The sequence below is a fragment of the Streptomyces sp. NPDC090445 genome (assembly GCF_044769385.1).
Taxonomy (GTDB): Bacteria; Actinomycetota; Actinomycetes; order Streptomycetales; family Streptomycetaceae; genus Streptomyces.
Genome location: NZ_JBIVXV010000037.1, coordinates 1 through 57,671, shown reverse-complemented (window position 1 = coordinate 57,671; position 57,671 = coordinate 1). Strand labels below are relative to the sequence as shown.

The window sequence follows — 57,671 nt, the reverse complement described above, 5'->3', positions numbered from 1 at the left end:
CCGCCTCGTGGAGAGCTGGGGCCTGCGGCCGGACGCGGTCGCCGGGCACTCCATCGGCGAGATCACCGCCGCCCACGTGGCGGGCGTGCTCTCCCTCGACGACGCCTGCACCCTGGTCGCCGCCCGCGCCCGGCTGATGCAGGAACTCCCCGCCGGCGGCGCCATGATCGCCGTCCAGGCCGCCGAGGACGAGGTCCTGCCGCTGATCGGCGAGGGCGACCGGGTGGGCATCGCCGCCGTCAACGGGCCCCGGTCGGTCGTGGTCGCCGGTGACGAGGACGCGGCCGCAGCGGTCGCCGCGCACTTCGAGGCGCAGGGCCGCAAGGCCAAGCGGCTCACCGTCAGCCACGCCTTCCACTCGCCCCGCATGGACGGCATGCTCGACGCCTTCCGCCGGGTGGCGCAGGGGCTGGCGTACCAGGCCCCGCAGATCCCGGTCGTGTCCTGCCTGACCGGCGCCCCCGTCACCGTCGGCGAGATGGGATCCGCCGAGTTCTGGGTGCGGCACGTCCGCGAGGCCGTCCGCTTCCTCGACGGCATCCGCGCCCTGGAGGCGGCCGGAGTGACGACGTACGTCGAACTCGGCCCCGAAGGCGTGCTGTCCGCGCTCGCCCAGGAGTGCGTCACCGGCGAGGGCGCCGCCTTCGTCCCCGCGCTGCGCGCCGGGCGGCCCGAACCCGAGACGGCCCTCGAAGCCCTCGCCCGCGCCCACGCCCACGGCGCCGGCATCGACTGGCAGGCGTTCTTCGCCGTCACCGGCACCGGCGCCTGCCCCATCGACCTGCCCACCTACGCCTTCCGGCACGAGCGCTACTGGCTGGAGCCCGGCGCCGCCACGGCCGGCGACGTGAGCGTGGCCGGCCTCGACCCCGCCGCGCACCCGCTGCTCGGCGCCGCCGTCACCCTCGCCGGCACCGGCCGCGTGCTGTGCACGGGCCGGCTCTCCCTGCGCACCCAGCCCTGGCTCGCCGACCACACCCTCGCCGGTGCAGCGGTGCTGCCGGCCGCCGCGTTCGTCGAACTCGCCGTACGCGCCGGCGACCTGGCCGGCTGCGGACACGTCGCGGAGCTGGTGCTCGACACCCCGCTCGCCCTGCCCGCCGACGGCGCCGGCGTACGGGTCCAGGTGCTCGTCGAGAACCCCGACGGCCAGGGCCGCCGCGTCGTCACCGTGTCCGCACAGCCGGAGGACGGCGACGGCGGCGACCTCGGCGAGGACGGCGGCTGGACGTGCCACGCCCGGGGCGTCCTCGCCCCCGGCGCGCCGGACACGACGTCCCCCGCCCCGGCCGGGCTCGCCGCATGGCCGCCCGCCGGAGCCGAAGCCCTCGACCTCGGCCACCTGTACGCCGACGCCGACGCCGACACCGAGCTCCGGCGCGGCCCGCTGTTCCGGGCCGTGGAGGCGGCCTGGCACCGCGACGGCGAGTACTTCGCTCAGGTCCGCCTGCCCGAAGGCGCGCCGCAGGCCGACGCGTTCGGCCTGCACCCGGTGCTGCTGGACGCCGCCGCGCACACCGCGGCCGCGCTGTCGGCCGGAGACGCGGACGCGGACGCGGACGCCGGCGTCAGCCGCGGCGCGGGCGTCGGGCCCGGCAGCGTCTGGTCGGACGTGACCCTGCACGCGGTCGGCGCGGGCGCCCTGCGCGTCCGCATCCGGCCGGCCGCCGACGGCTCCGGCGGCTCCGGCAGCCCGGTGTTCGCGCTGGACCTCGCCGACGACCACGGCGACCCGGTGGCCACCATCGGCCGCCTGGCCCCGCAGCCGTTCACGTCCGCCGCGCCCGCCGGCGCCGGCGCCGCGCAGCCCGTACCGGCCGTCGTGCGCGAGGCGCTGTTCCACCTCGACTGGACGGCGCTGCCGCAGCCGCTGCCGAGCGCCGCCGCTGCCGCGGCCGGGCCGGCCGGCGGCTGGGCCGTCCTCGGCCCCGCCGGGTTCGGCCCGGCCACCCGCCACGCCGACCTGGCGGAGCTGGGCGCGGCCGTCGACGCCGGGGCGCCCGTACCGGCGTACGTCCTCGCCCCCTTCCCCCGGCAGGCCGCCGGGACCGGCCCGGACGCGCTGCGCGAGGCCACGCACCGGGCGCTCGCCCTGGTGCACGCCTGGCTCGCCGACGACCGGTTCGCGGCCTCCCGCCTGGTCGTGCTGACCAGCGGCGCGGTCGCCGGCCCCGGCGAAGGCGGCGAGGACCTGCCGCACGCCGCCGTACGCGGTCTGCTGCGCTCCGCGGAGACCGAGAACCCCGGCCGCTTCGTCCTCGCCGACGTCCCCGGCCTCGCCGGCCTCGCCGGCCTCGCAGACGTCTCCGACCCGGCCGCCGTGGCCGGACTCGCCGCGGCCCTCGCCTCCGGCGAGCCGGAGCTGCTGCTGCGCGACGGCACCGTCCGCGTCCCGCGGCTGCGCCGCACCCGCGTGACCGCCGGCCCGACCGGTGCCGCCGCCATCGACCCGGACGGCACCGCCCTGATCACCGGCGGCTCCGGCGCCCTCGCCGGGATCGCCGCCCGCCACCTCGTCACCGCCCACGGCGTGCGCCGGCTGCTGCTGCTGAGCCGCCGCGGCGCCGACGCGCCCGGCTCGGCCGAGCGCACCGCGGAACTCTCCGCGCTGGGGGCCGAGGTCACCTGGGCCGCCTGCGACGCCGCCGACCGCGACGCCCTGGCCGCCGTCCTGTCGACGATCCCCGCCGCGCACCCGCTCACCACCGTCGTCCACACGGCGGGCGTCCTCGACGACGGCGTGATCGGCTCCCTCACCCCCGAGCGCCTGGACACCGTCCTCGGGCCGAAGGCCGTCGCCGCCCTCCACCTGCACGAGCTGACCCGCGACCTGCCGGTCACCGCGTTCGTCCTCTACTCCGCCGTCGCCGGCACCCTCGGCAGCGCCGGCCAGGCCAACTACGCCTGCGCCAACGTCCTCCTGGACGCCCTCGCCGAGCACCGCCACCACCAGGGCCTGCCCGCCACCGCGCTGGCCTGGGGCCTGTGGGCCGACGCCAGCGGCATGACCGGCGGACTCGACGAGGCCCACCTGCGCCGCATGGAGCAGCAGGGCATGGGCGCCCTCACCGCCGCCGACGGCATGGCCCTGCTCGACGCCGCACTGGCCTCCGGCCGGCCCGCCCTCGTACCCGCCCGCCTGAACCCGGCCGCCCTCCGCGACGCCGCCGCGCCCGGCCCGGTCGCCCCCGTGTTCCGGGAGCTCCTGGGCCCGGCGGGACGCCGCACCGCGCGCACCCGGACCGACGGCGGCACCCCGCTCGCCGAACGGCTCGCCGGCCTCACCCGCCCCGAACAGGACCGGGCCCTGCTCGACCTCGTACGGGCACAGGTCGCCTCCGTCCTCGGCCACGCCTCGGCCGAGCACATCGAGCCCGCCAAGGCGTTCAAGGACCTCGGCTTCGACTCGCTGACCGCCGTCGAGCTCCGCAACCGGCTCGGCGCGGCCACCGGCCTGCGCCTGGCCAGCACCCTCGTCTTCGACCACCCGACGCCCACGGCCCTCGCCCACCAGGTGCGCGCCGAACTCCTCGGCGAGGACGACGCGTTCGACGGGGACGCCGCACAGGGCAGGGCCGGTACGGTCGCCGCCGACGACGACCCGATCGCGATCGTCGCCATGAGCTGCCGCTACCCCGGAGGCGTCCGCACCCCCGAGGAGCTGTGGCGGCTCGTCGAGACCGGCGGCGACGCCATCGGCGGACTCCCCGGCAACCGCGGCTGGGACAGCGCCGAGCTGCGCGCCGCCGAGGACGGCCACGGCCGGGCCTTCCAGGGCGGATTCGTCCACGACGCCGACTCCTTCGACGCCGACTTCTTCGGGATCTCGCCCCGCGAGGCCCTCGCCATGGACCCGCAGCAGCGGCTCCTGCTGGAAGCCTCCTGGGAGACCGTCGAGCGGGCCGGCGTCGACCCGTCGTCGCTGCGCGGCAGCCGCGCCGGCGTGTTCGTCGGCGCCTCCTACACCGGCTACGACGCCCAGCTGGAGCGGTCCGCCGACGTGGACGGCGTCCTCGGCCACGTCATGACCGGCAACGCGGGCAGCATCATGTCCGGCCGCGTCGCCTACGCCCTCGGCCTGGAGGGCCCGGCCGTCACCGTCGACACCGCCTGCTCGTCCTCGCTGGTCGCCCTGCACTGGGCGATCCAGGCCCTGCGGGCCGGCGAGTGCAGCCTGGCGCTCGCGGGCGGCGTGACGGTCATGTCGACGCCGGGCACCTTCAGCGAGTTCAGCCACCAGGGCGGGCTCGCCCCCGACGGCCGCTGCAAGGCGTTCGCGGCCGGCGCGGACGGCACGGGCTGGGGTGAGGGTGTCGGCATGCTGCTGGTGGAGCGGCTCTCGGACGCCCGGCGCAACGGGCATCCGGTGCTGGCGGTCGTGCGCGGCTCGGCCGTCAACCAGGACGGTGCGAGCAACGGCCTCACCGCCCCCAACGGGCCAGCCCAGCAGCGCGTCATCCGCGCCGCCCTGGCGAGCGCCGGCCTGTCGGCCGCCGAGGTCGATGCGGTCGAGGCGCACGGCACGGGCACCCGGCTCGGCGACCCGATCGAGGCACAGGCGCTGCTGGCCACGTACGGGCAGGACCGCCCGGCCGAGCAGCCGCTGCTCCTCGGCTCGATCAAGTCGAACATCGGGCACACGCAGGCCGCGGCCGGTGTCGCGGGCGTCATCAAGATGGTCCTCGCCATGCAGCACGGGGTGCTTCCGCAGACCCTGCACGTGGACGAGCCCACCCCGCACGTCGACTGGACCGCGGGCGACATCACCCTGCTGACCGAGGCCACGGCCTGGCCCGAGACCAGCCGGCCGCGGCGCGCCGCGGTGTCCTCGTTCGGCATCAGCGGCACCAACGCCCACACCATCATCGAGCAGGCCCCGGAGGCCGCGGACCGGCCCGCGCCGGCACCGGCCGCCGGACCGTTCCCGTACGTCCTGTCGGCCAGGACCCCGCAGGCGCTCCGCGCCCAGGCCGCCCGGCTGCTTCCCGTGGCCGAGGCCGCCGCCGGAGCCGGGGGCGAGGACGGCTCCGGTCTCGTCGACCTGGCGTACTCGCTGGCCACCGGCCGTGCGGGTCTCGAACACCGGGCGGCGTTCGCCGCCGCCGACCGCGCGGGCCTGCTGGACGCGCTCACCGCGCTCGCGGCCGACGAGCAGGCCCCGGGGCTTCTCCGCGGGACGGCGTCCGGCGGCCGGCTGGCGTTCCTGTTCACCGGGCAGGGCAGCCAGCGCCTCGGCACGGGCCGTGAGCTGTACGCGGACCGGCCCGCGTTCGCCGCCGCGCTGGACGCGGTGTGCGAGCGGCTCGACGCGCACCTCGAACTGCCGCTGAAGGACGTGCTGTTCGGCTCCGACGCCGCATTGCTCGACCGGACCGAGTACACCCAGCCGGCCCTGTTCGCGGTCGAGGTGGCCCTGTTCCGCCTCGTGGAGAGCCTGGGCCTGCGGCCGGACTTCCTGTCCGGCCACTCGATCGGCGAGATCGCCGCCGCGCACGTGGCCGGGGTGCTGTCCCTGGACGACGCCTGCACCCTGGTCGCGGCCCGCGGCCGGCTGATGCAGGGGCTCCCGGCCGGCGGCGTGATGATCGCCGTCCAGGCCTCGGAGGACGAGGTCCTGCCGCTGATCGGCGAGGGCGACCGGGTGGGCATCGCCGCGGTCAACGGCCCGCAGTCGGTCGTGGTCGCCGGTGACGAGGACGCGGCCGTCGCCATCGCGGACGCCTTCGAGGCGCAAGGTCGCAAGACCAAGCGGCTGACCGTCAGCCACGCCTTCCACTCGCCGCACACGGACGGCATGCTCGCCGACTTCCGCAAGGTCGCCGAGGGCCTGTCGTACGCCGCCCCGCGCATCCCGGTCGTGTCCTGCCTGACCGGGGCCCTCGTCACCGACGAGATGGGATCGGCCGACTTCTGGGTGCGGCACGTCCGCGAGGCGGTCCGCTTCCTCGACGGCATCCGCGCCCTGGAGGCCGCGGGCGTCACCACGTACCTCGAACTCGGCCCCGACGGCGTGCTCTCGGCCCTCGCCCAGGACTGCGTGACCGAGGACGCCGTGTGCGCGCCGGTCCTGCGCACGGGCCGGCCCGAGGCCGAGACCCTCGTCACCGCCCTCGCGCAGGCCCATGTCCGCGGCGCCGCCGTCGACTGGACGGCGTTCCACGCCGGCACCGGCGCCCGGCGCGTCGACCTGCCCACGTACCCCTTCCAGGCCCGGCGCCACTGGCCCGAGCCCGCCGGCACCCCCGCGGGCGGGTCGGTGCAGGGCGGCCCGGCCGTGAGCGAGGCCGACGCCCGGTTCTGGGACGTCGTCGAGCGGGCCGACCTGGCCGCGCTCGCCGACGAGTTCGCCATCGACGGCGACCAGCCGATCGGCGCCGCCCTGCCCGCCCTGTCCGCCTGGCGGCGCGGCCGGCAGGCCCAGGCGCAGGCCGACTCCCTCCTCTACCGCGTCACCTGGCAGCCGTGGACCGGCGGTCAGGCCACCGGAGCGGCAGCCCCCGCCGGGACCTGGCTGGTCGCCGTACCGGCCGCGCAGGCCGAGGACCCGTGGGTCCGCGCCCTGACCGACCGCATGGGCGTCGGCGGCGCCCGGATCCTGCCGCTCCCGCTCGACATCGCCGACGGCGACCCGGCGGCTCTGCGGGCCCGCCTGGACGAGCGGCTCCGCGCGGCGTCGGCGGCCGCCGACGGGCCGGAGCCGGTCACCGGCGTCCTGTCGCTCCTCGCGCTCGACGAGCGGCCGCACCCCGAGCACCCCGGAGTGCCCGTCGGACTCGCCCTCAGCCATGCCCTCGCCTCGGTTCTCACCGACCCCGAAGCGGACCCCGGCTGCGGCGACGCACCGCTGTGGTGCGTCACCCGCGACGCCGTCGCAGCCGCCCCCGGCGACACCCTCGGCGGCGCCGCCCAGTCCCAGGTCTGGGGCCTGGGCCGGGTCGTCGCCCTGGAGCACCCCGCCGGCTGGGGCGGACTGGTCGACCTGCCCGAGGTGTGCGACGACCGCACCCTGACCCGGCTGACCGACGTCCTCACGGGTGCCGGTGCCGGTGCCGGCGCCGGAGACGAGGACCAGCTCGCGATCCGCCCCGCCGGCACCCTCGTGCGCCGCCTCGTACGCGCCACCCCGGCCGCCACCGGCTCCACCGCCCGGTGGACGCCGCGCGGCACCGTGCTCGTCACCGGCGGCACCGGCGCCCTCGGCCGCCACATGGCCCGGCGCCTCGCCGAACGCGGTGCGGAACGGCTCGTCCTCGTCAGCCGCAGCGGCGCCGACGCGCCCGGCGCCGACGGGATCCGTACGGAGCTCGAAGCGCTCGGCACGGCCGTGACCCTCGCCGCGTGCGACGTCACCGACCGGGACGCGCTCGCAGCGCTCGTCGCGGGCCTCGCGGCCGACGGCACCCCGGTCCGCGCCGTCGTCCACGCCGCCGGCGTCTCCCAGCCGCCCGGCACCGGCACCGACCTGCCCGGCTTCGCCCGGGTCGTCACCGCCAAGACCGCCGGAGCCGTCCACCTCGACGCCCTGTTCGACGCGCCGGACTCCCTCGACGCGTTCGTCCTCTTCTCGTCCATCGCCGGCACCTGGGGCAGCGGCGGGCAGGGTGCGTACGCCGCAGCGAACACCTTCCTCGACGCGCTCGCCGAACGCCGCGCCGCCCGCGGGCTCGCCGCCACGGCGATCGCCTGGGGGCCGTGGGCCGACGGCGGCATGGCCGCCGAGGGCGACGCGGAGGAGCAGCTCACCCGGCGCGGACTGCCGCCCGTCACCCCGGCGACGAACCTGCTGGCCCTGGAACGGGCCCTCGCGGGCCCGGACCCGGCGGTGACCGCCGCCGACGTCGACTGGGCGCGGTTCGCGCCCGTGTTCGCCGCGGCCCGGCCCCGCCCGCTCATCGGCGACCTGCCCGAGGCACGCGCCGCACTGCGCCAGGACACGGAGCCCGGCGGCGACGGAGCCACGGCCGCAGACCCGGCCGCGGACCTGCTCCGCCGACTGGCCGACCTGTCCGGGGACGACCGGGAGACCGCCCTCCTCGGCCTCGTGCGCGAGCACGCGGCCGCGGCCCTCGGCCACCCGTCCGCGGACGCCGTCGCACCCGACCGGGCGTTCAAGGACCTCGGCTTCGACTCCCTGACCGCGGTCGACCTGCGCAACCGCCTCGGCACCGCGTGCGGGCTGCGGCTGCCGTCCAGCCTCGTCTTCGACTACCCCAACCCGCAGGCCCTGACCCGCCACCTGCTGCGCACCCTCTTCACCGGGGAAGCCGGCAGCGGCGCGGCGGCCGGCGCGACCGGCGGGGCGGCAGACCTGGACACCGACCCGCAGGACGCCGAACTGCGCCGGACCCTCGCCGCCATCCCCCTGGGCCGCATCCGCGCCGCAGGACTCCTCGACCCCCTCCTCCAGCTCGCCGGACCCGACACCCCGGCCGCCGCCGACACCGCCGGCCCGGAGACCGCCGACCCCGTCGCCTCCATCGACGAGATGGACCTCCAGGACCTCCTCGACCTCGCCCTCGACGGCGGTGGCGGCCCCGAGGACGACGAAACCCCCGGCAACACGACCACCAACAGCAACTTCTGACGTGCCCGAAGTGCGGAGTAAGTGATGACCACCCCGAACGAAAAAGTCGTTGAAGCGCTGCGGGCCTCCCTCAAGGAAACCGAGCGGCTGCGCCGCCGGAACCAGGAGCTCGCCGACGCCTCCCGCGAACCCATCGCGATCGTCGGCATGAGCTGCCGCTTCCCCGGCGGAGTCGCCTCGCCCGAGGACCTGTGGAAGCTCGTCGAGAGCGGCGGCGACGCCATCTCGGGCTTCCCCGCCGACCGCGGCTGGGACGTCGAGTCGCTGTACGACCCCGACCCCGACCACCCCGGCACCACCTACGCCCGCCACGGCGGATTCCTCCACGAGGCCCCCGAGTTCGACCCGGCCTTCTTCGGGATCTCCCCGCGCGAGGCCCTCGCCATGGACCCCCAGCAGCGGCTCCTCCTGGAGACCACCTGGGAGGTCTTCGAACGGGCCGGCATCGACCCGGCGACCCTGCGCGGCAGCCGGGCCGGCGTCTTCGTCGGCGCGTCCGCCAACGCGTACGGCGCCGGCTCGGGCGACCTGCCCGACGGGGTGGAGGGACACCTCCTCACCGGCACCGCCTCCAGCGTCGTCTCCGGCCGCCTCGCGTACGTCTTCGGCCTGGAGGGCCCCGCCGCCACCGTCGACACGGCCTGCTCGTCCTCCTCCGTCGCCCTGCACATGGCCGTCCAGGCACTCCGCCAGGGCGAGTGCTCCCTGGCCCTGGCCGCCGGCGTCACCGTCCTCGCCGGCCCGGACGTCTTCGTCGAGTTCAGCCGCCAGCGCGGCCTGTCGCCCGACGGCCGCTGCAGGTCCTTCGCCGAGGCCGCCGACGGCACCGGCTGGTCCGAGGGCGTCGGCGTCCTCCTCGTGGAACGCCTCTCCGACGCCCGCCGCAACGGCCACCGCGTCCTCGCCCTCGTCCGCGGCTCCGCCGTCAACCAGGACGGCGCCAGCAACGGCCTCACCGCCCCCAACGGACCCGCCCAGCAGCGCGTCATCCGCCAGGCCCTCGAAAGCGCCCGCCTCACCCCCGCCGACATCGACGCCGTCGAGGCCCACGGCACCGGCACCACCCTCGGCGACCCGATCGAGGCCCAGGCCCTGCTCGCCGCCTACGGCCAGGACCGCCCGGCGGACCGGCCGCTGTGGCTGGGCTCCCTGAAGTCCAACATCGGACACACCCAGAACACGGCGGGCATCGCCGGCATCATCAAGATGGTCATGGCCATGCGGCACGGGGTCCTGCCGAAGACCCTGCACGTCGACGCGCCGACCTCGCACGTCGACTGGGAGGCCGGCGCGGTCTCCCTCCTCACCGAGCAGCAGCCGTGGCCGGAGACCGGGCGCCCCCACCGGGCCGGCGTCTCCGCCTTCGGCGTCAGCGGCACCAACGTCCACACCATCATCGAGCAGGCACCGGAGGCCGACCGCGCCCCCGGGCAGCAGCCCGACGGCACCGCACCGCAGCCGGCGCCGCAGGCCGTGCCGTGGCTGCTCTCGGCGAAGGGCCGGGACGCCCTCCGCGAGCAGGCGGCACGGCTCCTCGCGTACACCCGGGAGCACGAGGGGACCGCGCCGCTCGACATCGCGTGGTCGCTGGCGGCGGGCCGGGCGCAGTTCGAGGACCGGGCCGCGGTCGTCGCCGCGGACCGCGAGGGCCTGCTGGCCGGTCTGGCCGCGCTGGCGGAGGGCGGTTCCGCGGCGGGCGTGGTCACGGGCTCGCCGACCGGCGGGAAGACCGCCTTCCTCTTCACCGGGCAGGGCAGCCAGCGCCTCGGCATGGGCCGTGGGCTGTACGACGCCTTCCCGGCGTTCGCGGCCGCGCTGGACGTGGTCTGCGAGCGGCTGGAACTCCCGCTGAAGGAAGCCCTGTTCGGGTCGGACGCGGAGCTCCTGGACCGGACCGAGTACACCCAGCCCGCCCTGTTCGCGATCGAGGTCGCGCTGTTCCGGCTCGCCGAGTCGTGGGGCCTGAAGCCGGACTTCGTGGCCGGCCACTCCATCGGCGAGATCGCCGCCGCCCACGTGGCGGGCGTGCTGTCCCTGGAGGACGCGTGCACACTGGTCGCCGCCCGTGGCCGACTGATGCAGGCGCTCCCGGCCGGCGGTGTGATGATCGCCGTGCAGGCGTCGGAGGACGAGGTCCTGCCGCTGATCGGCGACGGCGACCGGGTGGGCATCGCCGCGGTCAACGGCCCGCAGTCGGTGGTCGTGGCCGGTGACGAGGACGCCGCCGTCGCCATCGCGGCCGGCTTCGAGACGCAGGGCCGGAAGACCAAGCGGCTGACGGTCAGCCACGCGTTCCACTCGCCGCACATGGACGGCATGCTCGACGACTTCCGGCAGGTGGTGGCGGGGCTGACCTTCGCCGCGCCCCGTATCCCGGTCGTGTCGAACCTGACCGGTGCCGTCGTCGCCGACGAGATGGGCGCGCCGGAGTTCTGGGTGCGGCACGTCCGTGAGGCGGTCCGCTTCCTCGACGGCGTACGCGCCCTCGAAGCGGCCGGTGTGACGGCGTACGTCGAGCTCGGGCCGGACGGAGTGCTGTCCGCCCTCGCGCAGGAGTGCGTGACCGAGGACGCCGTCTTCACACCCGTGCTCCGCAAGGGCCGCGACGAGGCCGAGACCCTCGTCACCGCCCTCGCCCGGGCCCACGCCCACGGCATCCGCGTCGACTGGCAGGCCTTCCTCGCCGGGACCGGCGCCCGCCGGGTCGACGACCTGCCCACCTACGCCTTCCAGCGGCAGCGCTACTGGATCGAGCCGGGCAGCCGCATCGGCGACCTCACGGCGGCCGGTCTGCAGGCAGCCGCGCACCCGCTGCTCGGCGCCGTGGTCGCCCTCGCCGACTCCGACGGCTTCGCCTTCACCGGCATGCTGTCCGCCGCCACCCACCCCTGGCTGGCCGACCACCAGGTGATGGGCAGCATCCTGCTCCCGGGAACGGCCTTCGTCGAGCTGGCGGTCTGGGCCGGTGACCAGGTCGGCTGCGACACCCTTGAGGAGCTGACCCTCGAAGCGCCGTTCATCCTGCCCGAACGCGGCGGCGTGCAGCTCCAGATCAACGTGAGCGCACCCGACGCCGACGGCTCCGGCCGACGCTCCTTCAGCCTCTCCTCCCGCCCGCAGGACAGCGCCGCCGACGAGCCCTGGACCCGGCACGCCGACGGTGTCCTCGCCCGCGCCGCCGTCCCGGCCCGGTCGGTGTTCGCGGCCGGGCAGTGGCCCCCGGCCGACGCCGAACCCCTCGCCACGGACGGCCTCTACACCGACCTGGCCGGGGTCGGCATGGGCTACGGCCCGGTCTTCCGCGGCCTCACCGCCGCCTGGCGGCAGGGCGACAGCGTCTACGCCGAGGTCGCCCTCCCCGAGGAAACCGCCGCCGCGGCCCGGGACTTCGGCCTCCACCCGGCGCTGCTGGACGCGGCCCTGCACACCCTGGGCCTCGGCGTGCCGGGCGGCACCGAGGGCGAGGGCCGGCTCCCGTTCGCCTGGAGCGGTGTGACCCTCCACGCGAGCGGCGCCGACGCCCTGCGCGTCCACCTCGCCCCGACCGGCGCGGGCGACGGCGTACGCCTGGAGATCGCGGACGTGACGGGCGCACCCGTCGCGACCGTCGACCGGCTCGTCCTGCGGGCCGTGTCGGCCGAGCAGGTCCAGGCCGCCCGCACCGCCCACCACGAGTCGGTGTTCCGCACGGAGTGGACGGCACTGCCCGCCGCTGCGGCCGACCCGGATGCCGACGAGGACCTGCGCGGCCGCTGGGCGGTCCTCGGCGCCGACGTCCCCACCGCCCTGCTCGGCCCGGACACCGACCACATCGCCGTCTACGCGGACCCGGCCGAGCTGGCCGCCGCGGTCGACGCCGGAGCACCCGTCCCGGAGACGGTGTTCGCCGCCTGCGCACCGGCCGGCTCCGCCGCGCCGGAGCTGTCCGCGGAGGCCGTGCACCGGGCCACGCACCACGCCCTCGCCCTCACCCGGACCTGGCTGGGGGAGGAGCCGTTCACCGGCGACCGGTTCGCCGGCACCCGCCTGGTCGTCCTCACCTCGGGCGCGGTCGCGGCCGGCGACGGCACCACCGGCACCGGCACGCTCACCGACCCCGTCCACGCGGCCGTCCGCGGCCTGCTGCGCTCCGCCCAGGCCGAGAACCCCGACCGGCTGCTGCTGCTCGACACCGACGGCACCGAGGACTCCGTACGCGCCCTGCCCGCCGCCCTCGCCGCCGCCCCGGCCGCAGGCGAGCCGGACCTCGCCCTGCGCGCCGGCACCGTCCTCGTGCCGCGCCTCGCCCGTGTGGCCCGGCAGCCCGAGGGAACCGAGCAGGAGGAGCAGCAGCCGGCCGCGGCCGGAGTCCGGTACGCGCCGGAGTCGACCGTACTGATCACCGGCGCCGGCGGTCTCCTCGGCGGGCTGATCGCCCACCGCCTCGTCGCCGAGCACGGCGTACGGCACCTGCTGCTCGTAGGCCGCCGCGGCGGCTCCACCCCCGAGGCCCAGCGCCTCGCCGACGAGCTCACCGCCGCGGGCGCCGCCTCGGTGACCTGGGCCGCCTGCGACGTCGCCGACCGCGACGCACTGGCCGCCGTACTGGCGGCGATACCCGCCGAGCACCCGCTCGGTGCGGTCGTCCACACCGCCGGCGTCCTCGACGACGGCGTGATCACCTCCCTCACCCCCGACCGCCTGTCGGCCGTCCTGCGCCCCAAGGCCGACGCGGCCGTCCACCTGCACGAGCTGACCCGGGACCTCGACCTCTCCGCGTTCCTCCTGTTCTCCTCCATCGGCGGCGTCTTCGGCGGCGCCGGCCAGGGCAACTACGCCGCCGCCAACGTCTTCCTCGACGCCCTCGCCCGGCACCGCCGGTCCCTCGGTCTCCCCGCCACCTCCCTGGCCTGGGCCCTGTGGGCCGACGGCTCGGGCATGGCCGGCAGCCTCACCGAAGCCGACGTCAGCCGCATGACCCGCGGCGGACTGCCCCCGCTCACCTCGGCCGAGGGCCTCGACCTGTTCGACCTCGCGCACCGCCTCGACGAGCCCGTACCCGTCCTGATGCGCATCGACCCCGCCGGGCTGCGCACCCAGGCCCAGGCCGGGGCCCTGTCCCCGCTGCTGCGCGGGCTCGTCCGGGTCCCCGCGCGCCGGTCCGCGGGCGCCGCGGCCGCCGGGGCGGCGGGCGCTTCCGGTCTGCGGCAGCGCCTCGCCGGCCTCCCGGCCGCCGAGCAGGAGCGCACGCTCCTCGACCTCGTCCGCAAGCAGGTCGCCGCGGCCCTGGGCTACCCGAACGCCGCCGCCGTCGAACCGGGCCGCTCCTTCAAGGAGCTCGGCTTCGACTCGCTCACCGCCGTCGAACTGCGCAACCTGCTCGGCGAGGCCACCGGCCGCCGCCTGCCCGCCACCCTCGTCTTCGACTACCCGACGGCCACCGCCCTGGCCCGGTACCTCCGCGAGGAGCTCGTCGGCGACCTCGCCGACGACGCCGCCACCGCCGCCACCGCGGCCGGCGCGGCCGGTGCCGGCCGCCTCCCGGCCCGACGGCGGGCCGCCGCCTCGGCACGCGCCGGCGCCGGCGACGACGACCCGATCGCCATCGTCGCCATGAACTGCCGCTTCCCCGGCGGCATCACCTCCCCCGAGGACCTGTGGCGGATGCTCGCCGAAGGCCGCGACGGCATCACCGCCTTCCCCGCCGACCGCGGCTGGGACCTCGACACCCTCTACAGCGACGACCCCGACCGCGAAGGCACCAGCTACGTCCGCGAAGGCGGCTTCCTCCACGAGGCCGCCGACTTCGACGCCGCCTTCTTCGGGATCTCCCCGCGCGAGGCCCTCGCCATGGACCCGCAGCAGCGCCTGCTGCTGGAGACCACCTGGGAGACCTTCGAACGCGCGGGCATCGACCCGACCGCCCTGCGCGGCAGCCGCACCGGCGTGTTCGTCGGCTCCAACGCCCAGGACTACCTCCAGCTCTGGCTCGACGACGCCAACGCCGCCGACCTCGAAGGCCACCTCGGCACCGGCAACGCGGCCAGCGTCGTCTCCGGCCGCATCTCCTACACCTTCGGGCTGGAGGGCCCGGCCGTCACCATCGACACGGCCTGCTCCTCGTCGCTCGTCACCCTGCACCTCGCCGCCCAGGCCCTGCGCCGCGGCGAGTGCGCGATGGCCCTCGCCGGCGCGGTGACCGTCATGTCCACGCCCGGCGCGTTCACCGAGTTCAGCCGCCAGCGCGGCCTGGCCGGGAACGGCCGCATCAAGGCGTTCGCCGCGGCCGCCGACGGCACGATCTGGTCCGAAGGTGTCGGCCTGCTGCTCCTGGAGCGGCTCTCCGACGCCCGCCGCAACGGCCACCCCGTCCTCGCCGTGGTCCGCGGCACCGCCGTCAACCAGGACGGCGCCTCCAACGGCCTGACCGCCCCCAACGGCCCCTCCCAGCAGCGCGTCATCCGCGAGGCCCTCACCGACGCCGGCCTCACCGCCGCCGAGGTCGACGCCGTCGAGGCGCACGGCACGGGCACCCGGCTCGGCGACCCGATCGAGGCCCAGGCGCTGCTCGCCACGTACGGACAGGACCGGCCGGAAGACCGGCCGCTGTTCCTGGGCTCGGTGAAGTCGAACATCGGACACACCCAGGCCGTCGCCGGCGCCGCCGGCGTCATCAAGATGGTCATGGCCATGCGGCACGGGCTGCTCCCGCAGACCCTCCACATCGACGAGCCGACGCCCTACGTCGACTGGTCCGCCGGCGACATCGAGCTCCTCACCGAGCAGCGGGCCTGGCCCGAGACCGGGCGCCCGCGCCGCGCCGGCATCTCCTCGTTCGGCTACAGCGGCACCAACGCCCACGCCGTCCTCGAACAGGCACCGCAGCACACCCCCGAAGCGGCGTCCACGACGACGTCCACGGAGCCTGCCGCACCGACCGCGGCCGGGCTCCCGGCCCCGGCGGTCCTGCCGTGGACGGTCTCCGGCCGCACGGCGGCAGCCCTGCGTGCCCAGGCGGCGCGCCTGCGCCCCGCCGCGGCCGACGCCCTGGCCGCGTCCGGCGCCCGGGGCGCGCTCGACCTCGGCCACTCCCTCGCCGTGCACCGGGCCGCCCTGGAGCACCGCGCGGTGCTGTTCGGCGAGCCGTCGGACGGCGAGGCACTCCTCGCCCGCCTGGACGCCCTCGCGGCCGGCGAGCAGGCTCCGGGTCTGGTGCAGGGCTCGGTGTCGGGCGGCGGACTTGCCTTCCTGTTCACAGGACAGGGCAGCCAGCGCCTCGGCACGGGCCGCGAGCTGTACGACGCCCACCCCGTGTACGCCGAGGCCTTCGACGCCGTCTGCGAGAAGCTCGCCCTTCCGCTGAAGGACGTCCTGTTCGGGACGGACACGGCCCTGCTGGACCGCACGGAGTGGACCCAGCCGGCGCTGTTCGCCGTCGAGGTGGCGCTGTTCCGCCTCGTCGAGTCGTGGGGTGTGCGGCCGGACTTCGTGGCCGGCCACTCCATCGGCGAGATCGCCGCCGCGCACGTCGCGGGCGTCCTGTCCCTGGACGACGCGTGCACGCTCGTCGCGGCCCGCGGCCGGCTGATGCAGGCGCTCCCGGCCGGCGGCGCCATGATCGCCCTGCAGGCCTCGGAGGACGAGGTCCTGCCGCTGCTGACGGACCGGGTGGGCATCGCCGCGGTCAACGGCCCGCAGTCGGTGGTGATCGCCGGCGACGAGGACGCTGCGGTCGCCATTGCGGAGTCGTTCGCCGATCGCAAGACCAAGCGGCTGACGGTCAGCCATGCGTTCCACTCGCCGCACATGGACGGCATGCTGGACGACTTCCGTGAGGTGGTGGAGGGCCTGTCCTTCGCCGCGCCGCGGATCCCGGTCGTGTCGAACCTGACCGGTGCCCTCGTCACCGACGAGATGGACTCCGCCGAGTTCTGGGTGCGGCACGTCCGCGAGGCCGTCCGCTTTCTCGACGGCGTACGCGCCCTGGAAGCCGCCGGTGCGACCACCTTCATCGAGCTGGGCCCGGACGGCGTGCTGTCCTCCCTCGCCCAGGAGTGCCTGACGGGCACGGCCGACGTCGCCTTCGTGCCGGTACTGCGCGCGGGGCGGCCGGAGGCGGAGACGGCGGTCGCCGCCGTCGCCCGGGCCTACGTGCGGGGCGTCGAGGTCGACTGGTCCGCGTTCTTCGCCGGTACGGGCGCGGAGCGCGTCGAACTGCCGACGTACGCCTTCCAGCGGCAGCGCTACTGGCCGGAGAAGTCCCTGTCGGGCGGCAGCGCCGCTCCCGCCGTGGCACCCGGCGCGGTGGACGCCCGCTTCTGGGACGCGGTGGAGCACGGGGACCTCGCATCCCTGGCCGCCGAGCTGGAGGTGGACGCCGACGCGCCGTTCAGCGAGCTCGTCCCCGCCCTGTCCGCATGGCGGCGACAGGGCCAGGAGCAGTCCGAGGTGGACGGCTGGCGCTACCGCGTGTCGTGGAAGCCGCTGGCGGATGCCGCGGCCGGTGGCGTGCGGCTGTCCGGTGCCTGGCTGGTGGTGACCCCCGCCGCCGGTGCCGACGGTGTCTCCGCCGTGGTGGACGCGCTGGCCGGCCGCGGTGCCGAGGTCCGGCAGGTGGTGGTCGAGCCCGGTGCCGACCGTGGCACTGTGGCCGGTCTGCTCTCCGGGGCCGGTTCGGTGGCCGGTGTGGTGTCGCTGCTCGCGCTGGACGAGGCTGCGGGCGTGGTGCCCACGGCCGTGCTCGTGCAGGCGCTGGGGGACGCCGGGGTGGAGGCTCCGCTGTGGTGCCTGACCCGGGGCGCGGTGAGCGTGGGCCGTTCGGACCGGCTCGTCTCGGCGGTGCAGGCCCAGACGTGGGGTCTGGGCCGGGTGGCCGCCCTGGAGCTGCCCGAGCGCTGGGGCGGTCTGGTGGACCTGCCCGAGGTGTGGGACGAGCGGGCCATGGCCCGACTCGTCGGCCTCCTGGCCGGCGGTGCGGCCGGTGAGGACCAGATCGCGGTGCGGTCGTCGGGCGTCTTCGGACGCCGGCTCGTGCACGCGGCTCGTGCGGAGGGTTCTGCGTCCTGGACGCCGTCCGGGACGGTCCTGGTGACCGGCGGCACGGGCGCCCTCGGTGGCCACGTGGCCCGCTGGCTGGCCGGTGCGGGCGCCGAGCGGCTGGTGCTGACCAGCCGCCGCGGCACCGACGCTCCGGGTGCCGCCGAACTGGCCGCCGAGCTGGCGGAACTCGGTGCCGAGGTGTCGGTCGTCGCGTGTGATGCCGCCGACCGGGACGCCCTGCGGGAGCTGCTGGCCGCCGAGGCCGAGACCCTGACCGCGGTCGTCCACACCGCCGGAATCCTCGACGACGGCGTCCTGGACGCCCTGACGCCCGAGCGTTTCGAGAGCGTCCTGCGGGCCAAGGCCGACTCGGCGCTCAACCTGCACGAGATGACCGTCGAGCTGGGTATCGAGCTCTCCGCGTTCGTGCTGTTCTCCTCCATGAGCGGCACCATCGGTGCGGCCGGGCAGGCCAACTACGCCGCCGCCAACGCCTGCCTCGACGCCCTGGCCGAGCAGCGGCGCGCAGCCGGGCTGGCCGCGACCTCCCTCGCCTGGGGTCCGTGGGCCGAGGGCGGCATGGCCGCCGACGAGGCCCTCGAAGCCCGGATGCGCCGGGGCGGCGTACCGCCCATGAACGCGGACCTCGCCATCACCGCGCTCCGGCAGGCCGTCGGCTCCGACGATGCGGCCCTGACGATCGCCGACTTCGACTGGGCGACGTTCGCGCCCGGCTTCACGGCGGTACGCGCAGGCCGGCTGCTCGGCGACCTGCCCGAGGCCGAGGCCGCCACCGCAGGTACGCAGCCCGCAGGCGACCGCACCGACCGCTCGGGTGTGCCGCTCGCCGCGCACCTCGGGAGCCTGACCGAGAGCGACCGGGAGCCGTTCCTGCTCGACCTCGTCCGCACCCGCGTCGCCGAAGTGCTCGGCCACTCCGGTGCCGAGGACATCGAGGCCGGACGGGCCTTCCGCGAGATCGGCTTCGACTCGCTCACCGCCGTCGAACTCCGCAACCGGCTCGGCGCGACCACCGGACTGCGCCTGCCGGCCACGCTCGTCTACGACTACCCGACACCGGCCGCGCTCGCCGCCCACCTCCTCGCCGAACTCCTCGGCACGCACGCCGCGGCCACCGGCCCGGCGGCCGCGGCCGCCGACGACGACGACCCGATCGCGATCGTCGCGATGAGCTGCCGCTTCCCCGGCGGGGTCCGCACCCCCGAGGACCTCTGGCAGCTGCTGGCGTCCGGCACCGACGCCATCTCCGACCTCCCCCTCGACCGCGGCTGGGACCTCGACGCCCTGTACGACGCCGATCCGGGCGCCCAGGGCACCTCGTACACCCGGCAGGGCGGCTTCCTCTACGACGCCGCCGACTTCGACGCCGACTTCTTCGGCATCTCGCCGCGCGAGGCCCTCGCCATGGACCCGCAGCAGCGCCTGCTGCTGGAGACCTCCTGGGAGGCGTTCGAACGGGCCGGCATCGACCCCGAGGCCCTGCGCGGCAGCCAGGCCGGCGTGTTCGTCGGCACCAACGGCCAGGACTACCTGTCCGTGCTCCTGGAGGACCCGTCCGGTCTCGAAGGCCACCTGGGCACGGGCAATGCCGCGAGCGTCGTCTCCGGCCGCCTGTCGTACGTGTTCGGCCTCGAAGGCCCGGCGGTCACCGTCGACACCGCCTGCTCCTCGTCCCTGGTCGCCCTGCACTGGGCGATCCAGGCGCTCCGCAACGGCGAATGCGGCCTCGCCCTCGCCGGCGGTGTGACGGTGATGTCGACGCCCGGCACGTTCATCGAGTTCAGCCGGCAGCGCGGGCTCGCCGCCGACGGCCGGATCAAGGCCTTCGCGGCCGGCGCGGACGGCACGGGCTGGGGCGAGGGCGTCGGCATGCTGCTCGTGGAGCGGCTGTCGGACGCCCGGCGCAACGGCCACCCGGTGCTGGCGGTCGTCCGCGGCTCGGCCGTCAACCAGGACGGCGCGAGCAACGGTCTGACGGCGCCCAACGGGCCCTCGCAGCAGCGCGTCATCCGGCAGGCGCTCGCGAGCGCCGGCCTGTCGGCCGCGGACGTGGACGCCGTCGAGGCCCACGGCACGGGCACCACCCTCGGCGACCCGATCGAGGCCCAGGCGCTGCTCGCCACGTACGGCCGGAACCGCACGGACGGCGAGCCGCTGCTCCTCGGCTCCATCAAGTCCAACATCGGCCACACGCAGGCCGCCGCCGGCGTCGCGGGCGTCATCAAGATGGTGCTGGCCATCCAGCACGGAGTGCTGCCCCAGAGCCTCCACATCGACGCGCCCTCGCACCGGGTGGACTGGGAGGCGGGCGAGATCGAGCTGCTCACCGAGCGCCGCGCATGGCCCGAGACGGGCCGTCCGCGCCGGGCCGGCATCTCCTCGTTCGGCTTCAGCGGCACCAACGCCCACACGATCATCGAGCAGGCCCCGTCGGCGCAGACGGCACCCGAGGCGGAGGGGACCCCCCTGCCGCTGCCGCTGCCGCTGCTCGTCTCGGCGAAGAGCGAGGCGGCACTCCGCGCCCAGGCCGACGGCCTGCACGCGCGGCTGCTCGCCGACCCCGCACTCCGTCCGGCCGACGTCGGCGCGACCCTGGCGACCGGACGCTCGGCCTTCGAAACCCGCGCGGCGGTGGTGGCCGCCGACCGGGCTGGCCTGCTCGCCGGCCTCACCGCGCTGGCGGCGGGCGACTCGGCGGCCGGGCTGGTCACGGGATCGCCGGCCGGAGGCAAGGTCGCCTTCCTCTTCACGGGGCAGGGCAGCCAGCGCCTCGGCATGGGCCGTGAACTCTACGACGCGTTCCCCGTGTTCGCGGACGCGCTGGACGAGGTATGCGCCTGGTTCGACCTCGACGTGCCCCTCAAGGACGTCCTGTTCGGAACGGACGCGGCTGGGCCGGACCGAACCGATGTGCTGGACCGCACGGAGTACACGCAGCCGGCCCTGTTCGCCGTCGAGGTGGCGCTGTTCCGCCTCGTGGCGAACTGGGGCCTGAAGCCGGACTTCCTGTCCGGCCACTCCATCGGCGAGATCGCGGCCGCGCACGTCGCCGGGGTCCTCTCGCTGCCCGACGCGTGCGCACTGGTCGCGGCCCGCGGCCGGCTGATGCAGGCGCTCCCGGCCGGCGGGGCCATGATCGCCCTGCAGGCCTCGGAGGACGAGGTCCTGCCGCTGCTCGGCGATTCCGACCGCGTGGGCATCGCCGCGATCAACGGCCCGCAGTCGGTCGTGGTCGCGGGTGACGAGGACGCGGCCGTCGCCGTCGCGGAGGCCTTCCAGACCCAGGGCCGGAAGACCAAGCGGCTGACGGTCAGCCACGCGTTCCACTCGCCGCACATGGACGGCATGCTGGACGACTTCCGCCGCGTGGTCGACGGCCTGTCCTTCGACGCCCCGCGCATCCCGGTCGTGTCCAACCTGACCGGCGCCCTCGTCTCGGACGAGATGGGCGCGCCGGAGTTCTGGGTGCGGCACGTCCGCGAGGCGGTCCGCTTCCTCGACGGCATCTGCGCCCTGGAGGACGCGGGCGTCACGACGTACGTCGAGCTCGGGCCGGACGGCGTGCTGTCCGCCCTCGGCCAGGAATGCGTCCGCGAGACCGGAGCCGCCTTCGTGCCCGCCGTACGCAAGGGCCGTCCGGAGGCCGAAGCGGTGATGACCGCCCTGGCCCGGAGCCATGTCCGCGGCATCCCCGTCGACTGGCAGGCCGTCTACGGGGCCGGTGCCGTACGGGTCGACCTGCCGACGTACGCCTTCCAGCGCCGCCGGTACTGGCCGGAGGCCGCACTGGTGCAGCGGCGCGTGGCCGCGGGCAGCGGATCGGACGCCGACGGCCTGCGCTACCGCGTGTCGTGGAGGCCGCTGGCGGATGCCGCGGCCGGTGGCGTGCGGCTGTCCGGTGCCTGGCTGGTGGTGACCCCCGCCGCCGGTGGCGACGGTGTCTCCGCCGTGGTGGACGCGCTGGCCGGCCGCGGTGCCGAGGTCCGGCAAATGGCCGTCGAGTCGGGTGTCGATCGCGGTGCCCTGGCCGGTCTGCTGGCCGAGGCCGGGGCCGGTTCGGTGGCCGGTGTGGTGTCGCTGCTCGCGCTGGACGAGGCTGCGGGCGTGGTGCCCACGGCCGTGCTCGTGCAGGCGCTGGGGGACGCCGGGGTGGAGGCTCCGCTGTGGTGCCTGACCCGGGGCGCGGTGAGCGTGGGCCGTTCGGACCGGCTCGTCTCGGCGGTGCAGGCCCAGACGTGGGGTCTGGGCCGGGTGGCCGCCCTGGAGCTGCCCGAGCGCTGGGGCGGTCTGGTGGACCTGCCCGAGGTGTGGGACGAGCGGGCCATGGCCCGACTCGTCGGCCTCCTGGCCGGCGGTGTTGCCGGTGAGGACCAGGTCGCCGTCCGCTCCTCCGGGGTCTTCGGACGTCGGCTCGTCCGCGCCGCGGCAGGCACCTCCGCGTCCTGGACGCCGTCCGGGACGGTGCTGGTGACCGGCGGCACGGGTGCCCTCGGTGGCCACGTGGCCCGCTGGCTGGCCGGTGCGGGCGCCGAGCGGCTGGTGCTGGCCAGCCGCCGGGGCACCGACGCTCCGGGTGCCGCCGAACTGGCCGCCGAGCTGGCGGAACTCGGCGTCGAGGTGTCGGTCGTGGCCTGCGACGCCGCCGACCGGGACGCCCTGCGGACCCTGCTCGCGGCCGAGGCCGAGACGCTCACCGCGGTCGTCCACACCGCCGGAATCCTCGACGACGGCGTCCTGGACGCCCTGACGCCCGAGCGTTTCGAGAGCGTCCTGCGGGCGAAGGCGACGTCCGCGCTCCACCTCCACGAGCTGACCGTCGAACTCGGCATCGAGCTCTCGGCCTTCGTGCTCTTCTCCTCCGTCACCGGGATGTGGGGAACCGCCGGGCAGGCCAACTACGCCGCCGCGAACGCCTACCTGGACGCCCTGGCCGAGCAGCGGCGCGCCGCGGGCCTGGCCGCGACCTCCCTCGCCTGGGGTCCGTGGGCCGAGGGCGGCATGGCCGCCGACCAGGCGCTAGAAGCCCGCATGCGCAAGGGCGGCGTACCGCCGATGGCCGCGGGGTCGGCCGTCGACGCCCTCCGGCGCGCGCTCGACGCGCACGACACCGTCGTCGCCGTCGCGGACGTGGACTGGGAGCGTTTCGCCCCCGGCTTCACGGCGGTGCGCCCCAGCCGCCTCCTCGCCGAACTGCCCGAGGCCCGCGGCGCCTTCGCCTTCGCCGGCCAGCCCGGTGGCGATGGCCCGGGTGACACGCCCGCGGGCGGCCGCCACCCCCTCGCGCAGCGGCTGGCGGGTCTCACCGCGGCCGAGCGGGACCGGCTGCTGCTCGACCTCGTGCGCAAGGAGGTCGCCGCGGTCCTCGGCCACGCCGGCGCGGAGAGCATCGCCGCGGGACGGGCGTTCAAGGAGCTCGGCTTCGAGTCGCTGACGGCCGTCGAGCTGCGCAACCGGCTCGGCGCGGCCACCGGGCTGCGCCTCCCGGCCACCCTGATCTACGACTACCCGACCTCCGTCGACCTGGCGGACCACCTCCGTGCCGAACTCCTCGGCACCGGCGCCGAGTCGGCCGCCTCGGCCCCGGCGACCCGGGCCGCCGCCGACGACGATCCGATCGCGATCGTCGCGATGAGCTGCCGCTTCCCCGGCGGGGTGCGTACCCCCGAGGAGCTCTGGCAGCTGCTGGCCACCGGCGGCGACGCCATCGGTGAGTTCCCGGCCGACCGCGGCTGGGACGCCGAGGAGCTGTTCGGGCCGCGGTTCGGGCAGGACGCCTCGTACGCCCGCGAAGGCGGATTCCTGTACGACGTCGCCGAGTTCGACCCGGCGTTCTTCGGGATCTCGCCCCGTGAGGCCCTGGCCATGGACCCGCAGCAGCGGCTGCTGCTGGAGACCTCGTGGGAGGCGTTCGAGCGGGCCGGCATCGACCCCTCGTCGGTGCGGGGCAGCCGGACCGGCGTGTTCGTCGGCACCAACGGCCAGGACTACCTGTCGCTCGTGCTGAACTCCGCCGACGGCGGCGACGGCTTCATGAGCACCGGAAACTCCGCCAGTGTCGTCTCCGGCCGGCTCTCCTACGTCTTCGGGCTCGAAGGCCCGGCCGTCACCGTCGACACCGCCTGCTCGGCGTCCCTCGTGGCACTGCACCTCGCCGTGCAGGCGCTCCGCAGCGGCGAGTGCTCGATCGCGCTCGCCGGCGGTGTCACCGTCATGTCGACGCCGGGCGCCTTCGTCGAGTTCAGCCGGCAGGGCGGGCTCGCCGCGGACGGCCGGATCAAGGCGTTCGCGGCCGGCGCGGACGGCACGGGCTGGGGCGAGGGCGTCGGCATGCTGCTCGTGGAGCGGCTGTCGGACGCCCGGCGCAACGGGCACCCGGTGCTGGCGGTCGTGCGCGGCTCGGCCGTCAACCAGGACGGTGCGAGCAACGGTCTGACGGCGCCCAACGGGCCCTCGCAGCAGCGCGTCATCCGTGCCGCCCTGGCGAGCGCCGGTCTGTCGGCCGCCGAGGTCGACGCGGTCGAGGCGCACGGCACCGGCACCAAGCTGGGCGACCCGATCGAGGCCCAGGCGCTGCTGGCCACGTACGGCCAGGACCGCGCGGACGGCGAGCCGCTGCTCCTCGGCTCGATCAAGTCCAACATCGGGCACACCCAGGCCGCGGCCGGTGTCGCGGGCGTCATCAAGATGGTCATGTCCATGCGCCACGGGCTGCTTCCGCAGACCCTGCACGTGGACGAGCCCACCCCGCACGTCGACTGGACCGCGGGCGACATCGAGCTCCTCACCGAGCGGCGGGCCTGGCCCGAGACCGGGCGCCCGCGCCGCGCCGGCGTGTCCTCGTTCGGTGTCAGCGGCACGAACGCCCACACCATCCTCGAACAGGCACCGACGGCCCCGGCCCCCGAGCCCGCCGAGCCGGCCGGACCCGAGAGCCCCGGCACCTGGCCGTGGATCCTGTCGGGCCGCACGGAGCCGGCCCTGCGCCGGCAGGCCGCCCGGCTCCTCGCACACCTCGACGGGCACGGCGAGCCGCGGCCGGTGGACATCGGCCACTCGCTCGCGGCCGGCCGGGCGGTCCTCGACCACCGCGCCGTCATCGTCGCCGACACGGGGGAGGAGTACCGCGAGGCGCTGACCGCGCTCGCTGCGGGCGACTCCGCCGCCGGGCTCACCCGGGGCGTTGCGCGGGCGGAACGGCAGGTGGCCTTCCTGTTCACCGGGCAGGGCAGCCAGCGCCTCGGCATGGGGCGCGGGCTGTACGACACCCACCCGGTGTTCGCGGACGCGCTGGACGCGATCTGCGCCCGCATGGACGCCCACCTGGAACTGCCGCTGAAGGAGGTGCTGTTCGGCGCGGACGCCGATCTGCTGGACCGGACCGAATACACCCAGCCGGGGCTGTTCGCGGTCGAGGTGGCGCTGTACCGGCTCGTCGAGAGCCGAGGCGTGCGCCCGGACTTCCTGTCCGGTCACTCCATCGGTGAGATCGCCGCCGCGCACGTGGCGGGCGTCCTCTCCCTGGACGACGCGTGCGCCCTGGTGGCGGCGCGCGGCCGCCTGATGCAGGCCCTGCCCGCCGGCGGGGCGATGATCGCGGTGCAGGCCTCGGAGGACGAGGCCCTCCCGCTGCTGGGCGACACCGGCCGGGTGGGCATCGCGGCTGTCAACGGCCCCCGGTCGGTCGTCATCGCCGGTGACGAGGATGCCGCGGCGGCGATCGCCGGGCGTTTCGAGGCGGACGGCCGGAAGACCAAGCGGCTGACCGTCAGCCACGCCTTCCACTCGCCGCACATGGACGGCATGCTGGCCGACTTCCGCAAGGTCGCCGAGCAGCTCACGTACACCGCCCCGCGCATCCCGGTCGTGTCCTGCCTGACCGGCGCCCTCGTCACCGACGAGATGGGATCGGCCGACTTCTGGGTGCGGCACGTCCGCGAGGCGGTCCGCTTCCTCGACGGCATCCGCACCCTGGAAGCCGCCGGCGTCACCGCGTACGTCGAACTCGGCCCCGACGGCGTGCTGTCCGCGCTCGCCCAGGACTGCCTGACCGGCGACGGCAGCACCGGCGGCGCCGACAGCGCCGTCTTCGCGGCCGTGCTCCGCAAGGGCCGGCCCGAGGCCGAGACCCTCGCCGCCGCCCTCGGCCGGGCCCACGTCCACGGGGTGGGCGTCGACTGGACGGCGTACTTCGCCGGCACCGGCGCCCGGCAGGTCGACCTGCCCACGTACGCCTTCCAGCGCGAGCGCTACTGGGTCGACTCCTTCGCCGCGGCCGAGGACGCCGCCTCGCTCGGCATCGAGCCGGCCGGGCACCCGCTGCTCGGCGCCGCGGTCGAACTGCCCGGGACGGGCGGGTTCCTGTACACCGGCCGGCTCTCCCGCCGGACGCACCCGTGGCTGGCCGACCACGTCGTGGCCGACTCCGCGGTCGTGCCCGGCGCGGCCCTCGTCGAGCTCGCGCTGCGGGCCGGGGACGAGGCCGGCTGCCGGCACCTGGAGGAGCTGACCGGCGAGGAGCCGCTCGTCCTCCCCGAGGACGGAGCCGTACAGCTCCGGCTCACCGTGGGCGGAGCCGACGACACCGGCCGCCGCCCGGTGGAGATCCACAGCCGCACGGAGGCGGGCGACGGTGACGGGCCGTCCGGCGGCGCCTGGTCCCGGCACGCCACCGGGTTCCTCGCCGCGGACGCGGACGGGGCCGAGGGCACCGGTGAGGCCGCCGAGGCCGACGGCACCGCACCCTGGCCGCCCGCCGACGCCGACGAGGTGTCCGTCGACGCGGTCCGCGACCGGCTCGCGGCCGCGGGCCTCTACCACGGGCCCGCCCTCCGTACCCTGACCGGAGTCTGGGTACGGGGCGGCGAGGTCTTCGCGCAGGCCCGCCTGTCCGACGGGCTGCGCGCCTCCGCGGGCGGATTCGCCCTGCACCCGGCCCTGCTCGACACCGCCGTCCAGGCGCTCGCGGCGACCGCTGCCGACACCGGTGACACGGCCGCCCGCGAACCCCTCACCTGGCGCGGCGTGTCGCTGCACGCGGTCGGCGCGGACACCCTGCGCCTGCGGATCACCGCCCGCGACGGCGCCGGCACCGTGTCCGTCGAACTGGCCGACGAGCAGGGCGCGCCCGTCGCGTCCGTCCGGGAGCTGGTGACCCGGGAGCTCGACGCCGAGCGGTTCGCGGCGGCCCCGGACGGGGCGCCGCAGGACGGTCTGTTCCGCCTCGACTGGGTGCGTACGGCGGCGCCGGCCCGCCCGGCTGCCGCGACCCTCGCGGTCATCGCAGACGCCTCGGGCACCACCACCGACACGCACGCCCGCCTGGCCGCCGCGCTGGGCGGGGCGGGAGTTCCCGCCGCCGCGTACGACGGTCTCGGCGCACTGGACGCGGCCGTCGCGGCCGGGAAGCAGCCGCTGCCCGACACCGTGGTCGTCCCGTTCATGACGCCCGCGGCCGACACCGCCGGCCCCGACGGCACCCCGGCACCGGACGCCGACCGCCTCGCGCAGGACGTGCGGGAGGCGACGCACCGCGTGCTCGCGACCGTGCAGGGCTGGCTGGACAACGGCCGCTTCGCCGGCGCCCGCCTGGCCGTCGTCACCCGCGGCGCGGTGGCCGCCCACCGGGACACCGAGGCGGGCGACCTCGCCCACACCCCGGTGTGGGGCCTGCTGCGGGCCGCGCAGACCGAGCACCCGGACCGGTTCGTCCTCGTCGACCTCGACGACGCCGAGGCCTCCGGCCGGGCCCTGCCCGCCGCCCTCGCGTCCGCCGAACCCGAACTGGCCGTACGCGGCGGGGCCCTGTACGCCCCCCGCCTGGCCCGGGCGGACGCCCGCACGGCAGCCACCGGCGAACCGGCGGCAGCCGGCCGCATCGACACACGCGGCACGGTCCTGGTCACCGGAGCCGGCGGCGGCCTCGCCGGCCTCCTCGCCCGCCACCTGGTCGCCGAACACGGCGTACGGCACCTGCTGCTCACCGGCCGCCGGGGCGCCGACACCGAGACCGCACCCGAACTGACCGCCCGGCTCACCGCGTTGGGTGCCGAGGTCACCTGGGCGGCGTGCGACGTCGCCGACCGGGACGCGCTGGCCGCGCTCCTGGAGTCCGTACCGGCCGACCGCCCGCTGACGGCGGTCGTGCACACCGCGGCCGTGCTGGACGACGGCATCGTGGACCTGCTCACCCCCGAGCGCGTCGACCGGGTCCTGCGGCCCAAGGTGGACGGGGCGCTGCACCTGCACGAACTCACCCGTCACCTCGACCTGTCGGCGTTCGTCCTGTTCTCCGCCGCCGCCGGCACCCTCGGTGCCGCCGGCCAGGCCAACTACGCCGCGGCGAACGTGTTCCTCGACGCCCTCGCCCGGCACCGGCGGGCCCACGGCCTGGCCGCCGTGTCCCTGGTGTGGGGCATGTGGGCCGAGGAGCGCGGCATGGCGGGCAGGCTCACCGGGGCGGAGCGGGAACGCGCCGCACGCGGCGGGGTCGCCCCGCTGTCGGCGGCGGAGGGCCTGGCCCTCTTCGACGCCTCCCTTGCCGCCGCGGACGACGAGCCGGTCCTGCTGCCGATCGGCCTCGACCTGCCGACCCTGCGGGCCCGGGCGGCGGACGGCGGGCTCCTGCCCGTGTTCCGCGGTCTGGTCCGGACTCCGGTCCGGCAGCGGCACGCGGCATCGCCGGCACCCGGCGCGAACGGCGCGGCGGACACGGCCGCGGCCGCCGCCACCGGAACCGGAACCGGGGGCCAGACGCTCACCGAACGGCTGGCCGGCCTGCCGGCGGCCGAGCGGGAGCGGACCGTGGTGGACCTGGTCCGCGGCCAGGTGGCCGCCGTACTCGGGTACAGGTCGGCGGAAGCCATCGGAGAGGAGCAGGCGTTCAAGGAGCTCGGCTTCGACTCGCTGACCGCCGTCGAACTCCGCAACCGGCTCGGCGCGGCCGCCGGCCTCCGGCTGCCCGCCACCCTGATCTACGACTACCCGACCCCGGCCGCCCTCGCCCGGCACCTGCTGGACGAGGTCGCCCCGGACGGCACGGCGGAGCGGAAGCTCTCCGTACTGGAGGAACTCGACCGCCTGGAAAGCACCTTCTCCTCGCTGGACCCGGCGGAACTGGCCGCAGCGGCCGGCGACGACGCGGTCCACGCACGCATCGCGGTGCGCCTCCAGACCCTCCTCGCCCAGTGGAACGACGCCCGCCGGAACGACGGCGCGACCACCGCCGCGGACGAGATCGAGGACGCGAGCGACGACGAGCTGTTCGCGCTCATCGACAAGAAGTTCGGCCAGGGCTGAACCCCACCCACCCCCAGGCCGTACCGCCGGAACCCCTGTTCCGGCGGTACGGCCACCGCCTTCCCGAATTTCCTCAAATATCCTCGGGCCCGCCGAGGTTCCCAGAACTCCCTTGAACTTCCTTGAATTCCCCTGAGTCCCACCGCGGTCTCGACCACGCGAATAGGTGAAGCGCCAGTGGCGAACGAAGCAAAGCTCCGCGAATACCTCAAGAAGGTCACAACGGATCTCGACGAGGCGTACGGACGCCTGCGGGACATCGAAAGCCAGGCCCACGAGCCCATCGCCATCACGGCCATGGGCTGCCGCTACCCGGGCGGTGTCCGCACCCCCGAGGAACTGTGGGACCTGCTCGCCTCCGGCGGCGACGCCCTCACCGCGTTCCCCACCGACCGGGGCTGGGACCTGGACCACCTGTTCTCCGACGACCCCGACGAGCAGGGCACCTCCACCACCCGCGAGGGCGGCTTCCTCGGCGGCGCCTCCGCGTTCGACGCCGACTTCTTCGGGATCTCCCCGCGCGAGGCCATGGCCATGGACCCGCAGCAGCGCCTGCTGCTGGAGACCTCCTGGGAGGCGTTCGAACGGGCCGGCATCGACCCGGGCGGCCTCCGCGGCAGCCAGTGCGGCGTCTTCGTCGGCATGAACGGCTCGGACTACCTGACCCCGCTGCTGGAGGCGGCCGACGACTACGCGGGCCACCTCGGCACCGGCAACGCCTCCAGCGTCCTGTCCGGCCGCCTCTCCTACACCTTCGGCCTCGAAGGCCCGGCCGTCACCGTCGACACCGCCTGCTCGGCCTCGCTCGTCGCCCTCCACCTGGCCGTGCAGGCGCTGCGGGCGGGGGAGTGCACCCTGGCCGTCGCCGGCGGCGTGCACGTGATGTCCACCCCCGGCCTCTTCGTCGAGTTCAGCAAGCAGCGCGGACTGTCCGCGGACGGCCGGTGCAAGGCGTTCGCCGCCGGAGCCGACGGCTTCGGCCCCGCCGAGGGCGTGGGCGTGCTGCTGCTGGAGCGGCTCTCCGACGCACGGAGGAACGGCCGCCCCGTACTGGCCGTGGTCCGCGGCTCCGCGGTCAACCAGGACGGCGCGAGCAACGGCCTGACCGCCCCCAACGGGCCGTCGCAGCAGCGCGTCATCCGGCAGGCCCTCGCCAACGCCCGGCTCTCCGCCGACCAGGTCGACGCGGTCGAGGCCCACGGCACGGGAACGTCGCTCGGCGACCCGATCGAGGCACAGGCGCTGCTCGCGACGTACGGGCAGGACCGCCCGGCGGACCTGCCGCTGATGCTGGGGTCGGTCAAGTCGAACATCGGGCACACCCAGGCCGCCGCCGGTGTCGCCGGTGTGATGAAGATGGTCCTGGCCATGCAGCACGGCGTGCTGCCGCAGAGCCTCCACATCAACGAGCCGTCCCCGCACGTGGACTGGGAGTCCGGCGCCGTCGCCCTGCTCACGGAGCGGACGCCGTGGCCCGGGACGACGCATCCGCGACGCGCGGGCGTGTCGGCGTTCGGGTTCAGCGGCACGAACGCACACGTGATCGTGGAGCAGGCGCCGGAAGCGGAAGCGGAGGCCCCGGAGACGGAGGCCCGCTCGGGCATGCCGGGGATGCCGGTGGTGCCGTGGGTGCTGTCGGGCAGGAGCGCGGCCGCGCTGCGGGCGCAGGCGCAGCGGCTGACGGACTGGGCAGCCGGTGCGCCTGGGGTGGACCCGGTGGACGTGGGCTGGTCGCTGGCGTCCGCGCGGGCGGCGCTGGAGCACCGCGCCGTGGTGCTGGGCGACCACGCCGCCGGCGTTGCCGCGGTGGCGTCGGGCGGGCTGGCCGCGGGTGTGGTGACCGGGTCCGTGGTCGGCGGGAAGACCGCGTTCGTGTTCCCCGGACAGGGGTCGCAATGGGTGGGCATGGCCGAGGCGCTGATGGACGCTTCACCTGTGTTCGCGACCCGGGTGGATGAGTGTGCGAAGGCGCTGGAGCCCTTCACCGACTGGTCGTTGACGGATGTCCTGCGCGGTGTCGAGGGCGCGCCCTCGCTGGACCGCGTGGACGTGGTGCAGCCGGCCCTGTTCTCGGTGATGGTGTCGTTGGCGGAGGTCTGGCGGGCCGCGGGCGTGCGGCCCGGCGCGGTGATCGGCCACTCGCAGGGCGAGATCGCCGCCGCGTGCGTCGCCGGGATCCTCTCCCTGGACGACGCGGCGCGGGTGGTGGCTCTGCGGAGTCAGGCGATCGGGCGGGTGCTGGCCGGTCTGGGCGGCATGGTGTCCGTGCCGCTGCCGGCTGCCGAGGTGCGGGAGCGGATTGCGGCGTGGGGTGAGGAGCGGATCTCGGTTGCCGCTGCCAATGGGCCGTCCTCGGTGGTGGTGTCGGGTGAGGTCCAGGCTCTGGACGAGTTCCTGGCCGCGTGTGAGGCCGATGGCGTGCGGGCCAAGCGGATCGCGGTGGACTACGCCTCGCACTCCGCGCAGGTGGAGCTGCTGCGTGAGGAGCTCGCGGAGCTGCTGGCGCCGATCGAGCCCCGGGCCGCCGAGGTTCCGTTCCTGTCCACCGTCACCGGTGAGTGGGTCAAGGGTCCGGAGCTGGACGCCGGGTACTGGTTCCGCAACCTGCGGCAGACGGTGGAGCTGGAGAACGCCACCCGTTCTCTCCTCGACCAGGGCTTCGGGATGTTCGTCGAGTCCAGCCCGCACCCGGTGCTGACCGTCGGTATCCAGGAGACGGTGGAGGACGCGGGTCGTGAGGCCGCCGTCCTCGGCTCCCTGCGCCGCAACGAAGGCGGCCTGGAACGGTTCTGGCTCTCGCTGGGCGAGGCCTGGGCCCGGGGCGCCGGCGTGGACTGGGAGGCCGTGTTCGCCGGCACCGGCGCCCGGCGCGTGGACCTGCCGACCTACGCCTTCCAGTCCCGGCGGTACTGGCCGGAGGCAGCCCCCGCCGAGCCGGAGGGGCTCCAGGCGGAGAGCGCGGCCGACGCCCGGTTCTGGAACGCCGTCGAACGCGAGGACGTCACGGCCCTGGCCGAAGCCCTCGCCTTCGACACCCCCGACGCGATCCGGTCGCTCGGTACGGTTCTGCCCGGCCTCTCCTCGTGGCGGAGGCAGAGCCGTGAGGAGTCCACGGTCGACGGCTGGCGCTACCGCGTCACCTGGAAGGCCCTCGCCGACACCACCGCCACCCGGCTGTCGGGCGCCTGGCTGATCGTCGTGCCCGAGGCGCTGTCCGGTCCGGCCGGGGACACGGCCGCCGCCGTCCTGCGCACCCTCGCCGACCGCGGTGCCGAGGTCCGTACCGTCACCGTGGCGGCCGACGCGGCCGACCGGGAGACGCTGACCGCCGCCATCGAGGCCGCCGACGCGCCGACCGCCCCGGCCGGGGTCCTCTCCCTCCTCGCCCTCGGCGACGGCAACCACTTCGCCGCGGGGCTCGCGCTGTCCCAGGCCCTCGGCGACGCCGACGTCGCCGCGCCCCTGTGGTGCGTCACCCGCGGCGCGGTCGCCGCCGGGCGCTCCGACCGGGTCGAGGCCCCGGAACAGGCCCTCGTCTGGGGTCTGGGACGCGTCGCCTCCATGGAGCAGGGCGGCCGCTGGGGCGGCCTGGTCGACCTGCCCGCGCAGGCCGACGACCGGGCCCTGGAACGGCTCGTCGGGGTCCTGGCCGGCGACGGCACCGAGGACCAGGTCGCCGTACGGCCCTCCGGGATCCTCGTACGGCGCCTCGTCCGCGCCCGCCTGGACGGGACTGCGCCGGTACGGGACTGGCGCCCCGGCGGCACGACGCTGGTCACCGGCGGCACGGGCGTGCTCGGCGCGCACGTGGCCCGCTGGCTCGCCGCGAACGGCGCCGAGCACCTCGTCCTCGCCGGCCGCCGCGGCCCCGACGCCCCCGGCGCGGACGCCCTGCGCGAGGAACTCACCGCGCTCGGCACCGAGGTGACGATCACCGCCTGCGACATGGCCGACCGGGACGCCGTCGCCGCGCTGCTCGCCGCCGTCCCCGCGGACCGGCCGCTCACCGCGGTGTTCCATGCCGCCGCGGCCGTCGACGACGGGGTCATCGAGACGCTCACCCCCGAGCAGGTGGCCGCCGTCCTGCGGGTCAAGGTCGACGCGACCCGGCACCTGCACGAGCTGACCCGCGACCTCGACCTGTCCGCGTTCGTCCTCTTCTCCTCCTTCGCCGCCACCTTCGGCGCCCCCGGACAGGGCAACCAGGCACCCGGCAACGCCTTCCTCGACGCCTTCGCCGAGTACCGGCGGGCCGCCGGCCTGCCCGCCACCTCCCTCGCCTGGGGCCCCTGGGGCAGCGCGGACCCGGACGACAGCGCGGCCGGCGACCGGATGCGCCGCCACGGCATCCTCGCCATGCGGCCCGAGCGGACCCTGGCCTCGCTGCGGCACGCCCTGGACCGCGACGAGACCACCCTGACCGTGGTCGACATGGACTGGAAGCGGTTCACCCTCGCCTTCACCGCCGACCGGGCCCGGCCGCTGCTCCTGGACCTCCCCGAGGCCCGGCGGGTCATCGAGAGCGCGGAGCGGGAGTCCGCCGAAGACCTGACCGGGGGAGTGCCGATCGGCCGACAGCTCGCCGGACTGCCCGAGGTCGAACAGGAACGCCTCCTGCTGGACCTGGTGCGCACGGCCGTCGCCGCCGTCCTCGGCCACGCCGACCTGACCGCCGTCGAAGCCGGCCGCGCCTTCAAGGAGCTCGGCTTCGACTCCCTCACCTCAGTCGAACTCCGCAACCGCCTCGGCGCGGTCAGCGGGCTGAAGCTGCCGGCCAGCCTGGTCTTCGACCACCCCACCCCGGCCGCCGTCGCCGCCTTCCTGCGCGCCGGGATCGTGCCCGACGCGGTGGCCGGAGGGGCCCCGCTGCTGGAGGAGCTCGACCGGCTGGAGTCCGTCCTCGAACAGGGCACCGCCGACAACGTCGTACGGGCCCGGGTCACCATGCGGCTCCAGGCACTGATGGCCAAGTGGAACGCCGACGAGGACCCGGCCGCGGCCGCACGGCAGGCCGGTACGGCCGCCGCGGACGGCTCCGCGCCCGGCCTCGGCCACGGCGGCACGGAAGACGACCCGGACGCCGGCCCCGACGGGGTCGAGCACCTCCAGGACGCGACCGACGAGGAGCTGTTCGCCTTTATCAACAAGGGCCTCGGCCGTTATTGACGGCCTGCCGATTATTGGTGAAGATGGCCAGCCCCCTGCGTAATCGACGGTAATTCGTCCGGGGGCCGCTGCCCCCTGCACACTCCGGCTCCCTGGGGTGTGTAGGGGGCAGTTAGGGGTTGTCGGGGAGATTGAGCGGCAAATAGCCTGCCGCCGAGCAATCGCTTCGCTCGATATGCGAGGCGCCGCATTTCCGATGTCAATTCTCGGCTCTGCGCTCAGTCTTTTCCGATGCCGTCTGCTGCAAATTGGGTGGTTGCGTTACATGGCGAACGAACAAACGCTGCGGGACTACCTGAAGCTGGTCACAGCGGATCTGCACCAGACGCGTCAGCGGCTCCGCGACGTCGAGGCGAAGAACCAGGACCCCATCGCCATCGTCGGCATGGGCTGCCGCTACCCCGGCGGCGCGGCCTCGCCCGAAGGCCTGTGGCAGCTGGTCGTCGACGAGGCCGACGCCATCACCGGGTTCCCCGCCGAGCGCGGCTGGGACATGGACACCGTCTACCACCCCGACCCCGAGAACCCCGGCACCAGCTACGCCGACCAGGGCGGCTTCGTCCGGGACATCGCCCGCTTCGACCCGTCGCTCTTCGGGATCTCCCCGCGCGAGGCCCTGGCCATGGACCCGCAGCAGCGGCTCCTGCTGGAGACCTCCTGGGAGGCGTTCGAGCGCGCCGGCATCGACCCGACGTCGATGCGCGGCAAGCAGGTCGGCGTGTTCGTCGGCACCAGCAGCCACGACTACCTGACCGCGCTGCTGAGCTCCTCCGAGAACGTGGAGGGGTACCTCGGCACCGGCAACGCGGCGAGCGTCGCCTCCGGCCGCCTGTCGTACACCTTCGGCCTCGAAGGCCCGGCCGTCACCGTCGACACCGCCTGCTCCTCCTCCCTCGTCGCCCTGCACCTGGCCGTGCAGGCCCTGCGCAACGGCGAATGCTCGCTCGCCCTCGCCGGCGGCGCCACCCTGATGGCGGCGCCCGGCACGTTCATCGACTACAGCAAGCAGCGCGGCCTCGCCGTCGACGGCCGCTGCAAGGCGTTCTCCCCGGACGCCGACGGCTTCAGCCTCGCCGAAGGCGTCGGCGTCCTCCTCGTCGAGCGGCTCTCCGACGCCCGCCGCAAGGGCCACCACGTCCTCGCCGTCATCCGCGGCACCGCCGTCAACCAGGACGGCGCCTCCAACGGCCTGACCGCCCCCAACGGGCCCTCCCAGCAGCGCGTCATCCTCCAGGCGCTGTCCAACGCCCGGCTCACCCCCGACCAGGTCGACGCCGTCGAGGCACACGGCACGGGAACCGGCCTCGGCGACCCCATCGAAGCCCAGGCGATCATCGCCACGTACGGCCAGGACCGGCCCGACGGCCGCCCGCTCTGGCTCGGCTCCCTGAAGACCAACATCGGCCACGCCCAGGCCGCCGCCGGCGTCGCCGGCGTCATCAAGAGCGTCATGGCCATGCGGCACGGGCTGCTGCCGCGCACGCTGCACGTGTCCGAGCCCACCCCGCACGTCGACTGGTCGGCGGGCGAGGTGTCCCTCCTCACCGAGGCACGGCCCTGGCCGCGGCACGACGGGCCCCGCCGGATCGGCGTCTCGTCCTTCGGCATGAGCGGCACCAACGCCCACGTCATCCTGGAGAGCGGCGACGAGCCCGCAGCGGAGGAACAGACGGCCGACGGCCTGCCCGCGGCCGCCTCGCCGGCCGCCGAGCCGGCCGTCTGGCCCGTCGTCCTGTCCGGCAAGACCGAGGCCGCGCTGCGCGCCCAGGCGGCAGCCCTCCACACCCACCTCACCGACCGGCCCGGTCTCCGCATCGGCGACGTCGCCTCCGCGCAGGCCCTCACCCGCGCCGCCCTCGACCGCCGTGCCGCGGTCATCGCGGAGGACCGCGACGGACTCCTCGCCGGGCTCGCCGCCCTCGCCGAGGGCCGGCCGTCGGCCGACGTGGTCGAAGGGGCCGCCACGGAAGGCAAGCTGGCGTTCCTGTTCACCGGACAGGGCAGCCAGCGGCTGGGGATGGGCCGGGAGCTGTACGACACCCACCCGGTCTTCGCGGCCGCGCTGGACGCGGTGTGCGACCGGCTCGACCCGCTCCTCGAACTGCCCCTGAAGGACGTGCTCTTCGGGACGGACGCGGAGCTGCTGAACCGCACCGGCCACACCCAGCCGGCCCTGTTCGCGGTCGAGGTGGCGCTGTACCGGCTCGTGGTGAGCTGGGGCCTGCGCCCGGACTTCCTGGCCGGGCACTCCATCGGCGAGATCGCCGCCGCCCACGTGGCCGGCGTGTTCTCCCTGGACGACGCCTGCACCCTGGTCGCGGCCCGCGGCCGGCTGATGCAGGAACTGCCCGCCGGCGGCGCGATGATCGCGGTCGAGGCGTCGGAGGACGAGGTCCTCCCGCTGCTCACCGACCGCGTCGGCATCGCCGCCGTCAACGGCCCCCGGTCGGTCGTGGTCGCCGGCGACGCGGACGCGGCCGCCGCCCTCGCGGACGTCTTCGAGGCGCAGGGCCGCAAGACCAAGCGGCTGACCGTCAGCCACGCCTTCCACTCGCCGCACATGGACGGCATGCTCGACGCCTTCCGCCGGGTGGCGGAGGGGATCGCGTACGAGGCCCCGCGCATCCCCGTCGTGTCCTGCCTGACCGGCGCCCTCGCCGGCGGCGACATGGCCTCGGCCGACTTCTGGGTGCGGCACGTCCGCGAGGCCGTCCGCTTCCTCGACGCCGTCCGCTGGCTGGAGAGCCGCGGCGTCACCGCGTACGTCGAACTCGGCCCCGGAGGCGTCCTCTCCGCCCTCGGCCAGGACTGCCAGACCGCCACCGGCCCCCGCGCCGCCGCCTTCCTGCCCGCCCTGCGCGCCGACCGCCCCGAGGCCCGGACCCTCGCCGCCGCCGTCGCCGGCGCCCACGTCCGCGGGCTCTCCCCGGACTGGGCGGCCCGCTTCGCCGGCACCGGCGCCCGCCGCGTCGAGCTGCCCACGTACGCCTTCCAGCGCGAGCCGTACTGGCCCCGCGACCCGTTCACCGACTTCGCCGAACCCGCCGACGGCCGCGAACTCGGCGCCACCGACGCCCGGTTCTGGGAGGTCGTCGACAGCGAGGACCTGGCCGCGCTCGCCGACACCCTCGGCGTCGCCGGCGACGAACCGCTCAGCAGCGTGCTGCCCGCCCTCTCCGCCTGGCACCGCCGCCACCGCGACCGCGACACCGTCGGCGGCTGGCGCTACCGGATCACCTGGAAGCCGCTCACCGGCAGCGACAGGAACACCGACACCGAGCCCGCGCCCCTGTCCGGCCACTGGCTCCTCGCCGTGCCCGCCGGCCATGCCGACGCCCCCTGGGCCGTCGCCGCCGCCGGGGCCCTGGCCGCCCGCGGCACCACCGTCAGCACCCTCACCGTCGACACGACGGCCGACGACCGGGCCGCCCTCGCCCACCGGATCCACGAGACCCTCGCCGGGACGGACACCCCCGCCGGGGTGCTCTCCCTGCTCGCCCTCGACGAGCAGCCGCACCCCGAGGACCCGGCCCTGACCGCCGGCCTCGCCGCCACCCTCGCCCTCGTCCAGGCCCTCGGCGACGCCGACGTCGACGCCCCGCTCTGGGCCGCCACCCGGGGCGCGGTGTCCACCGGCCGCTCCGACCGCCTCACCGGGCCCGCCCAGGCCGCCGTCTGGGGCTTCGGCCGCACCGCCGCCCTCGAACTCCCCGCCCGCTGGGGCGGCCTCGTCGACCTGCCCCCCACCCCCGACGAGCGCTCCGCCGCCCGTCTCGCGGACGTCCTGGGCGGCCTCGGCACCGAGGACCACCTCGCCGTCCGCTCCACCGGCGTCTTCGTCCGCAGGCTGGTCCGCGCCCACCGGGAGCAGGCCCCCGCCGCCGAGTGGACCGCCTCCGGCACCGCCCTGATCACCGGCGGCACCGGCGCCCTCGGCGGCCACGTGGCCCGCTGGCTCGCCCGCAACGGCGCCGAGCACCTGCTGCTCGTCAGCCGGCGCGGCCCCGAGGCCGACGGCGCGGCCGAACTCGCCGCCGCACTCCGCGACCTGGGCGCCCGCGTCACCCTCGCGGCCTGCGACGTCGCCGACCGCGACGCCGTCGCCGAGCTGCTCGCCGGCATCCCGGCCGACCTGCCGCTGACCACCGTCGTCCACGCCGCCGGTGTCCTCGACGACGGCGTCCTCGACGCCCAGACCCCGCGCCGCCTGGCCGGAGTCCTCCGCCCCAAGGCCCACGCCGCCGGCGTCCTGCACGAGCTCACCCGCGGCCTGGACCTGTCCGCGTTCGTCCTCTTCTCCTCCGTCGCCGCCGCCTTCGGCGCCGCAGGACAGGCCAACTACGCCGCCGCCAACGCCTCCCTGGACGCCCTCGCCGAACAGCGCCGCGCCGAGGGCCTCCCCGCCACCGTCATCGCCTGGGGCGCCTGGGCCGAAGGCGGCATGGCCACCGACGACCTCGTCGCCGACCGCCTGCGGGCCGCCGGACTCCCGGCCCTCGCCCCCGAACTCGCCCTGTCGGCCCTGCACACCGCGCTCACCCTCGACGAGACCGCGTCCGTCGTCGCCGACATCGACTGGGACCGGCTGGCGCCCGGCCTCACCGCCGTACGCCCCTGCCCGCTGATCACCGACCTCCCCGAGGCCGCGCGGGCCCTCACCGCGGAGGGCACCACCGACACCGGGGCCGCCGACCCGGCCGCCGACTCCCTCGCCCGGCAGCTCGACCGGGCCCCGGCCGGCGAACGCGACGCACTCGCCCTGGAGTTCGTCCGCACCCAGATCGCCGCCGTCCTCGGCTACCCGGGACCGGCCTCCGTCGACCCGGCCATCGCCTTCCGCGACCTCGGCTTCGACTCCCTCACCGCCGTCGAGATCCGCAACCTCCTCACCGCCCGGACCGGCCTGCGCCTGCCCGCCACCCTGATCTTCGACTACCCCAACTCCCTCGCCCTGTCCGCCTTCCTGCAGGGCGAACTCCTGGGCGACGCGCACTCGGCCGAGGCCGCCGCCGCGGCGCACGGCCCCGTCGCCGCCACGGGCACCGCCACCGACGACGACCCCATCGCCATCGTCGCCATGAGCTGCCGCTTCCCCGGCGGGGTGGACACCCCCGAACAGCTGTGGGAGCTGCTCGCGGGCGGCCGCGACGCGATCTCCGGCTTCCCCGCCGACCGCGGCTGGGACCTGGACGGTCTGTACGACCCGGAGTCCCTCACCGAGAACACCACCTACGTCCGCGAGGGCGGCTTCCTCGCCGACGCCACCGAGTTCGACCCCGCCTTCTTCGGGATCTCCCCGCGCGAGGCCCTCGCCATGGACCCGCAGCAGCGCCTGCTGCTGGAAACCTCGTGGGAGGTCTTCGAACGGGCCGGCATCGACCCCGCCGCCGTGCGCGGCGAGCGGATCGGCGTCTTCACCGGCACCAACGGCCAGGACTACCTCGACGTCATCCTCGCCGCCCCCGACGGCACCGAGGGCTTCCTCGGCACCGGCAACGCGGCGAGCGTCGTCTCCGGACGCGTCAGCTACGTCCTGGGCCTGGAGGGCCCGGCCGTCACCGTCGACACCGCCTGCTCGTCCTCGCTGGTCGCCCTGCACTGGGCGATCCAGGCCCTGCGGGCCGGCGAGTGCACCATGGCCCTGGCCGGCGGTGTGACCGTCATGTCCACGCCCGCCTCCTTCATCGACTTCAGCCGCCAGCGCGGCCTCGCCGCCGACGGCCGGATCAAGGCCTTCGCGGCCGCGGCCGACGGCACCGGCTGGGGCGAAGGCCTCGGCATGCTCCTCGTCGAGCGGCTGTCCGACGCCCGCCGCAACGGCCACCCGGTCCTCGCCGTGGTCCGCGGCTCGGCCGTCAACCAGGACGGCGCCAGCAACGGCCTCACCGCCCCGAACGGCCCCTCGCAGCAGCGCGTCATCCGCCAGGCCCTGGCCGGCGCCGGCCTGTCGCCCACGGACGTGGACGCCGTCGAGGCCCACGGCACGGGCACCCGGCTCGGCGACCCCATCGAGGCCCAGGCCCTGCTCGCCACCTACGGCCAGGACCGCCCCGAAGGACAGCCCCTGCTCCTCGGCTCCATCAAGTCGAACCTCGGCCACACCCAGGCCGCGGCCGGCGTCGCCGGCGTGATGAAGATGGTCCTCGCCATGCAGCACGGGGTGCTGCCGCAGACCCTGCACGTGGACGAGCCCACCCCGCACGTCGACTGGACCGCGGGCGACGTCGCCCTGCTGACCGAAGCCGTGGACTGGCCCGAGACCGGACGCCCGCGCCGGGCCGGCATCTCCTCCTTCGGCATCAGCGGCACCAACGCCCACACCATCGTCGAACAGGCCCCGGACGCCGAGCCGACGGCCGGACCGGCCCCCGCACCGGCCCCCGAACCGGCCGGCGTACCGCTGCCGTGGATCCTCTCGGCCCGGACCCGGGACGCTCTGCGCGACCAGGCCCGCGGGCTGCACACCCACGCCGTCCGGCACCCCGAACTGCGCCCCGCCGACCTCGGCCTCTCCCTGGCCGTCGGCCGCTCCGCGTTCGAGCACCGCGCCGCCGTGGTCGCCGCGGACCGCGACGCGCTGCTCGCCGCACTGGAAACGCTGGCGGAGGGCGGCTCGGCCGCCGCCCTCGCCGAGGGCACGCCGGTCGCGGGCAAGACCGCCTTCCTGTTCACCGGGCAGGGCAGCCAGCGCCTCGGCATGGGCCGCGAGCTGTACGAAACCCACCCGGTGTTCGCGGACGCGCTCGACGCGATCTGCGCCCGCATGGACGTCCACCTCGAACTCCCCCTGAAGGACGTCCTGTTCGGGGTGGACGCCGCCCTGCTGGACCGGACCGAGTACACCCAGCCGGCCCTCTTCGCCGTCGAGGTCGCGCTGTACCGGCTGATCGAGTCGTGGGGCGCGAAGACTGACTTCCTGTCCGGCCACTCCATCGGCGAGATCGCCGCCGCCCACGTGGCCGGGGTGTTCTCCCTGGACGACGCCTGCACCCTGGTCGCGGCCCGCGGCCGGCTGATGCAGGCGCTCCCGGCCGGCGGTGTGATGATCGCCGTGCAGGCGTCGGAGGACGAGGTCCTGCCGCTGCTGACCGACGGTGTGAGCATTGCCGCGGTCAACGGGCCGCAGTCGGTGGTCGTGGCCGGTGACGAGGACGCGGCGGTCGCCATCGCGGAGGCCTTTGAGGCGCAGGACCGCAAGACCAAGCGGCTGACGGTCAGCCACGCGTTCCACTCGCCGCACATGGACGGCATGCTGGAGGACTTCCGCCGGGTGGTGGAGGGCCTGTCCTTCGAGGCCCCGCGCATCCCGGTCGTGTCGAACCTGACCGGTGCCGTCGTCGCCGACGAGATGGGCGCGCCGGAGTTCTGGGTGCGGCACGTCCGTGAGCCGGTCCGCTTCCTCGACGGCGTACGCGCCCTCGAAGCGGCCGGTGTGACGGCGTACGTCGAGCTCGGGCCGGACGGGGTGCTGTCCGCCCTCGCGCAGGAGTGCGTGACCGAGGACGCCGTCTTCACACCCGTGCTCCGCAAGGGCCGCGACGAGGCCGAGGCCCTTGCCGCCGCCCTCGCCCGGGCCCACGTCCACGGCATCCGGGTCGACTGGCAGGAGTACTTCGCCGCCACCGGCACCGCAGCCCGACGCGTCGGCCTGCCCACATACCCCTTCCAGCGGCAGCGCTACTGGCCCGCGGTCTCCTCCGCCCTCCACCTCGGCGACGTCGAGGCGATCGGCCTCGACGACACCGCCCACCCGCTGCTCACCGCCGGCGTCGCACTCCCCGACTCCGACGGCATGGTCTTCGCCGGACGCCTCGCCCTCGCCACCCACCCCTGGCTGGCCGACCACGCGATCCTCGGCAGCGTCCTGCTGCCCGGCACCGCCTTCGTGGAGCTCGCGACCCGCGCCGGCGACCAGCTCGGCTGCGACCACCTGGAGGAACTGACCCTCGAAGCGCCCCTGATGCTGCCCGAGCGCGGCGGCGTCCGGCTGCGCGTCCGGGTCGGAGCCGCCGACGAGTCCGGCCGACGGCCGTTCGCCCTGCACTCGCGGGCCGAGGGCCTGGCCGCCGAGGAGCCCTGGACCCGGCACGCCACCGGCTTCCTCGCCGAGGCCGCCCGCCCCGCCGCCGACTTCGACCTGACCGCCTGGCCCCCGGCCGGCGCCACCGAGCTGCCGCTCGACGGCCGCTACGAGGCGCTCGACGCCATCGGCTTCGCCTACGGCCCCGTCTTCCGCGGCCTGCGCACCGCCTGGCAGCAGGGCGGCGCCGTGTACGCCGAGGTCCGGCTGCCCGAGGACGCCGAGGACCAGGCCGGCCGGTTCGGCCTGCACCCCGCGCTGCTCGACGCCGCCCTGCACGCCATCGGCCTCGACGGCATCGGCGCCGACGACGGCCGGGGCCGACTGCCCTTCGCCTGGAGCGGGGTCTCGCTGTACGCGGGAGGGGCGGGCGCACTGCGCGTCCGCCTCACCCCGGCCGGCGCCGAAAGCGTCCGGCTGGAGATCGCCGACGCCGCCGGCGCCCCGGTCGCGCTCGTCGAGTCGCTCGGCCTGCGCCCGGTCACCGCCGACCAGCTGCGCGCCGCCCGTACCGCCTACCACGAGTCCGTGTTCCGCCAGCAGTGGACCGAACCCACCGGCCTCGCCGTCCCGGACCCGGCCCCCGCGGCCCGGTACGCCGTCCTCGGCGCAGCGCACCCGGTGTGCCCCGCGGACGCCGAACGGTACCCGGACCTGGCGGCACTGGCCGCCGCGGTCGACGCGGGGGCACCCGTACCGGACGAGGTGTTCCACGTCCTCGCGCCGACGCCCGAGCCCCTCACCGCCGAGGCCGTGCACACGGCGGCTCACGACGCCCTCGCCCTTGCCCAGGCGTGGCTCGCGGACGAGCGGTTCGCCGCCGCCCGGCTGGTCTGCGTCACCCGCGGCGCGGTCGCCGCCGTACCGGACGAGGACGTGACCGACCTCGCCGCCGCCACCGTCTGGGGCCTGCTGCGCTCGGCGCAGACCGAGAACCCGGGCCGGATCGCCCTCGTCGACGTCGACGTCGACGCCGGCATCGACGCCGACATCGACGCGGAGACCGGTGGCGCGGACGCGCTGCGGGCCGCCCTCGGCTCCGGCGAGGAGCGGTTCGCGGTGCGCGCCGGCGCCGTGCTCGTCCCGCGTCTCGCCCGCGTCGAAACCGGGGAGCAGGAGCAGGAGCAGGAGCAGGAGCGGGAGGGCGCCGGCCGTGCCCTGGCCTTCGGCCCGGACGGCACGGTCCTGATCACCGGAGCCACCGGTGCGCTGGGCGGGCTGATCGCCCGCCACCTCGCCGCCACCCACGGGGTACGCCGCCTGCTGCTCGTCGGCCGGCGCGGCGCCGACGCCCCCGGCACGGCCGAACTGGCCGCCGAGCTGGCCGAGTCGGGCGCCACCGCCACCTGGGCGGCCTGTGACGTCGCCGACCGGGACGCCCTGGCCGCCCTGCTCGCCGGCATCCCGGCCGAGCACCCGCTCACCGCGGTCGTCCACACCGCCGGAGTCCTCGACGACGGCATCCTCTCCTCGCTGACCCCCGACCGGCTGTCGGCGGTGCTGCGCCCCAAGGTGGACGCGGCCTGGAACCTGCACGAGCTGACCCGGGACCTGGCCCCGGAGCTGTCCGCGTTCGTGCTCTTCTCCTCCACCTCCGGCCTGTTCGGCGGCCCCGGCCAGGGCAACTACGCCGCCGCCAACTCCTTCCTCGACTCCCTCGCCCAGCACCGCCGGGCGAGGGGCCTTCCGGCCGCCGCGCTCGCCTGGGGCCTGTGGTCCCTCGCCGACGGCATGGCGGGCTCCCTGGACGCCGCCGACGTCAACCGGATGCGCCGGGCCGGACTGCCCCCGCTGACGGCCGCCGACGGCCTGGATCTGTTCGACACCGCCGTCTCCCTCGACGACCCGGCCGTGGCCCTGATGCGCGTGGACACCGACGCCCTGCGCCCGCAGGCCGCCGCGGGCACCATCGCCCCGCTGCTCCGCGGCCTCGTACGGGGTGTGGCGCGCCGGTCCGCGGCCGCCGCGGCCGTCGCCGCCGGCGGCGAGTCCGAGCTGCGGGCCCGGCTGGCCGGGATGACCGCCGCCGAGCAGGACCGCGCCCTGCTGGACCTGGTCCGTACGCAGGTCGCGGCGGTGCTCGGCCACGCCGGCCCGGCCGCCGTCGAGTCGGGGCGGGCCTTCAAGGAGCTGGGCTTCGACTCGCTGACCGCCGTCGAACTCCGCAACCGGCTGAACGCGGCCACCGCCCTGCGCCTGCCCGCCACCCTGATCTTCGACTACCCGGACCCGACCGTCCTGGCCCGCCACCTGCGCGCCGAGCTGATCGGCGACACCGAGCCGGGCACCGGAGCGGGCGCCGGTACCGCCGCCGGGTCCGCGGCCCCGGCGGCCACCGCGGCCGCGGCCGACGACGAGCCCATCGCGATCGTCGCGATGAGCTGCCGCTACCCCGGCGACGTCCGCACCCCCGAGGACCTGTGGGAGCTGCTGGCCGCCGGCGAGGACGGCATCACCCGCCTCCCCGAGAACCGCGGCTGGGACACCGAGGCCCTCTACCACCCCGACCCCGAGCACCCGGGCACCTCGTACGCCCGCGAGGGCGGTTTCCTGCACGACGCCGCCGACTTCGACGCCGCCTTCTTCGGGATCTCCCCGCGCGAGGCCCTCGCCATGGACCCGCAGCAGCGGCTCCTCCTGGAGACCACCTGGGAGGTGTTCGAGCGGGCCGGCATCGCCCCGTCCTCGGTGCGCGGCACCCGTACGGGCGTCTTCGCCGGCGTCATGTACCACGACTACGGCGCCCGCCTGCACGCCGTGCCCGACGGTGTCGAGGGCTACCTCGGCACCGGCAGCTCCAGCAGCATCGTCTCCGGCCGTGTCGCCTACACCTTCGGCCTGGAGGGCCCGGCCGTCACCGTCGACACCGCCTGCTCCTCCTCGCTGGTCGCCCTGCACCTCGCGGCGCAGGCCCTGCGGGGCGGCGAGTGCTCGCTGGCCCTGGCCGGCGGCGTCACCGTGATGTTCACGCCGGGCACCTTCATCGAGTTCAGCCGCCAGCGCGGCCTCGCCGCCGACGGCCGCTGCAAGTCCTTCGCGGCCGCCGCCGACGGCACCGGCTGGGGCGAGGGCGCGGGCATGCTGCTGCTGGAGCGGCTCTCCGACGCCCGCCGCAACGGCCACCAGGTGCTGGCCGTGCTCCGCGGCTCGGCCGTCAACCAGGACGGCGCCAGCAACGGCCTCACCGCCCCCAACGGCCCCTCGCAGCAGCGGGTCATCCGCCAGGCCCTCGCCGGCGCCCGCCTGACGGCCGCCGAGGTCGACGTGGTCGAGGCCCACGGCACGGGCACCACCCTCGGCGACCCGATCGAGGCCCAGGCCCTGCTCGCCACCTACGGCCGTGAGCACAGCGACGACCGGCCGCTGCTGCTCGGCTCCGTGAAGTCCAACCTCGGGCACACCCAGGCCGCCGCCGGTGTGGCCGGCGTCATCAAGATGGTCATGGCGATGCGCCACGGCGTGGTCCCGAAGACCCTGCACGTGGACGAGCCGACCCCGCACGTCGACTGGTCGGCGGGCGCGGTGTCCCTCACCACCGAGCAGGTGGCCTGGCCCGAGACGGGCCGCCCGCGCCGCGCCGGTGTCTCCTCCTTCGGCATCAGCGGCACCAACGCCCACGCCATCATCGAAGAGGCCCCGCAGCCGGCCGCAGAGTCGGAGCAGGCCGCAGAGCCGGAACAGGGTGCGGAAGCGGAGCAGGGCGGGCAGGCCGCCCCGGCGCCGTTCCTGCCCGTGGTCCTGTCCGCCCGCGGCGAGGACGCCCTGCGCGCCCAGGCCCGCCGCCTCCACACCCGCGTCCACACCGACACCGGCCTGCGCACCGCCGACCTCGCCCTGTCCCTGGCGGCCGGCCGCTCCGCCCTGGAGCAGCGCGCCGCGCTCGTCGCCACGGACCGCGACGGGCTGCTCCGCGGGCTGGACGCACTGGCCCGCGGCGAGGACACGCCCGGACTGGTCCGGGGGACCGCCCGCGAGAACCGGACGGCCTTCCTGTTCACCGGGCAGGGCAGCCAGCGCCTCGGCATGGGGCGTGAGCTGTACGACGCCCACCCCGCCTTCGCGGATGCCCTGGACGAGGTGTGCGCCGAGCTCGACCGACATCTCGAACTCCCGCTGAAGGACGTGCTGTTCGGGTCCGACGCCGCCCTGCTGGACCGGACCGGGTACACCCAGCCCGCGCTGTTCGCCGTCGAGGTGGCACTGTTCCGGCTGCTGGACGGCTGGGGCCTGCGGCCCGACGTCCTCGCCGGCCACTCCATCGGCGAGATCACCGCCGCCCACGTCGCCGGGGTCCTGTCCCTCCAGGATGCCGCCGAACTGGTCGCCGCCCGCGGCCGGCTGATGCAGGCGCTCCCGGCCGGCGGCGTGATGATCGCCGTACAGGCGGCCGAGGACGAGGTCCTGCCGCTGCTCACCGACCGGGTGAGCATCGCCGCCGTCAACGGCCCGCAGTCGGTGGTCGTCGCCGGCGACGAGGACGCCGCAACCGCCATCGCGGACGCCTTCGAGGCGCAGGGCCGCAAGACCAAGCGGCTCACCGTCAGCCACGCCTTCCACTCGCCCCACATGGACGGCATGCTGGCCGACTTCCGCAAGGTCGCCGAGGGCCTGGTCTACGGGGCCCCGCGCATCCCCGTCGTCTCCCTCCTCACCGGCGCCCCCGTCACCGACGAGACGGCCTCCGCCGACTTCTGGGTCCGGCACGTCCGCGAGGCCGTCCGCTTCTCCGACGGCATCCGCGCCCTGGAGGCGGCCGGGGTGACGGCGTACGTCGAACTCGGCCCCGACGGCACCCTCTCCGCGCTCGCCCAGGACTGCCTGGCCGACGACAGCACCGAGCCCGCCGCCCTGTGCGTGCCCGTACTGCGGAAGGACCGCCCCGAGGCCGAGGCGCTCACCGCGGCCCTCGCCCGGGCCCACGTCCACGGCGTCTCCGTCGACTGGACGGCCTACTTCGCCGGCACCGGTGCCCGGGCCGTCGACCTGCCCACGTACCCCTTCCAGCGCAAGCGCTACTGGCTCGACGTGGGCGTGTCCGTCGAGGACGTGCTGGCCGCCGGCCTCGACATCCCCGACCACCCGCTGCTCGGCGCCGCCGTCCCGCTGCCCGCCTCCGACGGCCTGGTCCTCACCGGACGCCTGGCCCTGGCCACCCACCCCTGGCTGGCCGACCACACGGTCATGGACACCGTCCTGCTGCCCGGCACCGCCTTCGTCGAACTGGCCCTGCGCGCCGGCGCCGAGGTCGGCTGCGACACCCTCGACGAGCTGGCCATCGAGGCCCCGCTCACCCTCGCCGACCAGGGGGCCGTGCAGCTCCAGCTGGCCGTCGACGCCGCCGACGAGGCGGGCCGCCGCACCCTGTCCCTGCACGCGCGGCCGGCCGACGCCCCCGCGGAGGAGCCGTGGACCCGGCACGCCACCGGCGTGCTCGCCCCGGCCGCCCCGCAGCGTGCCGTCGACCTGGCCGAATGGCCCCCGGCCGGCGCCGAACCGGTCCCCACCGACGGCTTCTACCCGGCCGCGGCCGCCGCCGGCCTCGGCTACGGGCCGGTGTTCCAGGGGCTGCGCGCCGCCTGGCGGCGCGACGGCGAACTGTTCGCCGAGGTCGCGCTCGACGAGGCGTACGAGAACGACGCCGCCGGCTACGGCCTGCACCCCGCCCTGCTCGACGCGGCCCTCCAGGCCATCGGCCTCGGCGTCCCCGGCAGCACCGACAGCACCGACAGCGGTACGGAGCCCGCCGAGGGGGCCCGGCTGCCGTTCGCCTGGACCGGCGTCCGGCTGTACGCGGCCGGCGCGGCCGGCCTGCGGGTCCGGATCACCCCCGGCACGTCCGGCGGCCTGACCCTCGACGTCGCCGACACCACCGGCGCCCCGGTGGCCTCCGTCGACTCGCTGGTCCTGCGGCCCGTCTCCGCGGACGCGCTCGGCGGCGCCGACCGGACCGCCCACCACGAATCCCTGTTCGGCATCGAATGGACCGGGCTGCCGCTGACCGCGGGCACTGTCCCGGCCGGCGAACGCTGGGCCGTACTCGGCGAGGACCGGGCGGACTTCCGTATCGGCGGCGACCCGCTCGACGCCCACCCGCACCTCGCCGCCCTGCGCGAGCAGCTCGCCGCGGGCGCCCCCGCACCGGACACCGTGATCGTCCCGCTGTACGGCACCGCCACCGCCGACGGCCGGGCCACCGCCGCCCGGACCGCCGCGCACCACGCCCTCGCCCTGGTCCAGGAGTGGCTGGCCGAGGAGCGGCTCGACGCCTCCCGGCTGGTCCTGCTCACCCGCGGCACGGTGGCCGCCGTACCGGGCGACCACGTCACCGACCTGGCCCACGCCCCGGTGTGGGGCCTGGTGCGGTCGGCACAGTCGGAGAACCCCGGCCGGTTCGTCCTCGCCGACACCGACGGCACCGACGCCTCCCTCGGCGCCCTGGCCGCCGCCCTCACCGGGGACGAGCCGCAGCTCGCCCTGCGGTCGGGCGAGGCGTACGCCTTCCGCCTCCGCCGCATCGCACGCACCGACACCCACGCCGACACCAACGCGGACAGCAACGCCGACGCCGGCACCCGTGCCGACACCGCCGCCGCGCCGGACCCGGCCCGGCCCGTGCTCGACACCGGCGGCACGGTCCTCGTCACCGGCGCCACCGGCACCCTCGGCCGGCTCTTCGCCCGCCACCTCGCCGAAACCCACGGCGTACGGAACCTGCTGCTGCTCAGCCGCCGCGGCGACGCGGCACCCGGCGCGGCCGACCTCACCGGCGAGCTGACCGGGCTCGGCGCCACGGTGACGTGGGCGGCGTGCGACGCCGCCGACCGGGAGGCCCTGGCCGCCGTCCTGGCCGCCGTACCGGCCGAGCGGCCGCTGACCGCGGTCTTCCACACGGCCGGTGTCCTGGACGACGGCATCATCGACTCGCTCACCCCCGAGCGCCTCGACACGGTCCTGCGGCCCAAGGTCGACGCGGCCTGGAACCTGCACGAACTGACCGAGGGCCACCGGCTCTCCGCGTTCGTCCTGTTCTCGTCGGTCGCCGGCTCCTTCGGCGCCCCCGGCCAGGGCAACTACGCCGCCGCCAACGCCTTCCTGGACGCCCTCGCCCGGCACCGTGCCGCTCGCGGCCTGGCCGCGAGCTCCCTCGCCTGGGGCCTGTGGGCCACCGCGGACGGCATGGCCGGCGCCCTCGACGAGGCCGACCTGACGCGCATGGCCCGCGCCGGTGTCACCGGGCTCGCCCCCGAGGAGGGCCTGGCCCTCTTCGACACCTCCCACACCCTGGACGACGCCGTCCTCGTCCCGATGCACATCGACCCGGCCGTCCTGCGCGCCCAGGCCGCCGACGGCACCCTGCCGCCGCTGCTGCGCGGACTCGTCCGCACCCCCGCGCGCCGGGCCGCCGCCCCCGCGGCCCGGGCCGCCGCCCGGCCCGCCGCCGAACCGGCCGGCTCCCTGACGGAGCGGCTGGCGGGCCTGCCGGCCGCCGAACGGCAGCAGGCGCTCGACGAGCTGGTCCGCGGCCAGGTCGCCGCGGTCCTCGGCCACGGCACGGCCGACGACGTCGACGCCGCCCGCGGCTTCCTCGACCTCGGCTTCGACTCCCTCACCGCGGTCGACCTCCGCAACCGGCTCACCGCCGCCTCCGGGCTGCGGCTGCCCGTCACGCTGATCTTCGACTACCCGTCACCGGCGGCCCTCTCCGCGTACATCGGGGAGCGCATCGGCCGGGCCGGCGACCGCGGCGGCCGGCCGGCCGTCCACACCGAACTCGACAAGCTCGAATCCCTCCTCTCGGCGGTCGCCCCCGACGACGCCGACCGCGCCGGCATCACCGCCCGGCTGCGAGACCTCCTGGCGAAGTGGAATGACACGCACAGTGCACCGGACAGCGCCGCCGCCGAAGAGCGGGACATCCAGGCCGCCACGGCCGACGAGCTCTTCGACCTCCTCGACGACGAACTCGGCCTGTCCTGACCACCACCACGACCACCACGGTGACCGGCACGGCGGCACAGCCGTGACCGCTCCGACGACCTTGACGACTCTGACCACTTCGAGCACGGGGATGGCGTAAGACATGGTGAACGAGGAGAAGTACCTCGATTACCTCAAGCGGGCGACGGCCGACCTCCGCGAGGCGCGACGCAGGCTGCGCGAGGTGGAGGAGCGCGAGCAGGAACCGATCGCGATCGTCGCGATGAGCTGCCGCTACCCCGGGGGCGTCGACACCCCCGAAGCCCTGTGGGAGCTCGTCGCCCGCGGCGGGGACGCCGCCACCCCGTACCCCGCCGACCGCGGCTGGCCCGCCGAGGTCCTCTTCGACCCCGACCCGGACAGCGGCATCGACGCGTACGAGCAGGTCGGCGGATTCCTGCACGAGGCCCACCACTTCGACCCGGGCTTCTTCGGGATCTCCCCGCGCGAGGCCCTCGCCATGGACCCGCAGCAGCGGCTCCTGCTGGAAACCTCCTGGGAGGCCTTCGAACGGGCCGGCATCGACCCGGCGTCGCTGCGCGGCAGCCGCACCGGCGTCTTCGCGGGCCTGATGTACCACGACTACGCCGCCCGGCTGTTCAGCGTCCCCGAGGAGATCGAGGGCTTCCTCGGCAACGGCAGCTCCGGCAGCATCGCCTCCGGCCGCATCGCCTACACCCTCGGCCTCGAAGGCCCGGCCGTCACCGTCGACACGGCCTGCTCGTCCTCCCTCGTCGCCGTCCACCTCGCCGCCCGGGCCCTGCGCAGCGGCGAGTGCACCCTCGCCCTCGCCGGCGGCGTCACCGTCATGTCGACGCCCGGCACCTTCACCGAGTTCAGCCGCCACCGCGGGCTGGCCGGCGACGGCCGCTGCAAGTCCTTCGCCGCCGCCGCCGACGGCACCGGCTGGGGCGAGGGCGCCGGCATGCTCGTCCTGGAGCGCCTCTCCGCCGCCCGCGCCAACGGGCACCCCGTCCTCGCCGTCATCCGCGGCACCGCCGTCAACCAGGACGGTGCCAGCAGCGGCCTGACCGCCCCCAACGGCCCCTCCCAGCAGCGCGTCATCCGCGACGCACTCGCCGGGGCCCGCCTCTCGCCCGCCCAGATCGACGCCGTCGAGGCCCACGGCACCGGCACGACGCTCGGCGACCCCATCGAAGCCCAGGCGCTGCTCGCCACGTATGGCCAGGACCGGCCCGACGACCGGCCGCTGCTGCTCGGCTCGATCAAGTCCAACATCGGGCACACCCAGGCCGCCGCCGGCGTCGCGGGCATCATCAAGATGGTCATGGCCATGCGCCACGGCACGCTGCCGCAGACCCTGCACGTGGACGAGCCCACCCCGAACGTCGACTGGACGGAAGGCGCCGTCCGGCTGCTCACCGAGTCCGTGCCGTGGCCCGAGACCGGCGCCCCGCGCCGGGCCGGCGTCTCCTCGTTCGGCATCAGCGGCACCAACGCCCACACCGTCATCGAGCAGGCCCCGGACGCCGTCGAAGCCCCGAAAGCCCCGGAAGCCGCCGGGCAGCCCGGCGAGCCGTCCGCCGCCCCCGCGGCCCCGGCCGCCCCCGTACCGCCGCTGTGGAACCTGTCGGCCAAGTCGTCGGCCGCCCTGCGCGCCCAGGCCGAGAAGTTGCACGCACACCTCGCGGCCCACCCCGGGCTGCGCGCCGGGGACGTCGCCCACTCGCTCGCGAGCGGACGCACCGACTTCGAGCACCGGGCCGTCCTCACGGCCGCCGACCAGCCCGGACTCCTCCGCGCGCTGCAATCCCTCGCCGCCCTCGGCCCGGAGGAGTCCGCCCCCGCCCCCGGTGTCACCCGGGGCCGCCCGGTCGCCGGCAAGCTGGCCTTCCTCTTCACCGGCCAGGGCAGCCAGCGCCCGGGCGCCGGGCGCGAGCTGTACGCGGCCCACCCCGTGTTCGCCGCCGCGTTGGACGCGGTGTGCGAGCGGTTCGCCCCGCTCCTCGAACTGCCGTTGAAGGAGGTGCTGTTCGGGTCGGATGCGGGTCTGTTGGACCGGACGGAGTACACCCAGCCGGGGCTGTTCGCGGTCGAGGTGGCGCTGTTCCGGCTGCTGGAGTCGTGGGGTGTGAAGCCGGACTTCCTGTCCGGGCACTCGATCGGCGAGATCGCCGCGGCGCATGTGGCGGGTGTCTTCTCGCTGGACGACGCGTGCACGCTGGTCGCCGCGCGTGGGCGCCTGATGCAGGCCCTGCCCGCCGGCGGCGTGATGATCGCCGTCCAGGCGTCGGAGGACGAGGTTCTCCCGCTGCTCACCGATCGGGTGAGTGTGGCCGCGGTCAACGGCCCGCAGTCGGTGGTCGTAGCCGGTGACGAGGACGCCGCCGTGGCCATTGCCGAGTCGTTCCCCGACCGGAAGACCAAGCGGCTGACGGTCAGCCACGCGTTCCACTCGCCGCACATGGACGGCATGCTCGACGCCTTCCGCCAGGTCGCGGAGGGGCTGACGTACGCCGCTCCCCGGATTCCGGTCGTGTCCAACCTGACCGGTGCCCTCGCGGGCGACGACATGGCCTCGGCCGACTTCTGGGTCCGGCACGTCCGCGAGGCCGTCCGCTTCCTCGACGGCATGCGCGCCCTGGCCGCCCGCAACACCGTCCACTTCCTGGAGATCGGCCCGGACGCCGTCCTCTCCGCCCTCGCCCAGGACTGCCTGCCCGACCACACCGACACCGCCGCCTTCGTCCCCGTCCTCCGCACCGGCCGGCCGGAGGCCGAGACCCTGACCGGCGCCCTCGCGCGGCTGCACGTCCGCGGCACGGCCGTCGACTGGGACGCGTACTACGCCGGCACCGGTGTCCGGCGCGTCGACCTCCCCACGTACGCCTTCCAGCGCGAGCCGTACTGGCTCGACGCCGGACGCCCGCCCGGCGACGTCTCCGCGGCCGGCCTGGGCACGGCCGGACACCCGCTGCTCGGTGCCGCCGTCGCCCTCGCCGACCTCGACGGCTTCCTCTCCACGGGCCGCCTCTCCCTCGACACGCACCCCTGGCTCGCGGACCACGCCGTCATGGGTTCGGCCGTGCTGCCCGGCAGCGCCTTCGTGGAGCTGGCGATCCGGGCCGGCGACCAGGTCGGCTGCGATCTCCTGGAGGAACTCACCCTCCACGCACCGCTCGTCCTGCCCCCGGCCGGCGGAGTCCAGGTGCAGCTGTGGGTCGGCGCCCCCGACGCCACCGGCCGCCGCTCCCTCGGCGTGCACTCCCGCCCCGAACCGGGCGCCGACGGCGCCGCAGCCGGCCCGGACGCGGCCGAGGCGCCGTGGACCCGCCACGCCGACGGCGTCCTCGCGGCGGGCGCCCCGCAGCCGTCCTTCGCCCCGGAGACCTGGCCGCCGGCCGACACCGTCCCGCTGCCCGTCGACGAGCTGTACGCCGGCCTCGCCGCGGCCGGACTGCAGTACGGGCCCGCCTTCCAGGGCGTACGCGCGGCCTGGACGAGCGGCGACGCGACCTACGTCGAGATCGAGCCGGCGGAGGAACTGCAGCCCGACACGGGCCTGTTCGGTCTGCACCCCGCCCTGCTCGACGCCGCCCTGCACACCATCGGCCTCGCCGGACTCGTCGAGGACACCGGCAGCGGCCGGCTGCCGTTCTCCTGGACCGGCGTGTCCCTGCACGCCGTGGGCGCCTCCACCCTCCGCGTACGGCTCTCCAAGGCCGGCCCGGACACGGTGTCGCTGGCCCTCGCCGACGGCACCGGACAGCCCGTCGCCGACATCGCCGCACTCACCCTGCGCACCGTCTCCGCCGAGCACCTCGACACCGGGACGGGCGGCCCCCACGACCACCTGTTCCACGTGGCATGGCCCCCGCTCACCCTCCCCGAACCGGCCGACCACGCCCCCGGCGCCGCCGAGCCGCGCACGCTCGTCCTCGACGGGCCGGACGCCACCGAGGCGCTGGCCGCAGCCCTCGACACCGACACCGACACCCCCGCCCCGGACACCGTCCTCGTCCGCCTCCCCGCCACGCCGGAGCTCACCCCCGAGGCCGTGCACACGGCCACGCACGGCACGCTCCGCCTGCTGCGGCACTGGCTCGCCGACGACCGGCTCGCCGACAGCCGCCTCGTCCTCCTGACGCAGGGCGCCGTCGCCGTGCACTCCGGCGACCGCGCGGCCGACCCCGTGCACGCCGCCGTCCGGGGCTTGGTGCGCTCCGCCCAGTCCGAGCACCCGGGCCGCTTCGTCCTCGTCGACGTCGACAGTGACGTCGTCAGTGACGTCGACAGCGACGTCGACGGCGAGGAGCCGTTCGCCGAGCTGCCCGGAGCCGTCCTGGACGCCGTCCTGGCCTCCCGGGAGCCGGAGCTCGCCCTGCGCGCGGGCACGGTCCACGCACCCCGCCTGGCCAGGACGCCCGCCGGCACCCCGGCCGGGGCCCCCGCGTACGACGCCGAAGGCACGGTCCTGGTCACCGGGGCGGCCGGCACCCTCGGCCGGCTCGTCGCCCGGCACCTCGTCGCCGAGCGCGGCGTACGGCACCTGCTGCTGCTGAGCCGCCGCGGCGACACCGCGCCCGGCGCGGCGGACCTGACCCGCGAACTGGCCGAACTGGGCGCCGAGACCACCTGGGCGGCCTGCGACGCCGCCGACCGGGAGGCGCTCGCCGCCGCCCTGGCCGGCATCCCGGCGGAGCACCCGCTGACCGGTGTCGTCCACACGGCGGGCGTCCTCGACGACGGCGTCATCGACTCGCTGACGCCCGAACGCCTCGACACCGTCCTGCGGCCCAAGGCCGACGCCGCCCTCCACCTCCACGAGCTGACCCGCGACGCCGACCTGTCGGCCTTCGTGCTGTTCTCCTCGGCCGCCGGAGTGTTCGGCGCCCCCGGCCAGGGCAACTACGCCGCGGCCAACTCCTTCCTGGACGCCCTCGCCCAGCACCGCCGCGCCCGGGGCCTCCCGGCCCTCTCCCTGGCCTGGGGCCTGTGGGAGGACGCCGACGGGATGGCCGGCGCCCTGGACCGGGCCGATCTGGAACGGATGAAGCGCGGAGGCGTGCAGGGGCTGACCGCCGCCGACGGACTCGCCCTCCTCGACCTCGCCGACTCCCTCGCCGCGGCCGCGGACACCGCGGCCGACACCGAAGCCGGTGCCTCGGCAGGTGCCGACAGCGGTGACGCGGGGCGGGCCCTGCTCGTGCCGATGCGGCTCACCCTGCCCACCGGCGGTGCGGGCGTGCCCCCGCTGCTGCGCGGCCTGGTCCGCACCCCCGTACGGCGCACCGCCGCCGGGGCGGGCGCGGCCGGCCGCAGCGCCACGGAGCCGTCCGGTCTGGAACGGAGCCTGCGCGGCCTCGACGCCGCCGGGCGGGAGCGGCTCCTCCTCGACCTCGTCCGCGGCCACGTCGCCGGCGTACTCGGCCACGGCACCCCCGACGCCGTCGAACCCGAACAGGCCTTCAACGAGCTGGGCTTCGACTCCCTCACCGCCGTCGAACTCCGCAACCGGCTCGGCGCGGCCGTCGGCCGCCGCCTGCCCGCCACGCTGATCTTCGACTACCCGACCTCGCTCGTCCTCGCCCGCCACCTGGCCGCCGAACTCGGCGCGGACGACGACCGTGCGTCCCACGCAGTGCCCGTACCCGCCCCCGGGCAGGGCGGCGCCGGCGGTGCCGACGACCCGATCGCGATCGTGGCGATGAGCTGCCGCTACCCCGGCGGCGTCACCACGCCCGAGGAGCTGTGGCGGCTGCTGGAGGGCGGCGGCGACGCCATCACCGGCTTCCCGGCCGACCGCGGCTGGGACGTCGAGTCGCTGTACCACCCCGACCCCGACCACCCCGGCACCTCCTACACCCGCCACGGCGGCTTCCTGCACGACGTCGCCGGATTCGACCCGACGTTCTTCGGGATCAGCCCGCGCGAAGCCGTCGGCACCGACCCTCAGCAGCGCCTCCTGCTGGAGACCACCTGGGAGGCCTTCGAACGGGCCGGCATCGACCCGGCCACCGTGCGCGGCAGCCGGACCGGCGTCTTCGCCGGCGTGATGTACCACGACTACGCCACCCTGCTGGAGCGCTCCGCCGACGGCGCGGACGGCTCCCTGGGCTCCGGCAGCACCGGCAGCATCGCCTCCGGCCGCATCTCGTACACCTTCGGCCTCGAAGGCCCCGCCGTCACCATCGACACCGCGTGCTCGTCCTCCCTGGTCGCCCTCCACATGGCCGTCCAGGCCCTGCGCAGCGGCGAATGCGACCTGGCCCTCGCGGGCGGCGTCACCGTCATGGCCACCCCGGGCACCTTCGTCGGGTTCAGCCGCCAGCGCGGCCTCTCCGCCGACGGCCGCTGCCGCGCCTTCTCGGCCGACGCCGACGGCACCGGCTGGGGCGAGGGCGTCGGCATGCTGCTCGTCGAGCGGCTGTCGGACGCCCGCCGCAACGGCCACCCGGTCCTGGCGGTGGTCCGTGGCTCGGCGATCAACCAGGACGGTGCCTCCAACGGACTGACCGCTCCCAACGGCCCGTCCCAGCAGCGCGTCATCCGCGCCGCCCTGGCGAGCGCCGGCCTGTCGGCCGCCGACGTGGACGCGGTCGAGGCCCACGGCACCGGTACGACCCTTGGCGACCCCATCGAGGCCCAGGCCCTCCTGGCGACCTACGGCCAGGACCGGCCCGACGGGCAGCCGCTGCTCCTCGGCGCCATCAAGTCGAACCTCGGCCACACCCAGGCCGCGGCCGGCGTGGCGGGCGTGATCAAGATGGTGCTGGCCATGCAGCACGGCGTGCTGCCGCCGACCCTGCACGCGGAACAGCCGTCGCCGCACGTCGACTGGACGGAAGGCGCCGTCAGCCTGCTCACCGAGTCCGTTCCGTGGCCGGAGACGGGCCGCCCGCGCCGCGCCGGTGTGTCGTCCTTCGGCATCAGCGGCACCAACGCCCACACCATCATCGAGCAGGCACCGGTCGCCCCGGACGCCGACCGGGACGCCGAACAGGGCGCCGACCCGGCCGCCGATGCCGGCTTCCCGCCGGCGCCGGCCGTGCTGCCCCTGCGGCTCTCCGGCCGCACGGCGGACGCCCTCGCCGCCCAGGCCCGGGCCCTGCACACCCACCTGGAGGACCGGCCCGGCCTCGCGCTCACGGACCTCGCCCACGCCCTGGCCACGACCCGCGCCGCCTTCGACCACCGCGCCGTGGTCGTCGCGAAGGACCGCGACACCGCCGTCACCGCCCTCGACGCCCTCGCCGCCGGACGGACCGCCCCCGGGCTGGTCCGGGGCACGGCCGGCAGGAGCGGCCGGACCGCCTTCCTGTTCACCGGCCAGGGCAGCCAGCGCCTGGGCGCGGGCCGAGAACTGTACGCGGGCCAGCCGGTGTTCGCCGCGGCACTGGACGCGGTCTGCGCCGGGCTGGACACCCATCTCGAACTGCCGCTCAAGGACGTGCTGTTCGGGTCGGATGCGGGCCTGTTGGACCGGACGGAGTACACCCAGCCGGCGCTGTTCGCCGTCGAGGTGGCGCTGTTCCGGCTGCTGGAGTCGTGGGGCGTGAAGCCGGACTT

At 76.0% G+C, this 57,671-nt stretch carries 5 protein-coding genes (1 of these 5 running past the window's edge); all 5 read left to right on the top strand.

From position 1 onward, the window contains the following. Positions 1-8,584, top strand: the 3' portion of a protein-coding gene (locus ACIQUT_RS36375; RefSeq protein WP_403569503.1) for a type I polyketide synthase. The gene continues 1,946 nt to the left of window position 1, outside the view; the window shows 8,584 of its 10,530 coding nt (coding positions 1,947-10,530); the start codon falls outside the window, past its left edge; the stop codon is at positions 8,582-8,584. A 24-nt stretch (positions 8,585-8,608) separates the two neighbouring features. After that, positions 8,609-28,918: a type I polyketide synthase gene (locus ACIQUT_RS36370; protein WP_403569501.1), complete on the top strand. Its 20,310-nt coding sequence runs from the start codon at positions 8,609-8,611 to the stop codon at positions 28,916-28,918. Positions 28,919-29,095: 177 nt separating this feature from the next. After that, complete coding sequence (locus tag ACIQUT_RS36365; RefSeq protein WP_403569499.1) at positions 29,096-34,084, top strand: type I polyketide synthase; 4,989 nt, start codon at positions 29,096-29,098, stop codon at positions 34,082-34,084. Between the two features lie 265 nt (positions 34,085-34,349). After that, the gene (locus ACIQUT_RS36360) at positions 34,350-50,141 is read left to right on the top strand and encodes a type I polyketide synthase (protein WP_403569498.1); all 15,792 of its coding nucleotides are present in this window, start codon (positions 34,350-34,352) and stop codon (positions 50,139-50,141) included. Between the two features lie 103 nt (positions 50,142-50,244). Continuing rightward, positions 50,245-57,671, top strand: a 7,427-nt coding sequence (locus ACIQUT_RS36355; RefSeq protein ID WP_403569496.1) for a type I polyketide synthase, incomplete at its 3' end; no start/stop codon positions are given.

Bases quoted from the DNA above. Each gene is read 5' to 3' on its own strand.
- ACIQUT_RS36370 (WP_403569501.1), top strand. From the start codon at position 8,609: ATGACCACCCCGAACGAAAAAGTCGTTGAAGCGCTGCGGGCCTCCCTC.
- ACIQUT_RS36360 (WP_403569498.1), top strand. From the start codon at position 34,350: ATGGCGAACGAACAAACGCTGCGGGACTACCTGAAGCTGGTCACAGCG.